The 56,183-nt window shown below is 60.4% G+C and carries 57 protein-coding genes (2 of these 57 only partly in view); 20 read left to right on the top strand and 37 right to left on the bottom strand.

Annotation, left to right across the window (positions count from 1 at the left end):
• The 4 genes from ACA049_RS07490 to ACA049_RS07475 all read left to right on the top strand — a co-directional run.
• On the top strand, nucleotides 1-843 hold the 3' portion of the coding sequence (locus tag ACA049_RS07490; RefSeq protein ID WP_497334331.1) for a Bug family tripartite tricarboxylate transporter substrate binding protein. The gene continues 174 nt to the left of window position 1, outside the view; the window shows 843 of its 1,017 coding nt (coding positions 175-1,017); its start codon lies beyond the left edge, outside the window; the stop codon is at nucleotides 841-843.
• 52 nt (nucleotides 844-895) lie between these two features.
• Nucleotides 896-1,429 (top strand): tripartite tricarboxylate transporter TctB family protein, encoded by a 534-nt coding sequence (locus ACA049_RS07485; RefSeq protein WP_497334329.1) that lies wholly within the window; start codon nucleotides 896-898, stop codon nucleotides 1,427-1,429.
• A complete protein-coding gene (locus ACA049_RS07480) occupies nucleotides 1,426-2,955 on the top strand; it encodes a tripartite tricarboxylate transporter permease (RefSeq protein WP_497334327.1) in 1,530 nt (509 codons plus the stop codon). The genes ACA049_RS07485 and ACA049_RS07480 overlap by 4 nt, the downstream gene beginning before the upstream one ends.
• 70 nt (nucleotides 2,956-3,025) lie before the next feature.
• Entirely contained in the window at nucleotides 3,026-3,967 is a 942-nt protein-coding gene (locus ACA049_RS07475; protein WP_497334325.1) for a LysR family transcriptional regulator, read from the top strand.
• A 594-nt stretch (nucleotides 3,968-4,561) separates the two neighbouring features.
• Here the strand turns inward: ACA049_RS07475 and ACA049_RS07470 are convergent.
• Complete coding sequence (locus tag ACA049_RS07470; protein ID WP_497334323.1) at nucleotides 4,562-5,425, bottom strand: DMT family transporter; 864 nt, start codon at nucleotides 5,423-5,425, stop codon at nucleotides 4,562-4,564.
• A gap of 95 nt (nucleotides 5,426-5,520) precedes the next feature.
• Nucleotides 5,521-5,685 carry a hypothetical protein gene (locus ACA049_RS07465; protein WP_497334321.1) on the bottom strand — a complete coding sequence of 55 codons (165 nt, stop codon included), beginning with the start codon at nucleotides 5,683-5,685 and terminating at the stop codon, nucleotides 5,521-5,523.
• A 187-nt stretch (nucleotides 5,686-5,872) separates the two neighbouring features.
• On the opposite strand from ACA049_RS07465, the gene ACA049_RS07460 reads away from it, so the two are divergent.
• Nucleotides 5,873-6,412 (top strand): hypothetical protein, encoded by a 540-nt coding sequence (locus ACA049_RS07460; protein WP_497334319.1) that lies wholly within the window; start codon nucleotides 5,873-5,875, stop codon nucleotides 6,410-6,412.
• Between the two features lie 4 nt (nucleotides 6,413-6,416).
• On the top strand, nucleotides 6,417-6,617 hold the full coding sequence (locus tag ACA049_RS07455) for a hypothetical protein (protein ID WP_497334317.1): 201 nt from the start codon (nucleotides 6,417-6,419) through the stop codon (nucleotides 6,615-6,617).
• Nucleotides 6,618-6,673: 56 nt separating this feature from the next.
• Here ACA049_RS07455 and ACA049_RS07450 read toward each other — a convergent pair whose 3' ends face one another.
• Complete coding sequence (locus ACA049_RS07450; protein ID WP_497334315.1) at nucleotides 6,674-7,612, bottom strand: aspartyl/asparaginyl beta-hydroxylase domain-containing protein; 939 nt, start codon at nucleotides 7,610-7,612, stop codon at nucleotides 6,674-6,676.
• 215 nt (nucleotides 7,613-7,827) lie between these two features.
• A complete protein-coding gene (gene cysK / locus ACA049_RS07445; RefSeq protein ID WP_497334313.1) occupies nucleotides 7,828-8,802 on the bottom strand; it encodes a cysteine synthase A in 975 nt (324 codons plus the stop codon).
• A 97-nt stretch (nucleotides 8,803-8,899) separates the two neighbouring features.
• Here cysK and ACA049_RS07440 point away from each other — a divergent pair, with 97 nt between their 5' ends.
• Nucleotides 8,900-10,006: a DUF748 domain-containing protein gene (locus tag ACA049_RS07440; RefSeq protein ID WP_497334311.1), complete on the top strand. Its 1,107-nt coding sequence runs from the start codon at nucleotides 8,900-8,902 to the stop codon at nucleotides 10,004-10,006.
• Here ACA049_RS07440 and ACA049_RS07435 read toward each other — a convergent pair.
• On the bottom strand, nucleotides 10,003-10,506 hold the full coding sequence (locus ACA049_RS07435) for a DUF2442 domain-containing protein (protein ID WP_497334309.1): 504 nt from the start codon (nucleotides 10,504-10,506) through the stop codon (nucleotides 10,003-10,005). The genes ACA049_RS07440 and ACA049_RS07435 overlap by 4 nt on opposite strands.
• Entirely contained in the window at nucleotides 10,494-10,724 is a 231-nt protein-coding gene (locus tag ACA049_RS07430) for a DUF4160 domain-containing protein (RefSeq protein WP_497334307.1), read from the bottom strand. The genes ACA049_RS07435 and ACA049_RS07430 overlap by 13 nt, the downstream gene beginning before the upstream one ends.
• Before the next feature lie 202 nt (nucleotides 10,725-10,926).
• Between ACA049_RS07430 and ACA049_RS07425 the strand changes: the two genes are divergently transcribed.
• Together ACA049_RS07425 and ACA049_RS07420 are read left to right on the top strand one after the other, a co-directional pair.
• Nucleotides 10,927-11,772 carry an AAA family ATPase gene (locus tag ACA049_RS07425; RefSeq protein WP_010462104.1) on the top strand — a complete coding sequence of 282 codons (846 nt, stop codon included), beginning with the start codon at nucleotides 10,927-10,929 and terminating at the stop codon, nucleotides 11,770-11,772.
• Between the two features lie 13 nt (nucleotides 11,773-11,785).
• Complete coding sequence (locus tag ACA049_RS07420) at nucleotides 11,786-12,964, top strand: vWA domain-containing protein (protein WP_077749161.1); 1,179 nt, start codon at nucleotides 11,786-11,788, stop codon at nucleotides 12,962-12,964.
• Nucleotides 12,965-13,076: 112 nt separating this feature from the next.
• Here ACA049_RS07420 and ACA049_RS07415 read toward each other — a convergent pair whose 3' ends face one another.
• From ACA049_RS07415 to ACA049_RS07400, 4 genes are all read right to left on the bottom strand, one after another.
• A complete protein-coding gene (locus tag ACA049_RS07415) occupies nucleotides 13,077-14,003 on the bottom strand; it encodes a 5-oxoprolinase subunit C family protein (RefSeq protein WP_497334305.1) in 927 nt (308 codons plus the stop codon).
• Entirely contained in the window at nucleotides 14,000-14,704 is a 705-nt protein-coding gene (gene pxpB / locus ACA049_RS07410; protein WP_497334303.1) for a 5-oxoprolinase subunit PxpB, read from the bottom strand. Before pxpB ends, ACA049_RS07415 begins: the two co-directional genes overlap by 4 nt.
• A complete protein-coding gene (locus ACA049_RS07405) occupies nucleotides 14,701-15,453 on the bottom strand; it encodes a 5-oxoprolinase subunit PxpA (RefSeq protein WP_497334301.1) in 753 nt (250 codons plus the stop codon). Before ACA049_RS07405 ends, pxpB begins: the two co-directional genes overlap by 4 nt.
• A 76-nt stretch (nucleotides 15,454-15,529) precedes the next feature.
• Entirely contained in the window at nucleotides 15,530-16,816 is a 1,287-nt protein-coding gene (locus ACA049_RS07400) for an MFS transporter (protein ID WP_497334299.1), read from the bottom strand.
• A 158-nt stretch (nucleotides 16,817-16,974) separates the two neighbouring features.
• On the opposite strand from ACA049_RS07400, the gene ACA049_RS07395 reads away from it, so the two are divergent.
• The gene (locus ACA049_RS07395) at nucleotides 16,975-17,889 is read left to right on the top strand and encodes a LysR family transcriptional regulator (protein ID WP_497334297.1); all 915 of its coding nucleotides are present in this window, start codon (nucleotides 16,975-16,977) and stop codon (nucleotides 17,887-17,889) included.
• A gap of 185 nt (nucleotides 17,890-18,074) precedes the next feature.
• Here ACA049_RS07395 and ACA049_RS07390 read toward each other — a convergent pair whose 3' ends face one another.
• The 3 genes from ACA049_RS07390 to ACA049_RS07380 are packed head-to-tail and all read right to left on the bottom strand — an operon-like array spanning nucleotide 18,075 to nucleotide 19,930.
• Nucleotides 18,075-18,617 carry a DUF2937 family protein gene (locus ACA049_RS07390; protein ID WP_497334295.1) on the bottom strand — a complete coding sequence of 181 codons (543 nt, stop codon included), beginning with the start codon at nucleotides 18,615-18,617 and terminating at the stop codon, nucleotides 18,075-18,077.
• Nucleotides 18,618-18,629: 12 nt separating this feature from the next.
• Nucleotides 18,630-19,406 (bottom strand): class II glutamine amidotransferase, encoded by a 777-nt coding sequence (locus ACA049_RS07385; protein ID WP_109628454.1) that lies wholly within the window; start codon nucleotides 19,404-19,406, stop codon nucleotides 18,630-18,632.
• 26 nt (nucleotides 19,407-19,432) lie between these two features.
• The gene (locus ACA049_RS07380) at nucleotides 19,433-19,930 is read right to left on the bottom strand and encodes an MFS transporter (protein ID WP_497334293.1); all 498 of its coding nucleotides are present in this window, start codon (nucleotides 19,928-19,930) and stop codon (nucleotides 19,433-19,435) included.
• Between the two features lie 237 nt (nucleotides 19,931-20,167).
• On the opposite strand from ACA049_RS07380, the gene ACA049_RS07375 reads away from it, so the two are divergent.
• Nucleotides 20,168-22,222, top strand: a complete 2,055-nt coding sequence (locus ACA049_RS07375; RefSeq protein WP_497334291.1) for a S9 family peptidase — start codon at nucleotides 20,168-20,170, stop codon at nucleotides 22,220-22,222.
• Between the two features lie 209 nt (nucleotides 22,223-22,431).
• A complete protein-coding gene (locus ACA049_RS07370) occupies nucleotides 22,432-22,905 on the top strand; it encodes a cyclic nucleotide-binding domain-containing protein (protein ID WP_438658026.1) in 474 nt (157 codons plus the stop codon).
• Here ACA049_RS07370 and ACA049_RS07365 read toward each other — a convergent pair.
• The gene (locus tag ACA049_RS07365) at nucleotides 22,902-23,192 is read right to left on the bottom strand and encodes a hypothetical protein (RefSeq protein ID WP_497334289.1); all 291 of its coding nucleotides are present in this window, start codon (nucleotides 23,190-23,192) and stop codon (nucleotides 22,902-22,904) included. The genes ACA049_RS07370 and ACA049_RS07365 overlap by 4 nt on opposite strands.
• A gap of 80 nt (nucleotides 23,193-23,272) precedes the next feature.
• On the opposite strand from ACA049_RS07365, the gene ACA049_RS07360 reads away from it, so the two are divergent.
• The 4 genes from ACA049_RS07360 to ACA049_RS07345 all read left to right on the top strand — a co-directional run bounded on the left by ACA049_RS07360 (nucleotide 23,273) and on the right by ACA049_RS07345 (nucleotide 25,513).
• Nucleotides 23,273-23,959: a spermidine synthase gene (locus ACA049_RS07360; protein WP_027925870.1), complete on the top strand. Its 687-nt coding sequence runs from the start codon at nucleotides 23,273-23,275 to the stop codon at nucleotides 23,957-23,959.
• Between the two features lie 48 nt (nucleotides 23,960-24,007).
• Nucleotides 24,008-24,379, top strand: a complete 372-nt coding sequence (locus tag ACA049_RS07355; RefSeq protein ID WP_010462132.1) for a YajD family HNH nuclease — start codon at nucleotides 24,008-24,010, stop codon at nucleotides 24,377-24,379.
• A gap of 193 nt (nucleotides 24,380-24,572) precedes the next feature.
• Nucleotides 24,573-25,043, top strand: coding sequence for an RNA methyltransferase (locus ACA049_RS07350; protein ID WP_008153126.1), 471 nt, complete (start codon nucleotides 24,573-24,575; stop codon nucleotides 25,041-25,043).
• Nucleotides 25,044-25,135: 92 nt separating this feature from the next.
• Nucleotides 25,136-25,513 (top strand): YgaP family membrane protein, encoded by a 378-nt coding sequence (locus ACA049_RS07345; protein WP_497334287.1) that lies wholly within the window; start codon nucleotides 25,136-25,138, stop codon nucleotides 25,511-25,513.
• 110 nt (nucleotides 25,514-25,623) lie between these two features.
• Here the strand turns inward: ACA049_RS07345 and ACA049_RS07340 are convergent, their stop codons facing one another.
• Nucleotides 25,624-26,853: a hypothetical protein gene (locus ACA049_RS07340; protein ID WP_497334285.1), complete on the bottom strand. Its 1,230-nt coding sequence runs from the start codon at nucleotides 26,851-26,853 to the stop codon at nucleotides 25,624-25,626.
• A 119-nt stretch (nucleotides 26,854-26,972) separates the two neighbouring features.
• Complete coding sequence (locus ACA049_RS07335; protein WP_497334283.1) at nucleotides 26,973-27,422, bottom strand: YcgN family cysteine cluster protein; 450 nt, start codon at nucleotides 27,420-27,422, stop codon at nucleotides 26,973-26,975.
• A 279-nt stretch (nucleotides 27,423-27,701) separates the two neighbouring features.
• On the opposite strand from ACA049_RS07335, the gene ACA049_RS07330 reads away from it, so the two are divergent.
• On the top strand, nucleotides 27,702-28,295 hold the full coding sequence (locus tag ACA049_RS07330) for a nitroreductase family protein (RefSeq protein ID WP_497334281.1): 594 nt from the start codon (nucleotides 27,702-27,704) through the stop codon (nucleotides 28,293-28,295).
• A gap of 124 nt (nucleotides 28,296-28,419) precedes the next feature.
• On the opposite strand, the gene ACA049_RS07325 is transcribed toward ACA049_RS07330, so the two are convergent.
• The 6 genes from ACA049_RS07325 to ACA049_RS07300 form a co-directional block, all read right to left on the bottom strand.
• Nucleotides 28,420-29,352, bottom strand: coding sequence for a D-2-hydroxyacid dehydrogenase (locus ACA049_RS07325; RefSeq protein ID WP_497334279.1), 933 nt, complete (start codon nucleotides 29,350-29,352; stop codon nucleotides 28,420-28,422).
• Nucleotides 29,353-29,472: 120 nt separating this feature from the next.
• The gene (locus ACA049_RS07320; protein ID WP_497334277.1) at nucleotides 29,473-29,766 is read right to left on the bottom strand and encodes a YcgL domain-containing protein; all 294 of its coding nucleotides are present in this window, start codon (nucleotides 29,764-29,766) and stop codon (nucleotides 29,473-29,475) included.
• Nucleotides 29,763-30,896: a ribonuclease D gene (gene rnd, locus ACA049_RS07315; protein WP_497334275.1), complete on the bottom strand. Its 1,134-nt coding sequence runs from the start codon at nucleotides 30,894-30,896 to the stop codon at nucleotides 29,763-29,765. Before rnd ends, ACA049_RS07320 begins: the two co-directional genes overlap by 4 nt.
• Nucleotides 30,897-31,019: 123 nt before the next feature.
• Nucleotides 31,020-31,682 (bottom strand): class I SAM-dependent methyltransferase, encoded by a 663-nt coding sequence (locus ACA049_RS07310; protein WP_497334273.1) that lies wholly within the window; start codon nucleotides 31,680-31,682, stop codon nucleotides 31,020-31,022.
• Nucleotides 31,683-31,755: 73 nt separating this feature from the next.
• Nucleotides 31,756-33,405, bottom strand: a complete 1,650-nt coding sequence (locus ACA049_RS07305; RefSeq protein WP_497334271.1) for a phosphoethanolamine transferase — start codon at nucleotides 33,403-33,405, stop codon at nucleotides 31,756-31,758.
• A 179-nt stretch (nucleotides 33,406-33,584) separates the two neighbouring features.
• On the bottom strand, nucleotides 33,585-34,967 hold the full coding sequence (locus ACA049_RS07300) for a glutamine synthetase family protein (RefSeq protein WP_497334269.1): 1,383 nt from the start codon (nucleotides 34,965-34,967) through the stop codon (nucleotides 33,585-33,587).
• 519 nt (nucleotides 34,968-35,486) lie between these two features.
• Here ACA049_RS07300 and ACA049_RS07295 point away from each other — a divergent pair.
• Together ACA049_RS07295 and ACA049_RS07290 are read left to right on the top strand one after the other, a co-directional pair.
• Nucleotides 35,487-36,680 carry a cyanate transporter gene (locus tag ACA049_RS07295; protein WP_497334267.1) on the top strand — a complete coding sequence of 398 codons (1,194 nt, stop codon included), beginning with the start codon at nucleotides 35,487-35,489 and terminating at the stop codon, nucleotides 36,678-36,680.
• Nucleotides 36,681-36,885: 205 nt separating this feature from the next.
• Complete coding sequence (locus ACA049_RS07290) at nucleotides 36,886-37,821, top strand: LysR family transcriptional regulator (protein ID WP_497334265.1); 936 nt, start codon at nucleotides 36,886-36,888, stop codon at nucleotides 37,819-37,821.
• 3 nt (nucleotides 37,822-37,824) lie between these two features.
• Here ACA049_RS07290 and ACA049_RS07285 read toward each other — a convergent pair whose 3' ends face one another.
• From ACA049_RS07285 to ACA049_RS07260, 6 genes are all read right to left on the bottom strand, one after another.
• A complete protein-coding gene (locus tag ACA049_RS07285) occupies nucleotides 37,825-38,190 on the bottom strand; it encodes a 5-carboxymethyl-2-hydroxymuconate Delta-isomerase (RefSeq protein WP_497334263.1) in 366 nt (121 codons plus the stop codon).
• Nucleotides 38,191-38,247: 57 nt separating this feature from the next.
• Nucleotides 38,248-39,174, bottom strand: a complete 927-nt coding sequence (locus ACA049_RS07280; RefSeq protein ID WP_497334261.1) for a LysR family transcriptional regulator — start codon at nucleotides 39,172-39,174, stop codon at nucleotides 38,248-38,250.
• A 72-nt stretch (nucleotides 39,175-39,246) separates the two neighbouring features.
• A complete protein-coding gene (locus tag ACA049_RS07275; protein WP_497334259.1) occupies nucleotides 39,247-41,361 on the bottom strand; it encodes a DUF6311 domain-containing protein in 2,115 nt (704 codons plus the stop codon).
• Nucleotides 41,358-41,744: a GtrA family protein gene (locus ACA049_RS07270; protein ID WP_497334257.1), complete on the bottom strand. Its 387-nt coding sequence runs from the start codon at nucleotides 41,742-41,744 to the stop codon at nucleotides 41,358-41,360. Before ACA049_RS07270 ends, ACA049_RS07275 begins: the two co-directional genes overlap by 4 nt.
• On the bottom strand, nucleotides 41,741-42,451 hold the full coding sequence (locus tag ACA049_RS07265; RefSeq protein ID WP_497334255.1) for a class I SAM-dependent methyltransferase: 711 nt from the start codon (nucleotides 42,449-42,451) through the stop codon (nucleotides 41,741-41,743). Before ACA049_RS07265 ends, ACA049_RS07270 begins: the two co-directional genes overlap by 4 nt.
• A 3-nt stretch (nucleotides 42,452-42,454) precedes the next feature.
• A complete protein-coding gene (locus ACA049_RS07260; RefSeq protein WP_497334253.1) occupies nucleotides 42,455-43,423 on the bottom strand; it encodes a glycosyltransferase family 2 protein in 969 nt (322 codons plus the stop codon).
• A gap of 277 nt (nucleotides 43,424-43,700) precedes the next feature.
• Here ACA049_RS07260 and ACA049_RS07255 point away from each other — a divergent pair, with 277 nt between their 5' ends.
• Nucleotides 43,701-43,892 carry a YegP family protein gene (locus ACA049_RS07255; protein WP_010462174.1) on the top strand — a complete coding sequence of 64 codons (192 nt, stop codon included), beginning with the start codon at nucleotides 43,701-43,703 and terminating at the stop codon, nucleotides 43,890-43,892.
• Between the two features lie 190 nt (nucleotides 43,893-44,082).
• On the opposite strand, the gene ACA049_RS07250 is transcribed toward ACA049_RS07255, so the two are convergent.
• The 9 genes from ACA049_RS07250 to ACA049_RS07210 form a co-directional block, all read right to left on the bottom strand.
• The gene (locus ACA049_RS07250) at nucleotides 44,083-44,787 is read right to left on the bottom strand and encodes an NAD(P)H-dependent oxidoreductase (protein WP_497334251.1); all 705 of its coding nucleotides are present in this window, start codon (nucleotides 44,785-44,787) and stop codon (nucleotides 44,083-44,085) included.
• Nucleotides 44,788-44,796: 9 nt separating this feature from the next.
• Nucleotides 44,797-46,452: an ABC transporter ATP-binding protein gene (locus ACA049_RS07245; protein ID WP_497334249.1), complete on the bottom strand. Its 1,656-nt coding sequence runs from the start codon at nucleotides 46,450-46,452 to the stop codon at nucleotides 44,797-44,799.
• A gap of 2 nt (nucleotides 46,453-46,454) precedes the next feature.
• Nucleotides 46,455-47,282, bottom strand: a complete 828-nt coding sequence (locus tag ACA049_RS07240) for an ABC transporter permease (protein WP_497334247.1) — start codon at nucleotides 47,280-47,282, stop codon at nucleotides 46,455-46,457.
• 3 nt (nucleotides 47,283-47,285) lie between these two features.
• Nucleotides 47,286-48,245: an ABC transporter permease gene (locus ACA049_RS07235; protein ID WP_497334245.1), complete on the bottom strand. Its 960-nt coding sequence runs from the start codon at nucleotides 48,243-48,245 to the stop codon at nucleotides 47,286-47,288.
• Nucleotides 48,246-48,411: 166 nt separating this feature from the next.
• Nucleotides 48,412-50,013, bottom strand: a complete 1,602-nt coding sequence (locus tag ACA049_RS07230) for an ABC transporter substrate-binding protein (protein ID WP_497334243.1) — start codon at nucleotides 50,011-50,013, stop codon at nucleotides 48,412-48,414.
• 105 nt (nucleotides 50,014-50,118) lie between these two features.
• A complete protein-coding gene (locus tag ACA049_RS07225) occupies nucleotides 50,119-51,534 on the bottom strand; it encodes an aldehyde dehydrogenase family protein (protein ID WP_497334241.1) in 1,416 nt (471 codons plus the stop codon).
• Nucleotides 51,527-52,717, bottom strand: a complete 1,191-nt coding sequence (locus ACA049_RS07220; RefSeq protein ID WP_497334239.1) for a pyridoxal phosphate-dependent aminotransferase — start codon at nucleotides 52,715-52,717, stop codon at nucleotides 51,527-51,529. Before ACA049_RS07220 ends, ACA049_RS07225 begins: the two co-directional genes overlap by 8 nt.
• Nucleotides 52,718-52,744: 27 nt before the next feature.
• A complete protein-coding gene (locus ACA049_RS07215) occupies nucleotides 52,745-54,352 on the bottom strand; it encodes a 5-guanidino-2-oxopentanoate decarboxylase (protein WP_497334237.1) in 1,608 nt (535 codons plus the stop codon).
• A gap of 10 nt (nucleotides 54,353-54,362) precedes the next feature.
• Nucleotides 54,363-56,183, bottom strand: partial view of an acetate--CoA ligase family protein gene (locus tag ACA049_RS07210; RefSeq protein ID WP_497334235.1) — the 3' portion only. It continues 279 nt past the right edge of the window; only the last 1,821 of its 2,100 coding nucleotides appear in the window; its start codon lies off the right edge, out of view; it ends in the stop codon at nucleotides 54,363-54,365.

Below are 56,183 nucleotides of genomic sequence, written 5' to 3'. Positions count from 1 at the left end.
TCGATCATCACCACCCACAAGTTTCTCGACGTTAATACCATCGTCCTTAACAAGGGCGGCGGCAACGGCGCCGAAGCCTTCCTCGACCTGAAAATGAACAAGGGCGATCCGGAAAAACTGGTGATCGGCACCAACAACATCTACCTGTTGCCGCTGGTTTCCAAGCTCGGCTATCAATGGCAGGAACTGACCCCGGTTGCCGCCGTCGCCGAGGACGATTTCATTCTCTGGAGCTACAAGGATGCGCCGTGGAAAGACGCCAAAGGCTTCTACGCGGCGGTCAAGGCTGACCCGTCGAACCTGCGCATGGGCGGTAGCCAGTCCAAGGATGTCGACCAGACCCTGACCCTGCTGCTGAACCAGACCAACAACAGCAAACTGGTGTACATCCCCTTCAAGAGCGGCAGCGAAGCCGCGACCCAACTGGCCGGCAAACACATCGCCGCCAACGTCAACAACCCCAGCGAAAGCATCAGCCAATGGCGCGGTGACCAGGTCGAGCCGCTTTGCGTGTTCAGTAAGGAGCGCATGAGCTATACCGATAAGGTCGCTGGCGATAAATCCTGGGCCGATGTCCCGACTTGCCACGAACAGGGCCTGGGCATCGATCAGTACCGCTTCCCGCGCACCGTGTTCATGCCCGGCGACGTCACCGCCGAACAGCGTGCGTTCTATGTCGAGCTGATGCGCAAAGTCACCGAGACCCCGGAGTTCAAGGCTTACGTCAAGCAGAACGCGCTGGTGCCGACCTTCCTCGAAGGCGAGCCGCTGACCGCCTACATTGAGAAAGACACCGCCCGCGTCACGCCGGTGTTCAAAGAAGCCGGCTGGTTGAAAAACTGAGTTGTTCACGGCCGTCCGCGAGCGCACGGCCGTCACCTCTGGAGGTGCTTTCATGTCCCATTCTTCGGATTCACCGGCGCTGGTCGGTACCCGCTGGGTCGAACTCGGCCTGACACTCTTCACCACGCTGATCGGCGCGGTGGTGATGTACGGCAGTCTCGAACAAGGTATCGGCTGGGGCGATTCCGGCCCTGAGCCGGGTTATTTTCCCTTCTACATTGGCCTGATGCTGAGCGCCGCCAGCGTGGGCAACGGCGTGTTGACCGTGGTGCGCTGGCACGCCCTGAGCATTGCATTTGTCAGCCGCAGTGCATTCAAACAAGTGCTGTCGGTGTTCATCCCAATTGCGCTGTTCGTCGGTGCGATGCCGTTCACCGGCATCTACGTGGCGTCGGCCTGTTTCATCGCCTGGTTCATGTGGCGAGACAAGGTGCGCGTCAAGCCGTACGGCAAGTTGATGATCGGCACCGTGTCCCTTGGCGCAGTGCTGGCCAGCTACCTGATTTTCGCGCTGTGGTTCAAGGTCCCGCTGGATGCCGGCCCGATGGGCGACTGGATTAGCCTGGCCGGGAGAAGTTTCAAATGAGCGAATTCGATTCCCTGCTGCAAGGCATGAACCTGATCCTGACCCCGGGCCACATCGGCCTGATGGTGATCGGCGTGCTGCTGGGCATTCTGGTCGGCGTATTGCCCGGCCTCGGCGCCCCCAATGGCGTGGCGTTGCTGCTGCCGCTGACCTTCACTATGTCGCCGGTGTCGGCGATCATTTTGCTGTCGTGCATGTATTGGGGCGCGTTGTTCGGCGGCTCGATCACCTCGATTCTATTCAACATCCCCGGTGAGCCCTCATCGGTGGCGACCACGTTCGACGGCTACCCGATGGCCCGCGAAGGCCGCGCCGCCGAAGCGTTGACCGCGGCATTCAGCTCGGCGCTGATCGGCGCCCTGGCCGGTGTGTTGCTGCTGACCTTCCTGTCGACCAAGATCGCCGCGTTCGCCATGTCGTTCAGTTCGCCGGAGTTCTTCGCGGTGTACCTGTTGGCGTTCTGCACCTTCATCGGCATGAGCAAGAACCCGCCACTGAAAACCGTGGTCGCGATGATGATCGGCTTCGCCATGGCAGCAGTCGGCATGGACACCGTGTCCGGCAACCTGCGTCTGACCTTCGACCAACCCGCCTTGATGACTGGCATCAGTTTTGAAGTGGCGGTGATCGGTTTGTTCGGCATCGGCGAAATCCTCTGCACCGTCGAGGAAGGCCTGGTGTTTCGCGGCGAGCATGCGCGCATCACGCCGATGATTATCCTGCGCACCTGGGCCAAGTTGCCTCGCTACTGGTGGACGATTGTGCGCAGCACGCTGGTCGGTTGCTGGATGGGCATCACGCCCGGCGGGCCAACGGCAGCTTCGTTCATGAGCTACAGCCTGGCGCGGCGTTTCTCGAAAAACCGCGAGAACTTCGGCAAGGGTGAACTCGAAGGCGTCATCGCTCCGGAAACCGCTGACCACGCCGCCGGCACCAGTGCCTTGCTGCCGATGCTGACCCTCGGCATTCCGGGTTCGGCCACGGCGGCAGTGATGCTCGGCGGCTTGATGATCTGGGGCCTGCATCCTGGCCCGACGTTGTTCGTCGAGCAGCACGATTTCGTCTGGGGCCTGATCGCCAGCATGTACCTCGGTAACGTGGTGAGTCTGATTGTGGTGTTGGCCACTGTGCCGCTGTTCGCCTCGATCCTGCGCATTCCGTTCTCGATCATTGCGCCGATCATCATCATGGTCTGCGCCATCGGTGCCTACTCGGTGCACAACTCGTTCGTCGACGTGGTGTTGATGCTGGGCTTCGGCGCGCTGGGTTACCTGTTCAAGAAACTCGGTTACCCGATTGCGCCGCTGGTGTTGGCGGCGGTACTGGGCGACAAGGCGGAAGATGCGTTCCGTCAGTCGATGCTGTTCTCCGACGGCCACTTGGGCATCTTCTGGTCCAACCCGTTGGTGGGCTGCCTGACCACGGCGGCGCTGCTGATGCTGTTCTGGCCGCTGATTACCAAGGTGCTGGGCACCCTGATGGGCCTGCGCAAGCCTCAGGTCGCCAAGCCTAAATCGGTGCTGTGACACGGCAATGCTGGCAACGCCTGACATTTGTTGTCAGGCTTGCCGCAGTCCTTATTGCGAGCACGGCCACATGACCCGAATTCCTGCTGCCAATGTGATCCACAGCCGACTGCGTCTGCGCCAACTGCGGCTGATGCTGGCGTTACAGGAATTCGGCTCGTTGCGCCGCGCCGCCGACCACATCGGCATGACCCAGCCGGCCGCCACCAAGATGTTGCACGAAGCCGAGGACTTGCTCGGCGTCGAGCTCTTCGAACGCCTGCCTCGGGGCATGCGCTCCACCCCGTTCGGGGAAACCGTCATCTACTACGCACGCATGGTGTTTGCCGAACTCAGCGGCATGCGCGAAGAACTGGTCGCGCTCGAATCCGGCAACCTTGGCCGGGTCGCGGTCGGTGCGATTCCGGCGCTGGCCTCCGGGCTGTTGACCCGCACCATCGCAACCCTGAAACAAAGCCATCCACGGCTGTCGATGAGCATTCAGGTCGACACCAGCGACGTGCTGGTGCAGGCGCTGTTACAGGATCAACTGGATATCGTTCTGGGCCGGATCCCGGTGGGCGCGCGGGCGGAGGAGTTGCTGTTCGACAGCCTCGGCGAAGAAGCCTTGTGCGTCATATCCGGCGCACAGAACCCATTGGCGAAGGAGAAAAACCTGAGCTGGGCAGAGTTGCAGAACATGACCTGGGTGCTGCAACAGCAACCGAGCCCGATGCGCGCGATCATCAATCAGGTGTTCCACAATGCGCGGGTCGACATCCCCAGCAGCATCGTCGAAACCACGTCGATCATGACCTTGCTCTCGTTGATCCAGCAGACCGACATGCTTGGCGTCACGCCGGTGTCGGTGGTGGAGGATTATCCGGGGCGTGATTTGCTGGCGGTGTTGCCGATCAAGTTCGAGGCACGGCTGCCACCGTATGGGCTGATCACGCGGCGGCATCGCATTCAGTCATCGGCGATGCAGGCGTTCATGAATTCGGTACGGGCCGAGCATGCGCTGACCAAATAACATTTTTTCTGTTTGGGGTACCTATCCGTTTTTTGGTAACGGCGGCTATTGGTTCCGCCCATACGGCGAGCTCAAGCACACACATTCCTAGGCACACCCATCCCCCTGTAGGAGCTGTCGAGTGAAACGAGGCTGCGATCTTTTGATCTTGATCTTTCAGAGGCCGAACGCACGTATTGCGTAGTTTGGACAAAGCAACGGCAAGATCAAAAGATCGCAGCCTCGTTTCACTCGACAGCTCCTACAGGAAGTGGGGGTACGCGCGCTGTTCACCACTCAACAGGCCGAGCGTTAGCTCGCCTGCCGCTTTTGATCTTGATGCACCGCCCCATCGAGAGGCCGAGCGGAGGTTCTGCGCAGTGGGCAACCCGGCATGGATGCCGGGTTAGCCGCCCCCGGCCATGGATGGCCGATGGCCGATGGCGGCGGGTCCACGGAGCAGGACCGGAGCGAGGGCATGCCGAGCCTAAGCGAGGCACCGAACGAAAGGGGCAAAAGCGCTTTGGTTACTTTCGCGCTTTTCGAAAGTGACTCGCCGTAAGGGCGAAACCAATAACCGCCGTTACCAAAACAACGGATATGCCCCCGACACCCTTACCCTGTCTTACGGAATACAAACACCAGACCGACAATAATCAGCACCATCCCAAGCAGGCTCAATGCCGCCAGCCGATTGCCAAAAATCAGATAGTCCATCACCGCAGTCACCGCCGGCACCAGGTAAAACAGACTGGTGACATTCACCAGATTGTCCCGTGCGATCAAGCGATACAGCAACAACGTCGCCAGCACCGACACCACCAACCCCATCCACAACACCGGCACGAAAAACCCGCTGCTGTGTTCAAAATGAAACGGCTGGAACGGCACAAAAATCCCGCAGAGCAACAGCCCCGCCAGATACTGCACCGGCAGCGTGCCGAGCGGATTGTCGGTGATCCGCTTCTGCATGATCGAGCCGAACGTCATGCTCGCCAGCGCCAGCAAACCGAAGAGCATCCCGGCCAGCGACATGCCGGCCAGACCAATGCCCTGGTAAACCACCATGATCAACCCGGCCAGGCCCAGCGCCAGACCGAACAGTCGGCTGGCCGAACGCTGCCGCTCCATAATCACCACCGTGAGAATCGGCTGCACGCCCATGATCGTCGCCATCACGCCCGGGGTGACTTTCAGGTCCAGGGCCAGCAGATAGAAAATCTGATAAGCCCCCAGCAACACCACACCCGTGGCCATCGCATACAACATCGGCTTGCCGCCCTTGGGCATTTTCAGCTTGAGCAACGGCACCAACAGCAGCAATCCGCACAAGGCGATGACAAAGCGAATCAGCAGAAAGGCAAAAGGTGATGCGTGGGCCAGGCCCCATTTGGAGAAGATCGCCCCGCTGCTCCACAGCAGAACGAACAGGCTCGTGGACGCCGCCGCGAGCGCGGATTTTTTCGAAAGGACAAACATGAATACCACCTGTAGTCAGGCAAGAAGCCAACTCAGCCGAAGCTGAAATTCAGTAGTTTTTCAGGCGGGCACGGGACACAGCAAAGAAAAGCTGATCAGCCCGAAAAGCCAACGCCCGGCGGTGATACGACTGCGTACACCGGCGTGCTACTGACAGGTGGGGGGTAATGACTGATCTGCGCAGGCTGCTGAATCCCGCACGGCACGACGCCAGCGTTGACCGCTGAATCGACTACCGCGTTGATAAGGGAAGCTGGCATGGGCTGATCTTTTTTGATGGGGTGGACGGTGGGGTAAGAGAATCACCGAGCGCCGACTATAACCAACGGCTGACATGGATTGCAATGACTTGGACAAAGGGCCAGTAACGACAGCACGTGCGGCTCAATTTACCTTGGAGGGAAATACAAACGCCCGATAGTAGGGACATGGAATGCAAGAGATCACATGCCAAGGGAACGGACTCAACTTCGGTATCAGCTGTACAGATCCAGGGCTCGAAAACTGGCCAATCTTTCTATAACTGAGCAAGACGCCGAACTGGCGCCAAATAGCACTCGAAACAATGATTTAGCGAGCGTTCGATTCGAAGCGATCAATGCGGAGGCTTTAACTGCGTTCAGCCTCTGGGATGAACCACACTTTTCATGGAACGAGGTCATTGCATGGAAGGCGAAAGAGCCCATGGCACTGGATCTGGCTATCTGGTTCGGACTCGAACTATGCGGGTTGTGCTTTGCCAACCCCAACAACAGCAGACTTCGAGTCAGGATTGTCCGGCTGGAAGGGAAACCAGGCAGGCCGCGTCGCCTCAAGAATCGTATAGCTCCATTGGCCCTGATCGCCGTCGAACATTACGCACGAATTATCGGCAGCACGCTGATAGAAATTCAGGAGCCGGCAGAAGGCGCGATCCCAATTTATCAAAATCTCGGTTTCGAGTTCGACAAGGAAGACCGTCTTGTGATGGCAATAGGGAGCGACTAGTATCGTGAAAACTGTTCAATTCAAGATCAAAAATGGAGGCAATATGCGAGCGCGCGCTAAAAAGTCTTCCGTCCAAGGTGAATCGCCCAAGGCAGAAAAAAAACCCATGCCGACAAAGCTTTCCGCCAATCAACTTCGCTTTTTGAAAGCAGCTTTGACAGGTACTCACATCGACGAACCAGACCTGTTAGCGGGACATCCCTAGTTCTGTCTAACAAAAAAACCGCTCCCAAAGAGCGGTTTTTCTTACGTCGGTCGCAATCACCCAAACAACCAATACCCCAACAACGTCAACACCACCACCGCCAACACCGGCCGCATCACGCGGTATGCCTTGGGATTACGACGCTTCCAGCGTTTGACCACGCCGCTGACTTTGTCACTGGAGTTCTTGCTCCAGGCATAAGCCTGGTTGATCCCGCCGACATGTTCATCATCAAGGTTCTGCGGCGCGGTGGCGCGACCGAGCAGGCCGCTGATACAGCGGTTGATTCGGGTCATGACGCGGTTGCTCAGCGGTCGTTCGATGTCGCAGAACAGAATGACGCGGGTTTTCTCGGTTTCGTTCTTGACCCAATGCACATAGGTCTCATCGAACATCACATCCTCGCCATCGCGCCAGGCGTATACCTGACCGTCGACGAAGATGCGGCAATCATCGGAGTTTGGCGTCGACAGCCCCAGGTGATAGCGCAGGGAACCGGCAAACGGGTCGCGATGTGGATTGAGGTGGCTGCCACCCGGCAGCAACGCGAACATTGCCCCCTTTACGTTGGGAATGCTGCTGAGCAGCGCCACGGTTTTCGGGCACAAGGTCTCGGCCGATGGCAGGGGTTTGTCGTACCACTTGAGGTAAAAACGCTTCCAGCCTTTCTTGAAGAACGAACCGAAACCGGCGTCGTTGTTCTTTTCGGCGGCGCGGATGTAGCCCTCGTCGAACAGGTGCATGGCTTCGTCGCGGATGACTTCCCAGTTGTCCTTGAGTACATCCAGCTCCGGGAACTTGCTGCGGTCCAGATAGGGTTTGGACGGAACGCCGGAGAACAGGTACATCAACGCGTTGTAAGGTGCAAACAAGGCCGAGTGGTTGACGAACTGGCGCAGAACCGGCAATCGCGCCTTGCCGCGCAAATGCACATAGAGGGTGCTGCCCAGGAATAGCAGCAACACTGACGCTTTCGCGGCAAAGGAAAAGGTCATCTACGGCTCCTTGAGATTAGGCTCTTTGCACAACGCCATTTACCCGACGTGGCAGCCGGCCATGATAAACATTACCGGTCTCGGGAAAAACCCGCGAAATTCGACATTCACTATTAAGGTTTGTGCAACAAAGCACTTATTAACATAACGTTCCTGAACGAGGGCTGACCTGAATCAGCCCTCTCAGCAAAAGATCAAAACATCGCAGGCAGTTCCTACTGCTGATTCTCCTGCTCGGTAAACAGATCACTGAACAGCATGCTCGACAGGTAGCGCTCACCGGAATCCGGCAGGATCACCACGATCGTCTTGCCCTGCATTTCCGGTGTCTCGGCCAGACGCACTGCCACCGCCATCGCGGCGCCACAGGAAATGCCGCACAAAATCCCTTCTTCCTGCATCAAACGCAGGGCCATGGCCTTGGATTCTTCGTCGCTGACCAGCTCAACCCGATCGACGATCGACAAATCCAGGTTCTTCGGCACAAAACCGGCACCGATGCCCTGGATCTTGTGTGGGCTCGGTTTGATTTCTTCACCGGCAATCGCCTGAGTAATCACAGGCGACACCACCGGCTCCACCGCCACCGAGATAATCGGTTTGCCTTGGGTATTCTTGATATACCGCGAAACACCGGTAATGGTTCCGCCTGTTCCAACGCCCGCCACCAGCACATCGACCGCGCCGTCGGTATCGTTCCAGATTTCCGGCCCGGTGGTTTTCTCGTGAATGGCCGGGTTGGCCGGGTTGTCGAACTGCGCCGGCATGAAGTATTTGGCCGGGTCGCTGGCGAGGATTTCGGCAGCCTTTTCGATCGCGCCCTTCATGCCCTTGGCCGGTTCCGTCAGGACCAGTTCGGCGCCCAGCGCCTTGAGGACTTTGCGTCGCTCGATGCTCATCGACGCCGGCATGGTCAGCATCAATTTGTAACCACGGGCCGCGGCAACAAAGGCCAGACCAATGCCGGTATTGCCCGACGTCGGTTCGATGATGGTCATGCCAGTCTTGAGTTTGCCGGAGCTTTCGGCGTCCCAGATCATGCTCGCGCCGATCCGGCACTTGACCGAATAACCAGGGTTGCGCCCTTCGATCTTGGCCAGGATGGTCACACCGCGCGGGGCAATGCGGTTGATCTGCACCAACGGCGTATTGCCGATGGAATGGGCGTTGTCAGCGTAAATACGGCTCATGGCTGGGTCCTTGTACAGCGTTGAATAAGCTCCCAAAGGTATGCCTGTTGCCGATGGTCGTCCAGTCAGGTCGAACGTCCGGTGACCGCCGCAGTCAATGGCTTTACATCGCCAGAGATTTGCCGTCATGAAACGTCGATACAGTTGGCCCCTATGGACTCTAGCCGGCCTCGTTGTGCTGGTGATCGCCCTGCACATCGCCCTGCCCTACCTGGTGCGCGACTACCTGAACGACAAGCTGGCGGACATGGGCGATTACCGGGGCCAGGTGACCGACGTGGACCTGGCCTGGTGGCGAGGCGCCTACAAGATCAACGGGCTGAAAATCGTCAAGGTCGACGGCAAGGTCCCTGTACCTTTCGTCAATGCGCCGCTGATCGACCTTTCTGTCAGCTGGCACTCACTCTGGTCCGACCGCGCTGTAGTGGCCGAGGTGCAGTTCTTCAACCCTGAGGTGAACTTCGTCGACGGCGGCGCCAACAAACAAAACTCCCAGACCGGTCAAGGCACCGACTGGCGCGCGCAGTTGAGCAAACTGGCGCCGTTCACCTTTGACGAAATACGCATCTACGACGGCAAGATCAGCTTTCGAAACTTCAACTCCAAGCCCCCCGTCAATATGAACGCCACCCAGGTCAACGCCAGCCTCTACAACCTGACCAACGTGGTCGATACCGAAGGCAAGCGCGACGCCCGCTTTGAAGGCAAGGCGCTGTTGCTGGGCCACGCGCCACTGGAAACAACGGCAACCTTCGATCCTTTGAGCAATTTCGAAGACTTCGAATTCCGCCTGCGGGCCAAGGACATCGAACTCAAACGCATGAACGACTTTGCCTCGGCCTACGGCAAATTCGACTTCAACGCCGGTCACGGCGATGTGGTGATCGAAGCGCAGGCCAAGAAGGCCAAACTGACCGGCTACATCAAACCGCTGCTGAAAGACGTCGATGTGTTCAATTGGCAGCAGGACGTGGAAAACAAGGACAAAGGGCTATTCCGCTCCATCTGGGAGGCCATCGTCGGCGGCTCCGAAACCGTGCTGAAAAACCAGGGCAAGAACCAGTTCGCGACTCGCGTCGAACTGAGCGGTAACGTGCATCGACAAGATATCAGCGCGTTCCAGGCGTTTTTGCAGATTTTACGCAATGGTTTCGTCCAGGCATTTAATGCTCGATATGAGCGGCCGAAACCGGAGGCGGGTTAAGGTTTGCGTGTAACGGTGTAGCGACCGGTTTCTTCGGCTGCCCGTGACGGGTTCGATTGCTGCTGCAGGAAGTCCCAGCCCAGACAGGCCAGCGCCAACGAACGAGGCACCGCTTCACGCCCGCTGCTGTAGCGGGTAATGCTTCGAGCGCTGACACCCAGCGCTTCGGCTGCCTGATTGAGCGCTAGCCCGGTGCGAGCGCGCCAGTCGATGAAAATCCGGGTGTTTTCATCCAAGGCATTTTGCGCAAGGGCATCCAGATACAGGGTATCGGCGCCGATCTGGATGTCCTGCTCGGGCCATTCAACGCTCCAGCCTTCATCACCCAGGGTTGCCCCTTCGAAAGCGCCAACCTCCAGCAACGGCTGCAAACCGGGATAGGCGCGCAGGTCCCGACTCAAATCGAGAGTCAGTTGCTGACCGTCGATAAAGGTCAACGCCAGGCGGTAATCCGGCAACGCCTTCACAGCCGACAGCCGTGGTCGTTTCATGGGTAACATCGTTTCCAATCCTCCAGCAATTGCACTTGATGGGCCCTGACCCACTCCAGTGCTTCCTTGATAATCAGCGGCGGCGCCTTGCCCACCCTTACATCGACGGTTTCCAGACTGAGCATCACGTCGAGCCCGCCACCCGTCAGGTGAACATGGGGCGGCGGATGATCCTTCTCGCGCAACTGAATGCGGTACGTATCGCGAAATCGGTATTTAGTAGACATGCCGGGCAAGCTATCGCCAAAATGGCGATAGCTCAATACTGGCCAGCCGCCGAGACTGAGTCAAGATGTGACGCTCCATTCAGAGACTGAATAAGTCGTCTGCGTTCACAGTCGACCGGGCAGCGCGTTATAGTCGGGTACTACAATTATTGCGCCCCGCCCTGCCCCGTTCAGGTCGGCGTTACCGTTCGAGGATTAGCAGATGAAGTTCGAAGGCACCCAGGCCTACGTCGCCACCGATGACCTGAAGCTGGCGGTCAACGCCGCCATTACCCTGGAGCGTCCACTGCTGGTCAAGGGTGAGCCGGGCACTGGCAAAACCATGCTCGCCGAGCAACTGGCCGAGTCCTTCGGCGCCAAGTTGATCACTTGGCACATCAAGTCCACGACCAAGGCGCATCAGGGCCTGTACGAGTACGACGCGGTCAGCCGCCTGCGTGACTCGCAGCTGGGCACGGAAAAGGTCCACGACGTTCGCAACTACCTGAAAAAGGGCAAGCTCTGGGAAGCGTTCGAGTCCGAAGAGCGGGTGATCCTGCTGATCGACGAAATCGACAAGGCCGACATCGAGTTCCCGAACGACCTGCTGCAAGAACTCGACAAGATGGAGTTCTACGTTTACGAGATCGACGAGACCATCAAGGCCAAGAAACGCCCGATCATCATCATTACCTCCAACAACGAGAAAGAGCTGCCGGACGCCTTCCTGCGCCGCTGCTTCTTCCACTACATCGCCTTCCCCGATCGCGTGACGCTGCAGAAGATCGTCGACGTACACTACCCGAACATCAAGAAAGACCTGGTCAGCGAAGCGCTGGACGTGTTCTTCGATGTGCGCAAGGTCCCGGGTCTGAAGAAAAAGCCTTCGACCTCCGAACTGGTGGACTGGCTGAAACTGTTGATGGCCGACAACATCGGCGAAGCGGTGCTGCGCGAGCGCGACCCGACCAAAGCGATTCCGCCCCTGGCAGGCGCCCTGGTGAAGAACGAACAGGACGTGCAATTGCTTGAGCGCCTGGCATTCATGAGCCGTCGCGGCACCCGCTAAGAGGCTGATCGCCATGCTGCTCAACCTGTTCAATGAAATGCGCGCAGCCAAGGTGCCGGTCTCGGTGCGTGAGCTGCTGGACCTGATCAACGCGCTGAAACAGCGCGTGACCTTCGCCGACATGGACGAGTTCTATTACTTGTCCCGGGCGATTCTGGTGAAGGACGAACGGCATTTCGACAAGTTCGACCGCGCGTTCGGTGCCTACTTCAACGGCCTGGAAAAACTCGACGATCACCTTCAGGCGTTGATTCCTGAAGACTGGCTGCGCAAGGAATTCGAGCGCTCCCTGACCGAAGAAGAACGGGCCGCGATCCAGTCCCTCGGCGGCCTGGACAAGCTGATCGAAGAGTTCAAGAAACGCCTCGAAGAACAGAAAGAACGCCACGCCGGCGGCAACAAGTGGATCGGCACCGGCGGCACCAGCCCGTTCGGCTCCGGCGGCTTCAACCCGGAAGGCATTCGGGTCGGCGATGCCGGCAAGCGCCAGGGCAAAGCGGTCAAAGTGTGGGATCAGCGCGAGTACAAGAACCTCGACGACTCGGTGGAGCTGGGCACGCGCAACATCAAGGTTGCCCTGCGCCGCTTGCGCAAATTTGCCCGTCAGGGTGCAGCGGAAGAGCTGGACATCGATGGCACCATCGACCACACCGCGCGTGATGCCGGCCTGCTGAATATCCAGATGCGGCCGGAGCGGCGCAACACCGTCAAGCTGTTGCTGCTGTTCGACATCGGCGGCTCGATGGACGCGCACGTGAAGATTTGCGAGGAGTTGTTCTCAGCCTGCAAGACCGAGTTCAAGCACCTGGAATACTTCTACTTCCACAACTTCATTTATGAATCGGTGTGGAAGAACAACATGCGCCGCACGTCCGAGCGCACCTCGACCCAGGACCTGCTGCACAAGTACGGCGCCGACTACAAAGTGATCTTCATTGGCGATGCTGCAATGGCGCCTTATGAGATCACCCAGGCTGGCGGCAGTGTCGAGCACTGGAACGAAGAAGCCGGTTATGTGTGGATGCAGCGGTTCATGGAGAAGTACAAGAAGGTCATCTGGATCAACCCGTATCCGAAAGATACGTGGGGGTATACGTCGTCGACCAATATCGTGCGGGACTTGATTGACGACCAGATGTATCCGCTGACGTTGCGCGGGTTGGAGGAAGGGATGCGGTTTCTTTCCAAATAGAGATTTTTGTTGTCTGTCAGGACGTCTTCGCGGGCAAGCCTCGCTCCTACAGGGTTGGTGCACGACGCACGAACACCGAAACCTGTAGGAGCGAGGCTTGCCCGCGAAGCTTTTAGCGGTTTGAAAATCGCTGCAAATACGTGATCTGTTCGCGATGCGCCACATCCTGCACCACCGGCCGCAACCGCACCTTCGCCCCCGGCAAGCACTGCGCCAGCCGGGCCAGTGCCAACGGCGTCAACGCCCCCAATCGCGGATAACCGCCAATGGTCTGCCGATCATTGAGCAACACAATCGGCTGACCATCCGGCGGCACCTGGACCGCGCCCAGCGGGATGCCTTCGGAAATCATCGGTTTGCCCTGGTACTGCAACGCCGTTCCCAGCAGGCGAATGCCCATGCGATCGGCCCGGCTGTCGAGGGTCCAGACGCTGTTGAACGCATCAAACAGACTTTGCCCGCTGAACTCGCCGATCTGCGCGCCGAGGACCACATCCAGGGGCGAATCGACTTTGAAGTCCGGCCAATGTTCTGCCGGCAACTCACGCAGCAATAACAGTGCACTGCCGCCATAGCTCAACGAAGCGTCTTTGGCCAAAGGCCGGCCCATTCCGTCCAGGCCGCCGAGTTCTTCACGGACCACCGTCGCGCTGCTGCCCAACACCTTTGGCGCGTCAAACCCGCCCGGTGCCGCCAGATAAGCCCGGGCCCCGAGCAGCGGCTGAGTGAACTGCAACCGCTGGCCTTTGTTCAGCCGGAAACTGCGCCACGGCGCCAGTGCCTCGCCATTCACTTGCGCGCCGAGGTCTGCCCCGGCCAGCGCCAACACACAGTCTTCCTTGGCGACGACGCTGAAGCCGCCGAGGGTGATTTCAATCACCGGCGCATCCAGCCCGTTACCCAGCAGCCAGTTGGCCCACGACATCGAGCGCCAATCCAGCCCGCCGCCCTGGGTCACGCCCAGATGCCGCACGCCGAAACGGCCAGCGTCCTGCAACAGGCACAGCGGCGTACTCGCTTCAATCAATAGACGGCTCATGCCTGGACCTCCAATGGCGTGTCGTCACCGCCCAGGTTGATGAACTCGGCATGGCTGACCGCTGCAAAACGCACGGTGTCACCCGGTTGCATCAGGCTGTAGCCGTCGCGTTCGCGGTCGAACAGTTTGGCCGGCGTGCGGCCGATCAAATTCCAGCCACCGGGGGAAACCACCGGGTAGGCGGCGGTTTGCCGCTCGGCGATGCCGACACTGCCGGCAGCGACCTTTTTGCGCGGTGTATTCAGGCGTGGCGCAGCGAGCACTTCCTCTACCAGCCCCATGAAGGCGAACCCCGGCGCGAAACCCAAGGCGAACACCTGATACTCGCGCTCGCTGTGACGGCGGATCACCTCCTCCACCGACAACCCGCTGCGCTGCGACAACAAGCTCAACTCCGGGCCAACGCTCAAGTCATACCAGACCGGCAGCACATGGCATTGACCGCCAGTGCTCGCGTTGGGCGACAGGTCGATCAGCGCTTCGGCGATCAGTTCACGGGCCTGAGCCGGACTCAACGCGGTCAGGTCGTAATGCACCATCAACGTCGTGTACGACGGCACCAGATCGATCAAATGCCCGGCGAACGCTGCACGCAGGTTTTCGCTGGCCGCCAGCATCCACGGCATATTGGCCTCGGCGATCTCATCAAAGAGACGCACCATCAGGCAATCCAGCGCCACCACCTCAACCCGCGGTTTCATGGTGCGCTCTGCTGATCAAGGGCTTCGCGAATCCGGCGCACGGCGGCCACTGAACTGGCGTTGTCGCCGTGGACGCACAGGGTGTTGGCCTGCAAATACAAGGCGCTGCCGTCACTGGCGGTGAGGGTGTCGCCACGGGCGATGGTCAGCGCCTGCTCGATAATTCTCTCGGGATCGTGGTGCACCGCCCCCGGCAACTGCCGCGAAACCAACATGCCGGCGCTGTCGTAGGCACGGTCGGCGAAGGCTTCGAACCACAGGGTCACGCCATATTCATCACCCAGTTGCTGGGCGGCGCTGTTGTCGCGCGTGGCCATCAGCATCAGCGGCAAGGTCCGGTCATACGCCGCCACGGCCTGCAGCACCGCGCGCAATTGCGCCGGGTTGGCCATCATGTCGTTGTACATCGCGCCATGAGGTTTGACGTAACTCAGCCGCCCACCCTGGGCCCGGCAGATACCGTCGAGGGCACCGATCTGGTAATGCAGAATGTCTTGAAGTTCCTGGGCGGTGTAGGCCATGGAGCGGCGGCCGAAACCCACCAGATCCTGATAGGCCGGGTGCGCGCCGATCTGCACGCCGTTGCTCAGGGCCAGGCTGACGGTCTTGCGCATGATGCTCGGGTCGCCGGCATGAAAGCCGCAGGCGATGTTGGCGCAATCAATGAAGGGCATGACCTCGGCGTCCAGACCCATGGTCCAGTTGCCGAAACTCTCGCCGATGTCGCAGTTCAATAGCAGGCGGCTCACGGTGAACACTCCTGTAGGCATATTCTTTTTTTACTGTCGGGCAGATGCCCGCAGATTATCAGTTGCTGCCGTTTTGTTATTCAGCTTCGAGTTGTTTGCCACGGGTTTCCGGCAGGCTCAATGCTGCCAGGATCACCACGCCGTAGGACACCGCCGCAAACGCCCCGATGCCTACGCTCAATGGCACCGTCTGACTCAGCAAACCGATCAGCAGCGGGAACAACGCCGCCAGCGCCCGACCAATGTTGTAGCAAAAGCCTTGGCCCGAACCGCGAATCCGCGTTGGAAACAGCTCGGTCAGAAACGCCCCCATGCCACTGAAAATCCCCGAGGCGAAGAAGCCCAACGGGAAGCCCAGCCACAGCATTACACCGTTACTGACGGGCAATTGGGTGTAGAGCAGCACGATGGTGAACGAGCCGACGGCGAACAGAATGAAGTTCTTCTTGCGCCCGAGGATGTCAGTCAAATACGCGCTGATGACGTAGCCGACGTAGGAACCGACGATCACCATTGCCAGATAACCGCCCGTGCCGAGTACGCTCAAACCACGCTCGTTCTTCAGAAAAGTCGGCAGCCAGGAGGTGATCGCGTAGTAACCGCCCAGAGCGCCGGTGGTCAGCACCGAAGCGCGAATCGTGGTGAAGAGGATGCCGGGAGCGAAAATCTCGTAGAACTTCGCGGCGTTGCCCGGTTCCTGCCTGGCCTTGGCTTCGCGATAGATTTCCGGGTCCTTGACCAGTCGACGGACGAAAATCACGAAAATCGCTGGCACGATGCCGAGGATGAACAGCGCGCGCCAGGCGTCTTCCGGCGGCAATACCGAGAACAGCAGCGCATAGAGAATCGCCGTCAGCCCCCAACCCAGCGCCCAGCCCGACTGCACCATGCCCACCGCTTTGCCGCGATCCTTGGCGCGGATCACTTCGCCCATCAGCACCGCGCCCGCGGTCCACTCGCCGCCAAAGCCGAAGCCCATCAAGGTGCGGCTGATCAGCAGTTGTTCGTAGTTTTGCGCGAAGCCGCAGAGGAAGGTGAAGAACGCGAACCACAGCACCGTCAGTTGCAAGGTACGCACGCGGCCGATGCGGTCCGACAGAATGCCTGCCACCCAACCGCCGATGGCCGAAGCAATGAGCGTGCTGGTATGAATCAGCCCGGCCTCGCCGGTGGTGATGCCCCACATGGCAATCAGGGTCGGCACCACGAAGCTGAGCATCTGGGTGTCCATGCCGTCCAGGCCATAGCCGATCTTGCAGCTCCAGAAAGTGCGTCGTTCCTGCTGATTGATGTTGCGGTACCAGTCGAAAGGTCCCGGGCGAGGCGTGGCTTTGGGGATGTCGAGCGTGTCGGGCGCACTCATGGCAAATCTCCGTGCAAATTTTATTGGTATTGTTCTGAGCCCCGACGACGCCTATCGTGGGAACCGGATGGCCTGATTTTTGGGCGCCCGGCCCTGTTGCGTCCAACTAATAAAAACCCGCCCTAGACATAAGAATTCTTTATCCCCGAGCAGATCCCATGAACCTGAAGTTTCTCGAGACCTTCGTCTGGGTCGCCCGACTCAAGAGTTTTCGCCTGACGGCAGACAAGCTCTTCACCACCCAGGCGTCGATTTCCAGCCGCATCGCGGTGCTCGAAGGCGAGCTCGGTGTGAAGTTGTTTTTGCGCGACTCGCGAGGCGTGAGCCTGACGCCCGAAGGCTTGAAAGTGCTCGAGTATGCCGAGCAGATGATGGACACCATGCAGGCCCTCAAGCAGTCGATCGAGACGCGCTCGAGCAAGGTCGGACGCGTGCGGATCGGCGTGATGGACACGGTGATTCACACGTGGCTGAGCCCGTTGGTGGCACAGATGATGGATCATTATCCGCTGGTGGAAATCGAGCTGGTGGCCGATACGGCGCTCAACCTCTGCGATCAGCTGCAAAAAGGCTTTCTCGACCTGATCCTGCAAACCGACCTGGTGCGCCAGGAAAGCGTACGCAGCCTGGAGCTGGCGAGCCATCCGATGGGCTGGATTGTGGCCAGTAGCTCGATCTACAACCGCGAATACTCAGGCATTGCCGATCTGGCTCGCGAGCGGATCATTACTTACTCGAAGAACTCACATCCGCATCAGGACATTTTGAGTCTGATGCAGGCGAACGGGGTCATGACGCCCCGACTGAACTGTGTGAATTCGGTGTCGGCGATTACCCGGTTGCTGCGCGACGGATTTGGGATTGGCGCATTGCCGCCAGTCCTGGTGGCCGAGGAGCTGGCGCGGGGGGAGCGGACCTTGCTGACGATCGATCAGCAGCTGCCTAATTTGCAGGTTGTCGTCTCGTGGCGAGTGGGCGTTGAGTGGGTCGAGGAGATTGTGGCGTTGTGTCAGCAGGTGCTGGAGGGGTATGCGCGCAAGGTGGGCGAGGATTACATCACTTTGAGTCGTTGAAAAGCAAAAGATCGCAGCCTCGTTTCACTCGACAGCTCCTACAGGAGCATGCGAAACCCGTGCGATCTTTTGATTTTTCTCTTACAACCCCCGCAGATCCCGGTCTTCTTCGCAGCAGCAAGGGTTTCGCATCCCCCTGTAGGAGCTGTCGAGTGAAACGAGGCTGCGATCTTTTGATCTGGCTCTTACAACCCCCGCACATCCCGGTCTTCAATCGGCCGGCTCTGGCGCAGACGTTTGCCGCCCAGCACCACCCAGTCAATCAGACGGAACAGGCATTCAATGCCGAACGACAGCAGCAACGCGCCGCTCATGCCCCAGATCATCGCTTCCGGCGTCAGCAGGATCTGGTAGCTGTAGCCGTTCCAGGTTTCCTTGCGAATATCCGGATCCGCCGCCAGCGCCACCTGCAGGACGCGGATGTACCACGGGCCCTGCATGGCATGGAACTGTTTATCGAGCGCCACCTGACGGTTCAGCAAGGTGCTCAGGCTCTCGGCATCGCTGCGAAAGATCGGGTCTTCACTGGCGCGATAATGCGCGACCAGCGCCTGCATATCGCCCTTGAAGAACTGATTGGCCGTGCCCTGGAAACCGCTCAAACCGGTCTGCGCCTCGATCAGATGCGCTTCGACCCGTTTCGCGTAATCGCTGATGAACCCCGGCACCTGGACACCGATCAACAGGCCCGCCGCAAACAACACCAGCCGTAGATAACTGAGCAACATCGGGTGAGATCCTTATTCGGTCTTGCCCTGGCTGACGCATTCGCCGCGTCGCCAGAGGCTCCATTGGCCCGGTTCGTAGCGGGTCCAGGTTTCGTTTTCGGTCAGGGGTTCGGTGGCAATTACCGTGACCACATCGTTGGGCGTGGTTTCGGCCTGGAAATCGACGATCACATCGACATCCTTCAACCGCGCCGGGCCGAAAGGCGCGCGACGGGTTATCTGGGCCAATTTGGTCGAGCAATAACAGAACAGCCAGTCGCCGTCGCTCAGCAGGCAATTGAACACGCCTTTGCTGCGGTATTCGGCACAGGCGGCGACCAGGTCCGGCAGCAACGCTTCGATCTCGACCGGCTCCGGAAACGCTGCGCGCACACGGTTGAGCAGATCGCAGAACGCCGCTTCGCTGTCGGTGTCACCGACGGGACGGTAGAAACTTTTGATCGGTTGAAAGTCCGCAAGCTGGCCGTTATGGGCGAAACACCAGTTGCGGCCCCACAGTTCACGCACAAAAGGGTGCGTGTTGGACAGGCAGACCTTGCCAACGTTGGCCTGGCGAATATGCCCGATCACCACTTCGCTTTTGATCGGATAGCGTTGCACCAGGTTCGCCACTTCGGACTCGCAGCTCGCGGCCGGGTCCTGAAACAGCCGCAGGCCGCGCCCCTCGTAGAAGGCGATGCCCCAACCGTCACGGTGCGGACCGGTACGGCCGCCGCGCTGCATCAGCCCGGTGAAGCTGAACACGATATCGGTCGGCACATTGGCGCTCATGCCCAATAACTCACACATGCTCGGACTCTCGCTTCAAAGCCGGATTACAAACGCGGTTCGACCCGCAATCGCTGAGGGTTGCTCGGCACCGGCGGACGACCATAACGATCATCGCCGGCACCGCCGAACGGATGATCGTCGTCAGGATCGTCGGCCCGGGCCGCAGCCTTGGCGGCGGCAGCCTGTTCCTTGCGAGCGTTGGAAGCGCGCTCGAGCGGGAAACGGATCAGCACGAAAACCAGGTAAATGCCGAAGGCGATCATGCCGTACATGAACAGATCGGAAATCGCCCGCCAGGCGTTGTTGCCGACCTTGAACAGCAGATCGAGCGCGGTGATGGCGATGGCCGGAGCCACTTTTTCCTTCACCGGGTCGATGATGGTCGGGCTGAACAGCAGCACGGCGACCAGCAACCGCAACGGTTCGCGCAGCCAGCGCCACATCCAGCGGGTGATGCGCATCCACACCAACAGGCAGCCTAAAGCGGCAAAGGCGTAAAGGCCCCAGGCGATCAGATAGTCGTTCTCGGTCATGGTGTCCATGGCAAGGCAGGCAAAGAGGCGCTTATAGTAACGACTTTTCGCCCGTCAGGCTTGCTCCAATGCCTGGCCGCTACGCCTGACTCCTGTGGGAGCGGGCTTGCTCGCAAATGCAGTGTGTCAGCCAACACAGATGTTGAATGTGCAGGCCCCTTCGCGAGCAAGCCCGCTCCCACAGGGATTTGCAGCGGTATCAAGACACGCGCGCGCCCTATTCCGTACATTGTCCGAGAGTCCTTCATGCCCTTATCCGCCAACGCCACCAGCGCCCCGATTGCCCACAAGGCTGACGGCCCTGACCCGTATGCCTGGCTGCAGGAGCGCGACACCGACGCGGTGCTCGACTACCTCAAGGCTGAAAACAGCTACCAAGAGGCGCAAACCGCCGATCAGGCCGGGCTGCGCGAAACCCTGTTCGAAGAGATCAAGGGCCGGATTCTCGAAACCGACCTGTCGCTGCCCTCCCCGTGGGGTCCGTACCTGTATTACACGCGTACCACCGCCGGTGACGAATACGCCCGCCACTACCGTTGCCCGCGTCCGGCGGATGACAGCCTGCAACTCGATGAAAGCAAGGAACAACTGCTGCTGGACCCGAACGAACTGGCCAATGGTGGTTTCTTCTCCCTGGGCGCGTTCAGCATCAGCCCGGACCACCAGCGCCTGGCCTACAGCATCGATTCCACGGGCGATGAGATTTACACGCTGTTCGTGAAGGAATTGTCCAACGGCCGCGTCAGCGAACTGGAGTTCCAGGACTGCGACGGCAGCATGACCTGGGCCAACGACAGCCTGACGCTGTTCTTTGGCGAACTGGACGACACCCACCGCCCGCACAAACTGTTGCGCTATCGACTGGACGGCACGGCAGCCGAAGAAGTGTTCAATGAGCCGGACGGTCGATTCTTCCTGCATTGCTACCGCTCCAGTTCCGAGCAGCAATTGCTGCTGTCGCTGGGCAGCAAGACCACCAGCGAAGTCTGGGTCCTCGACGCCTCGCAGCCCCATCAAGCGTTCACCTGCATAGCACCACGGGTTGAAGACCATGAATACGACGTCGATCACGGCACGCTGAACGGTGAATGGGCCTGGTTCATTCGCACCAACCGCGACGGCATCAACTTTGCGCTGTATACCGCCGTCGATACCGGTGTTGCGCCGACCGAGGCCGACTGGCAGAACCTGATCCCCCACAGCGACACCACGATGATCGAGGGCATGAGCCTGAACGTCAGCGCCATGACGCTGAGCCTGCGGGTCGGCGGCTTGCCGGTGATTGAAGTCCACCCGCAGGACCTGCCGAGCTACCGCGTGCTACTGCCAGATGCGGCGTACAGCCTGCATGTGCAGAACAGCCTGGAATTTGTCAGCGACAGGATCCGCCTGCGTTACGAGGCCTTGAACCGTCCGGCGCAGATCCGCCAGCTTGAGCTGGACAGCGGCGAGCAGAAAGTCCTCAAGGAAACCCCGGTGCTCGGCCCGTTCGACGCCGACGCCTACGTCAGCCAGCGCCTGTGGGCGACGGCACCCGATGGCACGCAAGTGCCGATCAGCTATGTCGTCAAACGCGAAGCACTCGGGCAGCCGACGCCATTGTATCTTTACGGCTACGGCGCTTACGGCGAAAGCCTTGACCCATGGTTCTCCCACGCCCGCCTGAGTTTGCTGGATCGCGGCGTAGCGTTTGCCATCGCCCACGTGCGTGGCGGCGGTGAACTGGGCGAAGCCTGGTATCGCGCCGGCAAGCAGGAACACAAGCACAACACCTTCAGCGACTTTATCGCCTGTGCCGAACACCTGATCGACAACGGCTTCACCACTTCCGCGCAACTGGCGATCAGCGGCGGCAGTGCCGGCGGTTTGCTGATCGGCGCGGTGCTCAATCAACGGCCGGATCTGTTCGGCGCGGCCATCGCTGAAGTGCCGTTCGTCGACGTGCTCAACACCATGCTCGACCCGGACCTGCCGCTGACTGTCACGGAATACGACGAGTGGGGCAATCCTGAAGAGCCGGAAGTCTATGATCGGATCAAGGCCTACGCCCCGTACGAAAACGTCACCGCGCAAGCCTATCCGGCGACTCTGGTGATTGCCGGCTACAACGACAGCCGCGTGCAGTACTGGGAAGCGGCGAAGTGGGTGGCGAAATTGCGCGCGACCAAGACCGACGACAATCCCCTGCTGCTCAAGACCGAACTGGGCGCCGGGCATGGCGGGATGAGCGGTCGTTATCAGGGATTGCGTGACGTAGCCCTCGAATACGCATTTGTTTTCAAGGTTTTGGGGATTGCCTGAGGAACTTGGCCCGATGCGCTGGTCTTAAGACCAGACACCGGGCCCGAGGCGACACAACTCCCCTGTGGGAGCGGGCTTGCTCGCGAAGAGGGAGTATCAGTCGACATCATTGTTGTCTGATACACCGCTTTCGCGAGCAAGCCCGCTCCCACAGGGGATTGGGGACGTCCAGAAAACCGGAAACAGACACAAAAAAAGACCGTGCCGACATGTCAGAACCGACCTTATTGAACAACGAAATCCGCGACTGGCTGATGGACTGCGGCCTGTTCGATCAACTGCTGCCGGCAGATTTCGCCGCCGCCTCCGGCTACTTCAGCATCAGCACCATCGCAGAAGGCGAAGAAATCTTCCATGAGGGGGATGCCGGTAGCTTCATGTGCATCATCCACACCGGCCAGGTGTCGGTGCAAAAGACCAACGGAGACGGGCAATTGGTGACCATGGCCACCCTGCGCAGCGGCCGGTCGTTCGGCGAAATGGCGGTGCTCGATGGCGAACGCCGTTCGGCCAGTTGCGTGGCCGCCAGCCACTGCCAGTTGCTGAACCTGGGCAAGGACTCTTTGGAAAAGATGATCAACGATGCGCCGAAAATCGCCGCCAAGATCATTCGCGCCCTTGCTGTAGCCCTCTCCAAACGCCTGCGCATGGCTGACGGGCAACTGCTCTCGCAACAGGTTTAACCGCCGGGCGACTTGGTCTTCGTGCTGTTCGGCTCAATCCCCGGCACCGGTTGATCCTTGGTCGGAGGGCTGGGCATGTCGATCGGCACCAGCGGTGGGCCACCACTGCCAGGCCCGGTCCTGGGTGCGGTGGACGGGGTGATTTGCGGATATGGCGTAGGTGTCGCGGTGCCGGGCGAGCCGGGCATCGGCGCCGGGCTGATTGGAACGGGTTGCAACTGCTGAGCCTGCACTGCAGTTATCGAGAGCGCGGCCAAGGCAATGACCGTTAGAATGGTGCGCTTCATCAATGGCTCCGTTGGCCTTGTTGTCATTGGCAGGCTACTCCCAACTGCCTCTGTTTGCCTTCCCCCAATTTGAGATTTCCATGAAACGTTTCGTTCTGCTCGACACCGCCCCTATCCCTGAAAACGGCGGCGCCTTGTGCCTGTTCGAGTATGGCGAGGATTTCGTCATCAAGATCCAGGGCGGTGACGGCGGGCAGTTGATGAACACCCGCATGCACGGTTCCGAAGATGCCCTGGCCGAGATCCCGTGCCGCAAGGTGGCCGGCCGGCCGAACTCGCGGGTGCTGATCGGCGGCCTCGGCATGGGCTTCACCCTCGCCTCGGCCCTCAAGCATCTGGGCAAGACCGCTGAAGTGGTGGTCGCCGAGCTGGTGCCCGGCGTGGTGGAGTGGAATCGCGGGCCGCTGGGCGAGAAAGCCGGCAATCCGCTGCTCGACCCACGCACCGTTATCCGCATGGAAGACGTGGCCAAAGTGCTGCAAGCCGAGCCACAAGGTTTCGACGCAATCATGCTCGACGTCGACAACGGCCCCGAAGGCCTGACCCAACGGGCCAACAGCTGGCTCTACTCCGCCGGTGGTCTGAGCGCCTGCGCCAAGGCTCTGCGACCCAAGGGCGTGCTGGCGGTCTGGTCGGCCAGCGCCGACAAGCAGTTTTCCGACAAACTGAAGAAAGCCGGCTTCAAGGCCGAGGAAGTCCAGGTCTTTGCCCACGGCAACAAAGGCACGCGCCACACCATCTGGATTGCCGAGAAGCTCAAGGGCTGAGCTAAACTCACGTCATAACCGTCATTAGTCTTTTACAAAGGTGAACCCATGAGTTCGTCAACGCCGACCAATACCTCGAAGCTGGATCGCATCCTCGCCGACAACCAGCGCGACAAGGAAATGGGTTACCGCGACAAAGCCCTGAAGATGTACCCGCACGTGTGCGGCCGCTGCGCCCGCGAGTTCTCCGGCAAGCGCTTGAGCGAACTGACCGTGCACCACCGCGATCACAACCACGACAACAACCCGCAGGATGGCTCGAACTGGGAATTGTTGTGCCTGTATTGCCACGACAACGAACACTCGCGGTATACCGACCAACAGTATTTTCACGAAGGCTCGCTGAGCACGCCGAAAATCGCCAAGGCGACGCATAACCCGTTTGCGGCGTTGGCCGGGTTGATGAAGAAAGACGACTGAAGATTTTCAGTGCCTCGACCGGCCCCTTCGCGAGCAAGCCCGCTCCCACATTGGTTTTGTGTACGACGCAGATCTAATGTGGGAGCGGGCTTGCTCGCGAAGGCGGCCGACCAGACACCATCAATCTCCAAACCGGACACCCCTCCCCCAATCCCCGTATAATCGCCGTTTTTTCCCCGAAGGCACCCCGCTCGTGGCAGACAAACGGTACAGCTGCATTGGTTTGTATAACCCCAAATCACCGGAAAACGTCGGCTCGGTCATGCGCGCCGCCGGCTGCTATGGCGTGGCGTCCGTGTTCTACACCGGCAAACGCTATGAACGCGCCGCCGACTTCGTCACCGACACCAAGCGCGTCCACTACGACATCCCGCTGATCGGCATCGACGACTTGAAAAAAATCCTGCCATTGGGCTGCGTGCCCGTCGCCGTGGAGCTGGTCGAAGGCGCCCGCTCGCTGCCGGAATACACCCACCCGGACCGCGCGCTGTACATCTTCGGCCCGGAAGACGGTTCGCTGGATAAAGAGATTCGCGACTGGTGCGAAGACGTGGTCTACATCCCGACCACCGGCTGCATGAACCTGGCCGCTACGGTCAACGTCGTGCTCTACGACCGCATGTCCAAGGGACTCAATACCCGTTCCGGGGCAAAATTCCGCTGAATCACCGCACATTCGATGGAACAAGCGGACCGCCCCGGCAGTCAGCTTAACTATCTATTGTTGAAGCAGCCTTTCCTGCCTGGAGACAGATCATGAGCGAACTCAAACGCGTAGAACGCATTGAATCCACCCCGTTCCAGACTCATTCCGAGCAAAACGTTCACGGCTGGGAGCGCGTCGGTTCCCTCGCTGGTGGCGTGCTGATGATGGGCAAGGGCCTGCGTCGCGGCGGTATTTTCGGGTTGATTCAAGTCGCAATCGGCGGTGTCGCCCTGGCTCGCGGGATTACCGGGCACAGCTCGGCGAAAAGCCTGCTGGAGAAAAGCCGTCAGGACATGAACACCGTTCGGACGAAGATCGAGCGGGCCGGGGAAGAATTGAGCAAGTTGAAGGCGAATGCCGAGGCGGCGACCAATACCGCTACGGTGACGGGCAATGATTCGTTGAAGTCGCCCAAGACCGGGGTTTGACGTTTTAAGATCAAAAGATCGCAGCCTCGTTTCACTCGACAGCTCCTACACGGATACGCGTTCCAATGTAGGAGCTGTCGAGTGAAACGAGGCTGCGATCTTTTGATTTTCTATTGCAACAGCTCGGTATCAAGAACTTTCGACGATTCGCCAATCACGCTTTCGGCGAGCTGAACAAATTCCTTGGTATCCACACTCTCCAGATGCATCGCCCCACGCAACACATCATCCAGCGAGCGCTTGTTGCGCGTCTTCAAGCGAATCTCGCGGTCCAGCTCCTGCAGTAACAGCACCGCTTTCGACACCTGCGCCGGGTTTACCTGTTCGCCACGCAACGTGGTGACTTTCTGGCTGTCCTTGATCAACTTGCCGTGCAAGCTTTCATAGCGCTCATCACTCATGCCCCCGGCGCGGCGCACCAGTTCGATCGCGTAATACTCGGCAAACCCTTCGCTGATCCAGTCACTGCGCTGTTTGTCGTTGATCCGCCCGGATACCTGCACCAGTTCACGCACCAATGCGCTGGTGCCGCTTTCGCTGACCAGCGGCAGACGCGTATTCAGATAGATCGACTCACGTGCGGCCAGGCTACCGCGCCACATCGGGTCGTTGGCGCCGACGATCAGCAGTTTGGCGGGATGACGCGGGAACACCGCCTGGACCTGCGGCCAGACAAACGTCAGCAGCGTCAGCACGTCCATGCGGCGCATGCCCTGGCCTCGGGGCGAGGCGACGGTGACTTCGGTTTCCCCAAGCCGCGTGCGACGGCTGCCGAGGTGGCCAGCGAGCATCCAGCCGGTCGGCCGGTCGAACAGCCGGGAAACGTTATCGATGCGGAACTTGTTCTTGCCGATGCGCGGCCAGGCGGTTTCGACGCTTTTCCAGCCTGTGGGCAATTCGAACTCAAGGCGCGACACCAGCTCGATGCCGTCCTGCTGATCGAGTTTGGCCGGCGGCACCAGGTCGTCACCGCGCATCAGCGCCCAGGTCGGGGTCATGCGCGTATCAAAGCTGCCGCTCTTGCGCCCATGGCTGATGCGTACGCGGTAGGTCAGGCTGGCCTTGTCGGCGGCCGGACGCCAGACACCCCGCGCCTCCTTGCCCGGCGTGAGCTGCCATTGGCCGTCGGCCTTGAAATCGCTGTAGTGACTGCCGTCGCCCAGATCGAAATCCAGACTGCGCACCGCCGAGCCTTGGGCCAGCGTCAGCCGCACTTCGGCCTGATCGCTTTGTGGCAACAGGCGCACGTGGTAATCCAGATCGACCTTCTTCGCCGCCCACACGGACGGACTCAGGGCCAAGAGCCCAATGGCCAACGCCAGCCGCAATCCCACAGCCATACACACTCCTGTTGTGGCGAGCTTGCTCGCGCCGGGCTGCGTAGCGGCCCCGATTCTAGTAGTTATTGCCTGTTTGGTGAGTGCTGAGCACTCAGGCGGGAGCAAGCTCCCTCGCCACATTAACCCGCGCGAAAGATCAGATGATCTTCCCAGTCGTCTTCGGCCACGCTGCCTTCGGCGAGCATGCGCCCGGACTGGGAAATACGTTCGTGGTGCACCGCATCGCGATCACCGCACACCAGGTGATGCCAGAGTGGCAGGTCCTTGCCTTCACTGACCAGGCGATAACCGCAGGTCGGCGGCAACCAGCGGAACTCTTCGGCCTTGCCCGGCGTGAGCTGGATGCAGTCCGGCACGAAGTCACGGCGGTTCGGGTAGTCGGTGCACTGGCAGGTTTTCAGGTCCAGCAGTTTGCAGGCGATGCGCGTGTAATAGACCGAGTTGTCTTCTTCATCCTCGAGCTTTTGCAGGCAGCACAGGCCACAGCCGTCGCACAGCGATTCCCACTCTTGCGGATCGAGTTGATCGAGGGTTTTGCGTATCCAGAAGGGTTCGACTTTGGCGGCCATGGTTCAAGCATCGACATCAGGTGGTGAAAAGGCCGCCAGTCTAGTGCCAAGGCCGTTGCGGGCCAAGCATTGGCGACTGCCGGTAGAACGGGGCTTGTCAGTTTTTGCGCCGCCACGTAGCTTTGCCAGTCGCAAGGAGCCATGCCCAAATGCCATTAACGCTCAACCGCGTTGCATTCAGGTGAACTGCCAGGCTCTCGAAAAACCTTATCGCTCAGCTCAACTGCGCCCGCAGGTTTTAGACGCCCCTCACTTTCAGACGAAGCAAGGAATCTCTTGATGAGTGCAAATCCACGCGTTGCCGATTATGCGATCCACCCTCAGTTCACCGATCGCTGGTCGCCCCGCGCCTTCACCGGCGAAACCATTCCCGAAGAAACCCTGCTGAGCTTCTTCGAAGCCGCACGCTGGGCGCCCTCGGCCTACAACTCGCAGCCTTGGCGGTTTCTGTATGCGCGTCGCGACACGCCGAACTGGGAACGCTTTCTGGGCCTGCTGAACGAATTCAACCGGGGCTGGGCGCAACACGCCTCGGCGCTGGTGATCGTGATCTCGAAAACCACCTTCGCCGTACCCGGCGCCACCGAAGAAACCCCGGCGCTGTGGCACACCTTCGACACCGGTACGGCCTGGGGCCACCTGGCGCTGCAAGCGAGCATCAGCGGCTGGCACACCCACGGCATGGCGGGTTTCGACCAGGACCTGACCCGCAAAGAGCTGAACATTCCTCAAGGTTATGCGCTGCACGCAGCGGTGGCCGTGGGCAAACTGGGCGACAAGGCAACGCTGGCCGATTACCTGCAAGCGCGCGAAGAACCAAGCCCGCGCCGCCCGCTGAGCGAGTTGGCCGCCGAAGGCGACTTCACCCTCTAAGCCAAACCGCAAAACCAATGTGGGAGCGGGCTTGCTCGCGAAGGCGTCGTCACATTCAACATCCATGTTGACTGACAAACCGCTTTCGCGAGCAAGCCCGCTCCCACATTTTATTGCGGTGTACTCAATACCCGCGGTTGAAGTCGACTTCGCCGCGCAACGCCTCGCCCGCCTGATACGCCCGCAGGTTTTCGACGAACAGGTTGACCATCATCGATGGTGAGGTCGGTGCCGAGCTGTGGCCGGTCAGCAGCAAGCCCCAGGCGGTCCAGAACGGATGGCGTTGTGGCAGCGGTTCCTGACGGCAGACGTCGATTACCGCGCCCGCCAGATGCCCTTCTTTCAAAGCTTCCACCAGGTCCGCATCGACCACCGCCACGCCACGGCCGACGTTGATGAACAACCCGGTCGGCTTGAACTGCTTGAACAGCGCCGCATCGTACAAATCGTGGGTGTTGGGGGTGTTGGGCAGCAGATTGATGACGAAATCCACTTCACCGACCAGCCGCGGCAGGTCCGCCAGCGCACCGACTTCGACAAACGGCGCCTGCTCGCGGGCTTCGCTGGCGATGCCGTACAGCTCAACGCCAAATGGCACGAGGAACTTTGCCACGGTCTGACCGATATCGCCGGTGCCGACGATCAGCACCTTGCGCCCCGCCAGGCTTTGGCCCTGGCGACTGTCCCACTTGCGCTCGACCTGGCTGACCAACCGCGCCAGCACTTCGCGCTCGTGGCCGAGCATGTAGGTGAGGACGTATTCGGCCATGACCTGACCAAAAATCCCTACCGCACGCGTCAGGCGATAATCGCGGCGCAAACCGTCGGCCAGCAGCGGCGTGATGCCGGCCCAGGTCGATTGCAGCCATTGTGGCTGGTGGCCCTGGCGCAACAGGTTCGCCAACAGGTCCGGCTGGCCCAGCCAGATCGGGCAGTCGGCCGCCTGGCGGGCCAGTTCTGCGGAGTCGCCGCTGGTCAGCACTTCCAGATCAGGCGCAGCCTGACGCAACAGTTGGGCGTACACAGGGTGGTCGTGTTCAGCAATCAGAACGCGCATGGTTCAAACCTTTCAAAAACAGTGCAGACGGCCGCCGACGGAGAATCGCTCCGTCGCCCTGGCCATCGCCAAAATCATTCCAGTGTTTCACACAGACTCTGAACAGAGCCTGTCTGCCGATCACATCGGGTCATTGCGTCGCAGCAATTCTTCCGGCAAGTGTTCGATGTATTCGTCTTCGGCCGGTGGCATCTGCAGGTGGTAGCCCTGCTTCTCAAGGTTTTCCAGGACCACAGTGATGTCCTCGCGCGACAATTTGCGCTCGGGGGTCAGCACCAGGTCGAAAGCGTGATGAGGTTTGCCGAAGGCGGTCATCAGACTTTCCGGGACACGCTCCAGTGCATCGCTTTTGAGCACATAGAGGTACATCTCGTTTTTCTTCAGGCTTCGATAAATGGAGCAAATACGTTTCAAGGCTGTTCTCCGGCGGTGGCCAGGCTGTCGAGCAGCGCCTGGCCCATCAATTCGCGGCGCCAGCCACGCAGCGAATCAGGCAATTGGTAAGGACCGTTGGGGTAGCCGCTCTTGAGCAGCGCTTCCAGGGTTTTCTTGCGCAGCATCAGTTCCGGCGCAATGTTCAGGCGCTCGGCTTCGGCCTGGCCGATCGCACGCAGCTGTTTGATCAGGTTGGCGGCGTCAACCGGCAACGGCTCCGGCACGGCGGGCGGCCATTGATCTGGCGACACACTGCCAGAGCGCTTGATCAGATCAAGCAGAAATTCGCCGTCCTGACGCACGGTACGCGGGTGCATGTCTTCGATTTTCGCCAGCGCGCCGAGGTTGTCGGGTTGCGTGCGCGCCAACGGCCACAGCGAATGCTCACGCACGATGCGGTTGCGCGGCAGGTCGCGGGCACGGGCTTCGCGCTCACGCCAGGCGCACAGTTCGCGCAACACGGCGAGTTGGGCGCGGGAGAGTTTCCAGGCCAGTTTGGCGTCGCGATAGACCTCGTACGGATCGACCTCGCGGCGCAGGTTGGCCACCAACTCGGCGCCGTCTTCCAGGACCCAGGCGTACTTGTCGTCAGACAGCTTCGGACGCAGCTGTACGAAAACTTCCGCCAGGTGCAACGCATCTTCAGCGGCGTAGCTGATCTGGGTGTCGGACAGCGGACGTTGCAGCCAGTCGGAACGGGTTTCGCCCTTGGGCAGGTCGATGCCGAGCACTTCCTGCACCAACCGCGAATAACCCATCGAGAAACCGAGGTTCAGGTAAGCGGCGGCCAGTTGCGTATCGAACAGCGGCGCCGGCAGGCTGCCGGTCAGGCGCAGCAACACTTCGAGGTCTTCGCTGCAGGCATGGACGACTTTGACCACGGCCGGGTTTTCCAGCAACGCGGCCAGAGGCTGCCAGTTATCGATGGTCAGGGGGTCAATCAGGTAAGCGCGTACGCCATCGCCGATCTGCAGCAGGCCTGCAATCGGATAAAAGGTGTCGACCCGCATGAATTCGGTGTCGAGGGCAACGAATGGCAGCTGCTGCCACTCGGCGCAAAACTGACCGAGGCTATCGTTGTCGCGAATCCAGTGAATATCGATGGCCACACGGCTCTCCCTTGAAGAATGGCGCGCAGTATATATCGCCCCCGGCGATTTCCGCGCATCCACTGAACAAGAGCTTTAGCGAAAAGACCTGCCAGACGGCAAGAAATGTCTGACAAGCGGAGGTTAACTGGCCTTACGCAGCACGTAGACCCGCATCCGCGCACAACCGGGCAGGAAGTCCTGGTGACTGAGCAAGCAGAAACCCGCTTGCCTGAATTCGGCTTCGACCTCGGCCTTGCCGGCCAGCTGCCGCGGGTGGGCGCCCGCGGTGCCTGGTCGACGCAGCTTGAAATGCGCATCGATCCGTACCGCCACAATCACCGTATCGCGACTCACGCGGTGGAACTCCGCCAGCAGGGCCAAGCGATGCTCCGGGCAGTCGATGTGCTGAAACAGTTGCATGCAAAAAATGCTGTCGACCGCGTTCGCCGACAAACCGAGGGTGAAGGCCGAACTCTGGAACGTTTTGATCCGCGCGAGCAGGCCCTGCGCATGGTGAGTCTGGGCGTGATTGAGCATGTCCTGCGACGGATCGGACGCGAGGATCACCCGGTTCGCGTGTTCGGCCAACACCGGCCAGTAACGTCCGGCGCCGCACGCTACATCAAGCATCAAGCCCGGTTCGCCAGCGACCTTGAGCGCGTTGCGCACCAGTTGCTCGTCGCGCCAGAAGGTCAAGCGCCCCGCTAGGCCACGCGGTCGCGGCTGAAGGCAGACGCGGGCGTGTTCCTGATCGTAGCGCCGGGCGAACTCAAGCTCGATGGCGGAGGGGGGTTGCGCGGACATGTGCAATGACTCTTGTAGGAATAAGTACCGAACGCAGGTTAGCGACCGGCAGGTGAAAAAAAGGTCGAAACACTCACTCTTTGGCCAAGACGCCGTCGATCACCGCACCGCGACAACCGGCAAACATGTCCAGGTCCTGGTTGTAGACCTTGCTGTTGACCTCCAGCAAACCGAGCATCGAATGGAACAGGTTGTCCTGGCTCAGGGGTTTGTCGCGGCTCAGTTGCAGGCAATGGGTGTCCACCGAGAACGACTTTTGGTAGCTGTCGGAGAACCACGCCAGCATCGCCACATGCTTCTGCTGATCCGGCGCCAGCATGTAAGGGGTGCCGTGGAGGAACAGGTTGTATTCGCCCAGGGATTCGCCGTGATCCGACAGATACAACATGGCGGTATCGACTTTGTCCTGATTGCTGCGCAACAGATCGATCAGGGTCGACAGCACATGGTCGGTGTACACCAGCGTGTTGTCGTAGCCATTGATGATACTTTCGCGGCTGCAGTTATTCAGTGCGTTACTTTCACAGACGGGCGTGAAGTGTTCGTACTCTTTCGGGTAGCGCTTGAAGTATTCCGGGCCATGACTGCCCATCTGGTGCAGGACCAACACGGTGTCTTTATCCAGGGTGTCGATGAAGTGCTGCAAACCTTGCAGGAGGATTTCGTCGCGGCATTCACTGTTGGCGCACAACACCGGGTCCTTCAAGTTGCTGACGTCATCGAGGGTGACCCGGTCGCACGTGCCTTTACAGCCCGATTGATTGTCACGCCAGATCACGTCCAGGCCAGCGTGCTTGAGCACGTCCAGCAGGCCTTCTTCGTTCTTTGCCTTGCCGGCGTTGTAATCCTTGCGGCCCATATTCGAGAACATGCAGGGCACCGAGACGGCTGTTTCCGTGCCGCAGGAATGCACGTCGGTGAAGGCGATCAGGCCGGTTTCCTTGTCCAGTTTGGGTGTGGTGTCGCGGTTGTAACCGAGGATGCCGAAGTTCTCGGCCCGGGCACTTTCGCCCACAACCAACACCGTCAGGGATTTACGGCCGTGGGTCTGCCAGGCAGGATTTCGCTGGGCATCTTCACCGACTTTGACGAAAGGCTGATGAGCGGAGACAACTTGCTCACGCAGGTAGCCGAACGTCGCGGCGATGTAGTTACTCGGCACCACCATCAGGCGCAGTTCATGGTGATTGCGAAACAAGGAGGCCAAGCCCTGATAGTTCACCAGCGCAACGCCACCGATGACCACAACCGAAGCGACACACACCAACGCCTTACTTAATAACTCACGGTGCCAGCGGCGATAATTAACCGGTATCTGCCACAACAACCAGGAAGGCAAAACACCCAACAACAGAATATAGACAAACAACTTGATCGAGAGTAAGTCACGCACTTCCGTCGCGTTAGTTTGTGCAAAGTTGCGCAACATGCCGGTGTCCATCAGCACACCGTATTGACTCATGAAGTACGCGACTCCGGCGCTGATGATGAAGATCAGCATCAACACCGGTTTCATCACGCGGCGAAACGCCAGAAGGGTCAGCACAATGTTGAAGGCCGCCAGAATCATCACGCCGAATGCGACGCGCATGACGATGCCTTTACCGTCCATGGCGGTGATATCAAACAAGTGCTGCCAGAGCACTAGATTAAAACCTGTTAAAAGAAAGGCGCTGGCAATCAGTGTCACCCATTCGGGGCGCACGGGTTTGAACTTCAACATGATGGTTGGCTGTTCCTGAAAAGAAATGCCTTCGGTAAATGTGAAAATTTCATTTACCGTGACAGCACTAACTTTAGGCAGCCAACCATCAATTTTTTGTGAAAAAGAAGCCAACGATTAGTTGGCTTCAGGTAGTAGATCGACACTTTTAACTTATTTGAGAATGGTTCAGCTTTTGTTCAGGCCTGATGCAAATACCAACGCCAGTCCTGCTCACCGACCTCGCCCATGAACTGCCGATACTCAGCACGTTTCACCGCCAGGTACACGCCGAGGAACTCACCGCCGAATGCTTCACGCGCCCAGGTCGAACCTTCCAGCGCCCGCAACGTGGTCAGCCAATCGGTTGGCAATAATTCCGTGGCCTGGGCGTAACCATTGCCTTCCACGGGTGCGCCCGGGTCGAGCTGTTCGCGAATGCCGCGATGGATGCCGGCCAGAATCGCCGCGGCCGCCAGATACGGGTTGGCGTCGGCACCGCAGATGCGGTGCTCGATGTGCCGGGAGAAGGCCGGCCCGCCGGGCACGCGCAAACTCACGGTGCGGTTGTCCACCCCCCAGGTCGCCGCCAGCGGCGCGTAGCTGTTGGTCTGGAATCGACGGTAAGAGTTGGCGTTCGGGCAGAACAGCAGCAACGAATCGAGCAAGGTGCTGAGCATGCCGCCGACTGCGTGTTTGAGCAGCGGCGTGCCGTCTGCGGATTCGCTGGCGAACAGGTTGTTGCCGTCCTTGTCCGCCAGGCTGACGTGCATGTGCATGCCGGTGCCCGCCAGGTCATCGAACGGTTTGGCCATGAAGCAGGCGGCCATCCCGTGTTTATGCGCGACGCCTTTGACCAGCCGCTTGTAGCGCACTGCTTCGTCCATCGCCTGCAAGGCGTCGGTGCGGTGTTCGAGGGTGATTTCCACTTGCCCCGGCGCGTATTCGGAGATCGCCGTGCGCGCCGGAATGCCCTGCAATTTGCAGGCGCTGTAGAGATCCGCCAGGAACGGCTCGATCTGCTCCAGCTCCCGCAAGCCGTAGACCTGTGTCGAACGCGGGCGCCCGCCATCGACGTCCCGCGCTGGTTGCGGCCGACCGTTGCTGTCGCGCTGCTGATCGAGCAAATAGAACTCCAGCTCCGCCGCCATCACCGGGTAATACCCGTCGGCCTGCAAGCCTTCGATGACTTTCGCCAATAAGTGACGAGGGTCGGCAATTGTCGCGGGCATACCCTCCTTCGGGTGCATGCTGACCTGCACCGCCGCCGTCGGAATCAACCGCCACGGCATGCGCGTCAGACTGCCGCTGATCGGGTACGCCCGGCAATCGATGTCGCCAACGTCCCAGACCAGGCCTGAGTTTTCCACGTCATCGCCGTTGATGGTCAGGCCGAGGATGGTACTCGGCAAAGGCCGACCGCTTTCGTACACCGCCAGCAGTTCATCACGATGCAGCAACTTGCCCCGTGGCATGCCGTTGTTGTCGAGGATGAACAACTCGAACATCTCGATATCCGGGTTCTGTTCGAGAAAGGTCAGGGCTTCTTGCTTCGTGGCGAAAGAGGTCGTGGCACAACTCATGGGAATTCTCTTTTTTCCGCGTCAGGCAAACGCACAGGCGCTACCGGTTTGATCCCGGCGCACAGCGCGGGACCTGTCAGAAGAATCAACGGGAAAGGCAGGAATCCGGTGGGCGCGCATGCCGGCAGTGCCAGAGCGCCCAAAAGGCTAGTTCAGAGGGAAGTGCGACGGGGCAACCGTCCATAGAAATAACCGCAGAAAACAGATGAGCAGCAGCGTCACACGGGTGGTCAGGTCGTTAAATCGGGATTTGAAGAACTTTGGGTGTGGGCAGACTAAACAATCAATCGCCCAAACACCCCATATCCCCTGTGGGAGCGGGCTTGCTCGCGAAGGCGGTGTGTCAGTCAATGCATGTGCCGACTAACACACCGCTTTCGCGAGCAAGCCCGCTCCCACCACAGGGGGACTGTGGTGTGACGGAGGTATTTAATTTTTAAATACCGCTGCGGACTATCTGATTTGCGGCCTCCCGCCCTCGCGCGCCTAATCGGCTCCTGTTTATTCAAGGTCCGATTGATGGAAAACGTTCGCGCAACCTCCCGCCCTGCCCTCTGGCTGATGGTCAGCATTGTCCTCGTGGCCCTGAACCTGCGCCCGTCGATGGCGGCAGTCGGGCCGTTGTTGTCGGCCATTCGCGGGGACATCCCGTTGAGTTTCAGCCTGGCTTCGCTGCTGACCATGTTGCCGGTCATGGCGATGGGGCTGGCGATGTTCTTCGGCCTGAGCGTCAGCCAGCGCCTGGGTGAACAGCGCACCGTGGTGATCTCGCTGCTGATCATTGGCCTGGCCACGGTGTCGCGGTTGTTCGTGGACTCGGCAATCGAACTGATCCTCAGCGCCATGCTGGCCGGCATCGGTATTGCGCTGATCCAGGCATTGATGCCGGCGCTGATCAAATCCCGCTTCGGCGACAACGTTGCCGTGTGCATGGGCCTCTATGTGACGTCGATCATGGGCGGTGCGGCGATAGCGGCATCCTTTGCGCCCCTGGTGATGACCCGCGCCGGCAGTTGGCGCGTGGGGTTGGCGATCTGGGCCGCGCTGGCACTGGTGGCGTTGCTGTTCTGGAGAGTCGGGCGTGCGGGGACATCGACGCCGACGACAGCAGCACCACGCAACACATCATTCTTCACCAATTCCCGCGCCTGGTTACTCGCGATCTTCTTCGGTTTGGGCACGGCGTCCTACACCTGTGTACTGGCCTGGTTGGCGCCGTACTACGTGGAAAAGGGCTGGAGCGAACAAAACGCCGGTTTGCTGCTGGGCTTCTTGACGGCCATGGAAGTGCTGTCCGGGCTGGTGACCCCAGCCATCGCCAACCGCAGCCGTGACCGGCGCCTGGTGCTGGTGGTGTTGCTGGCGCTGATCATGGCCGGTTTCTGCGGGCTGATCCTTAGCCCGCAACACTTCAGCCTGCTGTGGCCGTGCCTGTTGGGACTGGGCATCGGCGGCCTGTTCCCGATGAGCCTGATTGTGTCGCTGGATCACCTCGACAACCCGCAACACGCCGGTGGCCTGACAGCCTTCGTGCAGGGCATCGGCTACCTGATCGCCGGCCTCTCGCCGCTGATGGCCGGGATGGTGCGCGATCAACTGGGCAGTTTCGAATGGGCCTGGTGGTGCCTGACCGCTGTCATGGCACTGATGATCCTGATGGCCCTGCGCTTCAATCCGCGGCATTATTCGCAACAATTTCCCGCCACTGCCTGAGCACGCTGTTCATCAGCGTTCAGCAGTAAAGGCCTCTGGCCATGTTTGCCCGTATTCATTTCACACGTCGTGTTCGGAACACTTTCTGTCCCACAACCGACCATGAAACGTCCTACAGGGCATTCTCCTGGCACCATCGTTCCGTTAGGATCGTTCGCACACGTTTGCGCACAGTCAGCGCAAGGAGCACAGCGAGACAGAACGGATGCTTAACAGTAACTTGCTTAGAAAGCTCGATATGCAGGACCTCATGGTGTTTGTCGCCGTGTATGAGCAAAGCAGCGTCACCGGTGTGTCGGAGGCGCTCTGCGTCAGCCAGTCCACCGTGAGTTACTGCCTGAAAAAACTGCGCACCAGTTTTGAAGACGAGTTGTTCATCAATACCCGCACGGGGATGCGCCCCACGTTCAAAGCCAGCACCATGTACACCCATGTGCTGAAGATCCTCGAAAGCATCAACCTTTGCCACGCCGGCGCCCAGGCGTTCGACCCGACCTTGCAACCGGTGACGTTCAATATCTGCGCGCCGGAATACTTCGAGCAACTGATCCTGCCGCGCCTGTTGAAAAGCTTCGATTTCGCCGACCTGCCGGTGATGGTCAACATGCACAAGTTCGAAACCGACATCCCGAGCGAGGACCTGCGCGATGGCAGCCTCGACCTGGTGATTTGTTTCGGCCCACATTTTCATCGCAGCCACAGCGACTTCAAATCCCGGATGTTGCTGGAGGATGACCTGGTCTGCGTCTTCGACAAACGCGCCACGCCACTGGAACCACGTTTAAGCCTGAAAGCCTTTGTCGAACGCCGGCATGTGTTTCCGACGCCGTGGACATCCACCACCAACATGGTCGATGGCTGGCTGGCGCAACAGGCACACAAACGGCAGATAATCGCGCGCTCCAACAGCTACAGCGCGGCGCTGAAAATGATTACCGGAACGGATTTCATCCTGACATTGCCCCGCCGCATCCAGCAATTACTGGCCAACGAGGCAATTTTCAATCATTGCGAAGCGCCCAACGGCTTGCCGGGTTTCACCCTGGACATGCTGTGGAGTCAAGGCGTCGATCAGGACAGCGCCAACACCTGGCTGCGCGAGCAAGTGATCAAGGCCTGCGCCGAGCAGGAATTGGCCTGAAACTCAGTGGCCGATGGCCGTCTTGGTGTAGGACTCTCGATCGATGTCGAGAATCTCCACGCACAACTGGACTTCAACCCCCGTCGGCCATTCACACAGCTCCTGCACCACTGCCAGCAGGCTTTCGGACAACTGCTTTTTGATCTGCGACGAGCGACCGCTCAGCAGCGCCAGCTTCACATGCACAAACGCCCGTTCCGCCATCGCCGTGCCGACCTTGAAGGTTTCGACCTTCACCGCGCGGCTCTTGATGTCGAACTCCGCAGCAAACTGACCGGAAGCCACCAAGGCATTGTTGAGCCGGATCAACGCCACGTCGGCGTTCAGCCCGGGCAGGTTGGCGGTGTATTCCATGTGCAGGTGGGGCATGGTTTGATTCCTGATGGTGTGCAGAAAGGTCCTACATATAACACAGCGTCGTCTGACTCATAGGGACAGCGGCAATTCCGGGCGCTCACTCATGAACGCCTCCAGCCGCGAGCGCAACCAGCGCTCGGCCGGGTCGGTATCGACATGACTGAGCCAGACCATGGACAAGTCCAGCGTCGGGGTCTTGAACGGAAAGGGTTCCTTGAACAGTTGCCCTGAGGCGGCCATCGCCTCGGCCGTGTAATCCGGCAGGCTGGCGATCAGGTCGGTGCCGGCGAGCAAGGCCGGCAACGAACTGTATTGCGGCACCGACAGCACGACCTGACGCGTACGGCCGATCTCCGCCAGCCATTCATCGGCGTAGCCACTGACGTTGGCCGTGTGCGACACCAACACATGCGGGCGGGCGCAATATTCATCGAGGGTCAGGGGGGTGTCCGAAGCATCGGCGCGCAGGATGCTCGGCTGGATGTGCCGCAGCAATTTGCGTTTGGCATTGGCCGGCAGGCCGCGGGTCTGGCTGATGCCGACCGTGATATCGCCGGAGGCCAGCAAGTCGGGAATGCGCCAGTAATCGACATGCTGAACCACGAACACCACCTTCGGCGCTTCCTGGCGCAAGGACCGCAACAGCGGCGGCAGCAAGCCGAACTCGACATCGTCCGACAGCCCGATGCGAAAGGTCATGGTGCTGGTAGCCGGGTCGAAATCGTGGGTCAGGCTCAAGGCCACCGACAGCGAATCCAGCGCCGGCGACAGGTGCAGGATGATTTCCTCGGCCCGCGCCGTCGGTTCCATGCGATGACCGACGCGAATGAACAGCGGATCGTTGAACATCGTCCGCAGGCGGTTGAGCGCGGCACTGATGGTCGGCTGGCCGAGAAACAGCTTCTCCGCCACTCGCGTGACGTTGCGCTCGAGCATCAACGTCTCGAACACCACCATCAGGTTGATGTCAGCCTTGCGCAGTTCGTTGCGATTCATTCATTACCCCCGTTCCCCGACACTTCAGGCAGTGTAGAAAGGCGCGACGGGGGCGTCTACGGGCGCCTTCCCTCAATTGACCGTCAAGGTCTTCAACCCGAGCGCGAGTTGTCGAGCGTCCTCGCCGATTCCGAACTGTTTCGGGCTGACCGCGTCGGCGAACTGCAATTGCAAACTCAACACACCCTGGCGCGATACCCGCTCTTGCATCTCGGTTGTGAGGCGCACATCAATAACGTTGCCGTCGGCCTGCTCAAGTTGGGCATTCAATGCCGGCAGGCCGTTGATACTGATGACGACACCCTGTCGAGCATGTCCAGGAGGTAAAAACGCCGTGGTCTCCAGACGCAAGGAATGCACGGGCGCCGGCGCCCGGAACATGACTTCAGCGCTGGCACCTTCGGACCAGGTGCCCCAGAGTTCGGAATCGGACCACCCCTTGGCCAGCAGCGCCCTGCCCTTGCTGCCGTAGCTGAATGGCGTTTTTTGTCCGGGTTCAACGGACGGAACCAGCTCCAGCGGGTTGATCTGCGGGGCCGCCTGCAGGCACTCGCTGCACTGCTTCCAGCCCGGAGCCAACACCGTGAAGCCGTCAATCCGGGTAAACAGATCCTTTGAGGTATCGACGTTCATCACGGCCTGAAGCAGCGCACGTTCATCCAGCAAGTACAAAGTGTCGGCATCGTACTTTCCAGATGCCATTAAACCTGCCGTCTCCCGGTCGGCGCGTTTCCAATTGGCAGTGTCCATTCGCCCAAGGTAAACCGCATTCGTTGCCATGCCATGGGCGCCGGCAAAATCAGCCACCGCCATCCAGTGCGGGGAGAGATTCTGCGGAACAATCCATCGAATATTCCGGTAATGCGCCGCAGCACTTTCCCAGAAGGGATCGACCATGGGCGATGCCCATTTCGAAGCCGGTTCAACCATCAATTGTTTGCGAACCACCGCCCAGCCGGCGTGAGTGTCCAGCACCTGGATCAGTAGCGCCAGTGACAGCAGGCTCACAGCGGTGCGGGGTGTATTGGCGCGAATCACCAGGAAAATGATGGCGAAGATAATCGCGTAGTACACCGGCCAGAACATCCGGCCCGAGGCGCGGAAGATGTTGGCGATGGAAATCACCACCGGCGGCAGCGGATAGGTGAACTCCAGCAAGCCCATAGCCACATGGTTTGATATCGCGAAAACAGTCAGCCCCAGCAACGCCAACAGTAGAAACGGGCGCCGTTTCAGCTGTTGCCTGAAGCCGGTATGACCTTGAAGCAAACCGACCACGGCACAGATGCCCAGCGTGATCAGCCCAAGTCCGAGGAAGACAAACCCTTCGCCGTCACCGAACCCTTGAATACCGGGCAGATCCTTCAACAAATAGGACCAGTTCCCTGAATCGAACAGTGACAGCAGGTTCATGGCGTACAGGCCAAAACCATCGGATATCGCGCTGTCGCCGCCCACCGAAAAATACCCGGCCTGCCAACAGCAAAAGCTGACCAGCGAAAACAGCGCAATGAATTCGACTAACGCCGACCGTAGCGTCAGTTCTTTCCTGGACCAAACGGCAGCGAGATTGGCGATCCAGATCACTGCCACCATTGCCAGAAAGTAAGCATGAACCAACGCGGCGGCCGCCAGCAGCGCCCCCCAGGCCAGATGTCGACGCTGCAGTTGCGGATGCAGCCCCAGGTACAACGAGGCCAGCACCAGGAAATGCCCGCCCAGGGACAAATGAAAGGGCATGCGCATGAGCATCGGCGGAACAAAAAGGAACAACGCCGTACTCACGGCCCGTATACCGACGTGCGAAGAAATCAGCCCGACCAGTTTCCAGGCGAACCACGCCTGCAGGACGAAGCAGGTCAGGAGCCAGAGGCCAAAATACTGAAAAGGCATCGGCAACAGCGAGGCGAACGGTTTGAACAGGAAGGCCAGCAGCGGATTGGAATCAGAGAAAATGATGCCATTGCTCAACTCCAGCCCGTAGGACGGATTGAGCCCGAGGGGAAAAGTCCACGGCGACTGCCGGAAAAACACCGACCCCAGATAATGGGTTGCCGGGTCACCGTTGCCCAGCCACGCAATGTTCATCGGGTTTAGCGCCCGTGGCCCGGCAACGATGAAAAAAGCCACAACACCGATCAACAGGGGCACCAGGTTGAGCGGCAGGCGTTTAGCGAAATCCTTCATCGATACGTCCAGAAGTTATGCAATACAAAGGTGAAGGCCGGAAGGGTCAGCGCCACCGCGCCGATCCCCAGCAAATAATGCAGCCCGGCCATTTGTGCGGCCCAGGCCACCAGCATCGCCAGCAGAAAACCGGCAACGGAAACCATCATGAAGCGCAGCAGCGTTCGGCCGTGCAAGCGGGCAGAAAAGCTCCAGGTGGTATTGATCAGGTAAGACACCACCGTCGCCACGGCAAACGCCGCGCCATTGGCCAAGGGTGGCAGAGGCAATACGTAATGGATGAACAACACGGCCACCAGCGCATGCAGGGCCGTGACAAACAACCCGGTCACGGCAAAGCGCAGGCCACGCTGGATCAAGGCGGATTTTTCGGCTGACGTCACGGCTTCTGCGCCAGGACAAATACCGTCAGCCCTGCCAGACGATTCGCGCCCATGAACGGCAGCTCGACGCTGCACAGCGTCTTCAAGATCGTATTCACCAGCGGGTGGTGCTGCTTGAGTTGCGAACGCGGTGGCGACGGTTGCGCCCCTTTGGGCAGTAACCGCAGGGTGGCGGCAATCGGAAACACCAGGCCGAAGTAGTAAGCGCCCTGCTTCACGGTCAAACCGGCCGCCCGAGCCACCGTCTCCAGCTGCGGCAAGGTGTAGCGGCGCTTGTGTTCGAGGAAGTCATCGTGCCCGCTCCAGAGAAACTGGAACGCTGGCACTGTCATCAGGAAACGGCTGCCGGAGGGGACTTTATCGACGTAGGCCTTGAGCAACCCGACGTCGTCATCGACATGTTCCAGCACGTCCATCAGCAACACCAGATCGGCGTCCACCGCGTCGATATCGCGACGGTAGTGCACCGGTTTACCGGCGGTGGTGGCGTCCGAATCCGCGTCGTAACTGATGTCGACGCACCACGCTTCACGGGCCGAGGAATGCGTCAGCAAATGGTGGGAAAAGAACCCGGAGCCTGCGCCCACGTCGAGAATCTTTTCAAGCGGCGTGTTGCCCAGCATTCGCGTCGTAGCTGCTGCTTTGGAGGCGTAATACCAATGCTGGTCGATGCTCGAACCGAGGATGTCGGTTTCCTTGAGATCCATGGTTCAGTCCTTGGGGTCGTAGACACGGCGCACCAGATACACCGGGCGGCGTTTTGACTCGATGTACGTCCGGCCGAGGTACTCACCCAGCACGCCGATGCCGATCAATTGCAGGCCGCCCAAAAACGTGACGGCGACCATCAGCGAGGCGTAACCCGGCAAATCGACGCCGGAGACCAGGGTGCGCACTACGATAAAAATGGCGAACGAAAAGGAGATCAGCGAGACGAACAGCCCCAGATAGGTCCAGATGCGCAGCGGTTCCGTACTGAAACTGGTGATGCCTTCCAGCGCGAAGTTCCACAAGCGCCAACCGTTGAATTTGGACGCCCCTGCCACCCGCTCGAGGCGCTCGTAGTTCACGTGAGTGGTGCGAAAGCCGACCCAGGCAAACAGGCCTTTCATGAAGCGTCGGGACTCGGGCAAGGTTTGCAAGGCATCCACCACGCAACGATCCATCAGGCGAAAATCGCCGACGTTTTCCGGAAGGTGTTGCTCGGCGATTTTGTTGTGCAAGCGATAGAACCAGTTGGCCGACGTCTGCTTGGCCCAGGAATCGCTCTTGCGACTCACACGATGGCCCAGCACCACTTCATAGCCTTCACGCCACAGGGCGATCATGTCGAGGATGACTTCGGGCGGGTCTTGCAAATCGACATCGATCGGCACCACCACTTGGCCGGTGGCGGTCTGCAAGCCAGCGGTCAGGGCCGCTTCCTTGCCGAAATTGCGGCTCAGGTCGACGATGCGAAGGCGCGCATCGGTCTGTTGACGTTCCAGCAGCAGGTCGAGCGTGGTGTCGGTGCTGCCGTCGTTGACGAAGACCATTTCCAGACTGACCAGCGTCTCATCCTTGAAGACGTCAGTGATCCGCGCGATGAACAAATCGATGGTCGCCGCTTCATTGAATACCGGTATCACGAGCGAAAGCTGCAAATGCCCGGCCAGTTGCGTTCCGTGCTGATGAGTCAATTGATTGCTCTTTTTTATAGTGATTTTTCTACAATCCGAAGCCGACGACAGCTGACTGTCGCCATGAGTCGTGTCGTATTAAGCAGGACCGAGGGAGGTGATGCAAGGGCGAAACTGCGGGGGTTTTGGCCATTCGCGCCGACCCGGTTGCGTAGGCTGAAATATTTTCAAATGCCTGGAAACAAATGCCTGATGGCCAAAAAAGCCAGCTCCGCTAGGCTTGCCCCCGATGCGTCACACAGGTTGTCGCAATTACCCATCGCATGGAGCGAGCAGAATGTATTTCGAGATTTACAGGCAATCCAAAGGCACGCCGAGCACCGGGAAAGGACAATGGCGCTGGCGCTTGAGGGCGGGGAATCACGAGACGATCGCCAGTGGCGAATCGTATGTGAACAAGGCGGATTGCCTGCATGCCATCGGGTTGATCAAAGGGGTTGAGGGTGAAACGCCGGTGAAGGAGATCTAAACCAAAAACCAATGCCGAAACTGTTCAGGTTATGAGCAGCTTCGGTATTTTGGGTTGATCTGACTGGCCCCTTCGCGAGCAAGCCCGCTCCCACAGGGGATTTGTGAACGCCACAGATCCAATGTGGGAGCGGGCTTGCTCGCGAAGAGGCCCGAAAGTTCACCCTCAAGCCCTGGCCAAAAGCCCACTTTTAGCCAGGCAACGGATACAACGCATCATCAAACTGCGACAGCCGCGGAAACTGCATCGGCTGATCATCACTCAGGTGCTCCAGGCGCTGCTGATAACTCTGCAGGAAATCCTTGCGCGCTTCGTCACTGATGTACGGCACATGCCACGCCACAAACGGTTCCAGCACATCAAACCCGACATACGCCAGCGTGCCGCGCAGGATCGGCCGTAGCATGTCCTGCAGCGGACCGTGAATCGCGCCATCACCAAACATATGCTCGCGGCCACCCAAGGTGACCGTCACCAGCGCCTTCTTGCCGCTCAATCCGCCCTGGTCGTAAAAGCGTTTGCCGCCGTAGCAGATACCCGACACCAGCACCCGGTCAATCCAGCCCTTGAGTATGGCCGGGGTCGAGAACCAGAAAATCGGGAAGTTCAGGATCAGCAAGTCAGCCCACAGCAGCTTGTCGAGTTCTTGCTGGATGTCCGGCGCCAGCGACTGGCTTTTCACCCCCAGTCGCTGCTCCAGCGCATACACCAGGTACTCGGGGTTCTCCCGCGAAGAAAAGTCATCGGCACTGGCCACCGGATTCCAGTTCATTGCGTACAGGTCGCTGACCTGGACCTCATGACCCTGGGCCTCGAGTGTCGCCACCGCCTGGTCACGCAGTGCAGCGGTAAAGGATTTTGGCTCCGGGTGAGCGTGGACAATCAGTACTTTCATGGCAATCCCCTAAACGTTTACAGGTGTTGAATCGGAGGACGATAACGCGCGCGTGGCCAGCAACCGGTCGAGCCAGTCGGGGTCCATTTGCGGTTCGGATGAAAACAGCAGGCCGGTGTAATCCTGATGCGGCGGGGTAAAAATGGCGCTGCGCGAGCCGTGGTCAACCACCCTGCCCCGCTGCATCACCAGCACCTCATCGGCAATCGCCCGGACGGTGGCGACATCGTGGGTGATGAAGAGATAAGCGACGCCCAGTTGCTGCTGGATACGGTTGAGCAGTTTCAGCACGCCTTCGGCCACCAGTTGATCCAGCGCCGAGGTCACTTCGTCGCAAATGATCAATTGCGGATCGGCCGCCAACGCCCGGGCGATGCACACGCGTTGCTTCTGCCCACCGGACAGCTCTCGGGGTTGGCGCTCCATGAAGGTCGCCGGATCGAGTTCGATCATCTCCAGCAGTTCGGCCACCCGTGCGCGCATCGCCTTGCCCTTGAGCCCCAGGTAAAACGTCAGCGGCCGACCGATGATGTCGACGATGCGCTGACGCGGGTTCAGTGCCGTATCCGGGATCTGGTAGATCATCTGGATGCGCCGCAGTTGCTCCTTGCTGCGCTGACGAAAGTCCGCCGGCAACGCCTCGCCGTCATACAACACCTGGCCTGATGTTGGCGACAGCAAACCGGTGATCAGCCGCGCGGTCGAGCTCTTGCCGCTGCCGGACTCGCCGATCACCGCCAGGGTCTGGCCGCGATACAGGCTCAGCGATACATCGTGCAGCACCGGTTGATGACCATAACTGGCGCAGCTCTTGCGCAATTCCAGCAGCGGTTTTTCCTGCTGCGGGCACGGCTTGGGTTCGGTACGAAAGCTACGCACCGCCCACAGCGACTTGGTGTAATCCTCTTGTGGATCGCCGAGCATCTTGCGGGTTTCGGCTTCCTCCACCAGTTTGCCGTGACGCAGCACCATGATCCGGTCGGCCATTTGCGCGACCACCGCCAGGTCGTGGCTGATGTAGATCGCCGCGCTGCCGTAGGTCGCCACCGCATCGCGAATGGCCGCCAGCACTTCAATCTGGGTGGTGACGTCGAGGGCGGTGGTCGGTTCGTCGAAGATGATCAGGTCGGGATGGCACGCCATGGCCATGGCGGTCATGACCCGTTGCAACTGCCCGCCGGACACCTGATGCGGGTAACGCTGGCCGATCTGTTCCGGATTGGGCAAGCGCAGCACCCGATACAATTCCACCGCTTCCGCCATCGCCTGGGCGCGGCTCATGCCACCGTTTTTAACGGCGGTTTCCACGTGTTGATCAATCAAGCGATGAGCCGGGTTGAACGACGCCGCAGCGCTTTGTGCCACATAGGCGATCCGCAGGCCACGCAGTTTACGCAGTGCTTCGGGTTTGGCGTGCAGCAGGTCGATGCCATCGAACTGCACCGAGCCGCCGGTGATCCGGCAGCCATCGCGGGTGTAGCCCATGGCGGCGAGGCCGAGGGTCGACTTGCCGGCCCCCGACTCGCCGATCAGCCCCAGCACTTCGCCGCGTTGCAGGGTCAGATCAATGCCTTTGATCAACGGGTGCCAGGCGTCTTCGTAATGGCCTTCGATGTGCAGGTCGCGGATGTCCAGCAGCGGCTTTTCGTTTTTTATCGCAGTCATGTTCAGCACTCCTTGAGGCCGCTGGATTTATGCAGCATCCAGTCGACGACGAAGTTGACGCTGACCGTGATCAACGCCACGGCCAGGGCGGGCAGCAAGGGGCTGACATCGCCGAAAGTAATCAGCACCGCGTTGTCGCGGACCATGCTGCCCCAGTCGGCGGTGGGCGGTTGAATGCCCAGGCCGAGAAACGACAGCGCACTGATGAACAAAAACACGAAACAGAAGCGCAGGCCGAATTCGGCAATCAGCGGCGCGGCAGCGTTGGGCAATACCTCGCGGGTCACCAGCCACCACAGGCCTTCACCGCGCAAGCGTGCGGCTTCGACGAAGTCTTGCACCACCACGTTCATCGCCACGGCCCGCGACAGGCGAAACACCCGGGTGGCGTCCAGCAGCGCAATCACCAACACCAACGATGTCGCGGTGGTGCCGACCACGCTGAGGATCAGCAAAGCGAAGATCAGCTGCGGAATCGCCATCAGGATATCGACGACCCGCGACAATCCCTGATCGACCCAACCGCCCTTGATCGCGGCGATCAACCCGCTCAGGCCGCCAAGCAGGAACGCCAGCACCGTGGTCAGGAAGGCGATGCCCAAGGTGTTGCGCGCGCCGTAGACCAGGCGGCTGAACATGTCGCGGCCGAGGTTATCGGTGCCCAGCAGGAACTGGCCACTCCAAGGGGCGAAGCCTTCGCCCACCACTTGCGTTTCGCCATATGGCGCCAGCACCGGGGCGAACAGCGCCACGAGGATGTACAGGATGATCACCAGCATTCCGAACTGGGCACTCAGCGGCGCCCGGACCAATTGTTTGAGCAGGCTCATGTTCTACCCCTTCGGATGCATCAGGCGTGGGTTGCTGGCGATGGACAGCACATCCGCCGTGGTGTTGAGCAGGATGTAGGTCGCCGCGAAAATCAGGCTGCAGGCCTGGACTACCGGGATGTCGCGCTTGGCCACCGAGTCCACCAGCAATTGGCCGAGGCCCGGGTAGACGAACACCACCTCGACCACCACCACGCCGACCACCAGATAAGCGAGGTTCAGCGCCACCACATTGACGATCGGTGCCAGCGCGTTGGGCAAGGCGTGACGGAAGATGATGCGCGACTGGCTGATGCCCTTGAGGCGAGCCATTTCGATGTACGGGCTGGCCAGCAGGTTGATCAGCGAGGCGCGGGTCATGCGCATCATCTGCGCGATCACCACCAGGCTCAGGGTCGCGACCGGCAGCACCGAGCGTTCCAGCACGGTGCCAAACGAAGCGTCCGGCGCCAGGTTGGAAATGCTCGGGAACCAGTTGAGCTTCACCGCGAACACCAGGATCAGGAGGTAGGCGACGAAAAACTCCGGAAACGATACGGCGCTGAGGGCGCTGGTGTTGAGCAAACGGTCGAACCAGCTGTTGCGATACAGCGCCGCAAGCATCCCCAGCAACAACGCGAGCGGCACCGACACCAATGCTGCCAGCGCCGCCAGGCTGAAGGTGTTGCCCAGCCGCGAAGCGACCAGGTCGGCGATCGGCCGCTGGTTGGCCAGCGAGACGCCGAGATCACCTTGCAGCAGGTGCCCGATCCAATGGCCGAAGCGGGTCAGCGGCGGCAGGTCCAGGCCCAACTGCGTGCGGAACGCCGCGACGGTTTCCGGGGTGGCGGATTGGCCGAGCATGGCCTGGGCGATATCGCCCGGGAGCATGCCGACGGCGAGGAAGATGATCACTGATACCGCGAAGAGCGATAGCAATCCCAGCGCCAGGCGCTGCAAGAGCAACTTGAAAATACTATTCATCATGCGATTCCTTGAATCGGGCACGCTCGCGAAAACGGCGAATTTCCAAGGTGGGAGCGGGCTTGCTCGCGAAGGCGGCGTGTCTGTCAACGAATGTGTTGAATGTGAAACCGCTTTCGCGAGCAAGCCCGCTCCCACAGTAGATCTTCACTGGTTTGGAGATTCCTTACGCCTGCCACCAACGCTCGATGACGCGCAACCCATCCAGCTCGCCATAAGGCGCAGTCTGCCCGCCGTGCGCGACGCGGTTCGAGCGTGCCGCCACCGAGCTGGCGAACAACGGCACAATCGCCCCGCCATCGTCCCGGCACAGCGCCTGCATTTCGTTGTACATCTCGCGGCGCAACGGGTCGTTCATCTCGCCGCGGGCGGCGTTCAGCAGTTGATTGAAGCGCGGGTTATCCCAATGGGTTTCGTTCCACGCCGCACCCTTGGCGTAACCGATGCTGAACATCCGGTCGGCCGTCAGGCTGCTGTACCAAAAGGACGTGGTGAACGGTTGTTTCATCCAGACGTTGGAGAAGAAACCATCCGCCGGCTCGCGAACCACGTCGATATCGATCCCGGCCTGACGCGCCTGCTCCTTGAACAGCACCGACGCATCCACCGCGCCGCTGTACGCCGCATCAGACGCTTGCAGCTTGACCTTGAGCGAATCGACGCCGGCCTGGCGCAGGTAGAAACGCGCCTTGTCCGGGTCGTAAGTGCGCTGCTCCAGCGCCGTGTTGATAAAGCGGCTGCCGGGCTGGATCGGATGGTCGTTGCCCACCAGTCCATAGCCATACAGCACCGAAGCCAGCAGGGTTTCGCGATTGATCGCGTGCTTCATCGCCATACGAATGTTGCTGTCCTGGAACTGCTGGCTGTCGCACAACATCGGGAAGGTGTAGTGCTGCGCGCCCTTGGTTTCTTCAATCACCAGGTTCGGATTACGCTTGAGCAAGGCCACGGTTTTCAGGTCGACCTTGTTGATCACATCGACTTGCCCGGTGACCAGCGCATTGATCCGCGCCGCGCCATCGGCAATCGCAATCAGCTCGGCACTGGCGAAATGCGCCCGGCCGGGTTTCCAGTAATCGGGGCTGCGTTCCAGCCCCATGCGCACGCCCGGTTCAAAGTCCTTGAGGCGATAACCGCCGGTGCCGACTCCGGCCTGCCAGTCCGCCACACCGTCCTTGGCCGGCATGATGACCAGATGGTAATCGGCGACCACATAGGAAAAATCGGCGTTGCCCGACTTCAGCTCGAACACCACGCTGTCCGTGCCCTGGGCGCTGACCTTGGCGACGTCGCCCAACACAGTCTTGGCTGCCGAAGTGGATTTCTCGCTGAGGTGATGCTGGATCGAGGCGACCACGTCGTCGGCGGTCAGGGTTTTGCCGTTATGGAAGGTCACGCCCTGGCGCAGTTTGAAGGTCCAGATGCGCGCGTCCGGTGTCGACGTCCAGCTCTCGGCCAGTTCCGGGATCGCGCTGCCGTCGACGGCGATTTCAGTGAGGGTGTTATAGACCGCGGAGAAGCCGACGAAGGTGAAGGTGTCGACCCAGGAACCGGGGTCTTTTGAGTCGGTGGTGCTGGCGCCCGCCAGCCCGAGGCGCAACACGCCGCCCGGTTTTGGCGTGGCTTCCTGGGCGAAGGCGCCCATCGGCAACCCCATGGAAAACGCCCCCGCGATGGCTGCGGCTGTCGCGCTGTATTTGAGGAAGTCCCGACGCGGAAAACTGAAGTCATGGTTCGCTTGAGTAATGTTGTTTTTGTTATCGCTCATTGCATTGCCCCTGATCACAAGCAAGTTAGTAATGAATTACCGGTTTGAAGCCACGCAAGGCACCGGGCCAAGGCCCGGTGCACAGATCGTTTGAATCGCCCAAGGTCACACCTGGATCGCCTTCACTTCGACAAACTCGTTGAGTCCTTCTTCTCCCCACTCCCGGCCATTGCCCGACTGTTTGTAGCCACCGAACGGCGCCTGATAATTGAACGCCGCGCCGTTGAGAAAGCATTGCCCGGCGCGCAACTGACGCCCGAGGTGCAAGGCACGCTCGGTGCTACTGGCCCAGACGCCGCTGGACAGGCCGAACGGCGAATCGTTGGCGATCTGAATCGCTTGCGCTTCATCGGCGTAAGGAATCAGGCACAGCACCGGACCGAAGATTTCTTCCTGGGCGATGCGCATGCGGTTGTCGACATCGGCGAACAGCGTCGGGCTGACGTAATAGCCGCGCTCGAATTCGAGCACGGTGTCACCGCCACACAGAAGTCGCGCGCCTTCCTGTTGACCGACCTGAATGTAGTCACGCACGGTGCGACGCTGCGCCGCCGAACACATCGGCCCGAGGAAACTCTGCGGGTCCAGCGGATCGCCCATGCGCAGGCTTTGGGTTTCGGCAATCGCCAGCTCCACGGCCTCGGCGTAACGGCTGGCTGGCAGCAACATGCGGGTCAACGCCGTACAGGTCTGCCCGGAGTTGATCATCACGTCTTGCACGCCGTAGCGCACGGCGGCGGCGAGATCGGCATCCTCGGCAATCAACAGCGCCGACTTGCCGCCCAGTTCCAGGCACACGCGCTTCACCGAAGGCGCCGCCGCTTGCGCCACGCGAACCCCGGCGCCGGTGGAGCCGGTGAACGAGACCATATCGACGTCCGGGTGTTTGGCCAGCGCTTCGCCAACCTTCGAGCCCGGGCCGCTGACCAGGTTGAACACCCCCGCCGGCAAGCCAATGGCTTCGATCATCTGCGCCAGCATAAACGCGTGCAGCGGGGTTTCCTGGCTCGGCTTGACGACCACGGTGCAACCGGCGGCCAGCGCGGGAGCGAGCTTGCCGATCAGTTGATGCAGCGGGTAGTTCCACGGGTTGATGAAGGCGCACACACCGACCGCCTCACGGATGACCAGCGAATTGCCGACCTCACGCACTTCGTCCATCAAACCGGCAAGTTCGACGTATTGCTCCAGGCCGATGATGGGCCCGTCGACCTGCACCGAGCGACACCATTGCACCGGCATTCCCAGCTCGGCAGTGATGACCGCGGCCATTTCATCGGCCCGCGCACTTAACTGCTCGGCGAGCGCCCTGATGTATCCGGCGCGAACACTTGAGGGCGTCCGCGACCATGGACCGAACGCCCGACGCGCCGCGGCCACCGCGTTGTCGACATCGCGCTCGTCGCCCAACGGCACCGAACCTGCGACCTCTTCAGTGGCCGGGTTGATCACCTCGGCAATGCCTTGCCCCGACGGGGTTTGCCAGCGGCCATCGATAAACAGCGTCTTGTGATTATGCATAGACTGGGTCTTCCATCAGTTCAGTGGCACAACGAGTGATGCGCTGGCAGGCGTCACGCAACGGCGCCGCCCCCAACACCAACCCCAGGCGAATGTGCCCGGCAGCGCTCGGGCCGAAGGCTTCGCCGGCCAGCACCGAGACGCCGTGACGATCAAGCAAACGGTCGGCAAACGCCTGGGCACTGAGCCCGGTGTCGCGGATATCGACCATCACGAACATTCCGCCATCGGGTTTCAAGGCACGCACACCGGGACAGTCGGCCAGGCATTCGCAGACCAGATCCCGACGTTGGCGATAGGCTTCGCGCATCGCTTCCAGTTCCGGCAGGTTGCTTTCGAGTGCGACGACGGCAGCGTCCTGCACGAAATCCGGCAATCCGTAGAGCATGCACAGCGCGAGATTTTCCAGGTGCGTGGCCAGTGCCGGCGGCGCAATCGACCAGCCGATGCGCCAGCCGGTCATGGCGTGGGATTTCGACAGGCTGTTGAGCGTCGCGGTGCGTTCGGCCATGCCCGGCAAACTCGCCGGGCTGATGTGTTCGCCGTCGAACAACAGTTCGCTGTAGACCTCATCGGAAATCAGCCACAAGTCGTGGGTGATGCACAGTTGTGCCAGCGCCTGCCACGTGTCGCGCGACAAACTGGCGCCGGACGGGTTATGCGGACTGTTGAGCGCGAGCGCCCGAGTGCGCGGGGTGATGCGTGCGGCGACGTCTTCGGGCAGCACCCGAAAACCGTTTTCAGAACGCACCGGCACTGGAATCACCACCGCGCCACAGGCACCGAATACGGCTTCATAGGTCACGTACATCGGCTCGGCGACGATCACTTCATCGCCCGGATTCAACACGCACTGCGCAACGCAGAACAACGCGCATTGCGCCCCGGCGAGCACGGTGACTTGCTCGGCCGAGACGTGCTGGCCGCTGCGTTTAGCGTAATGCCGGGCGATGCTTTCACGCAGTGCACGTTTACCGCGCACGTCGGCGTAGTGGGTGTTGCCGGACAACAGGCTGTCGATAGCGGCCTGCACAATCGGCACCGGCGTGTCGAAATCCGGGTCGCCGACTGACAACAGCAGGATGTCCTCACCCTGCTCTTGCAGCGCCAGTGCGCGGTAATGAATGTCCCAGGCGGCAGCGCCGTCACCAGCGATGCGTTGCGTCAGATCGGAGAAGCGCATGGCGGTATCCCTATTGTAAAAATGGAGTCAGAGCGCACACGCATGCTTGAGCTCGATCAGGGTCACGCCGTTGCGCTTGAAGCCGTGGCGCAGATCGGTTTGCAGTTCGGCCAGGCTTTGCGGCTCGGTCACCGTGCAACCGAACGCGCGGCCAAGGGCGGCAAAGTCCGGGTTGCGCGGCAGCACGCCTATCGGCTCGATATCCAGCCCGATCATGTCGTCGCGAATCTGCCCCAGCGCGTCGTTGTTCCAGAGCAACACCACCAGCGGGCTGTCCAGTTCTTCGACGGCGGTGGCCAGTTCTTGCGCGGTGTAGAGAAAACCGCCGTCGCCGACCAGCACCAGACCGGGCCGCTGCGGCGCACCGAACTTGGCGCCGATGCCCGCCGGCAAGCCATACCCCAACGTGCCGTAACCGGTCGGATGCAACCAGCTGCGTGGCGCCAGGCTGTTGAAGGCGTAGTTGCCGGTGTAGGCCAGTTGGGTCATGTCGGTGCTGATGAAGGCATCGTCCGGCAGCTCGGCGGCGATACGTTCGAGAATCGCCTGGTGGATCGACTGCAACGGACCGTGGCTGTTTTGCACTGCTTCACGCAGTGCTGCAACGGACTCGATCGCCGCAGTGGCATCGCGTTTGGCGGGCGACAGACGTTCCAGCAACGCGGCGAGGGTGTGTTGCGCGTCGCCTTGCAGCGCCACCGCGCACGGGTAGAAATCGTTGAACTTGCGCGGGTCGATGTCGACGCGCAGCAGTTCGGCGTTCAGCGGCAGACGCTCGCGCCAGAAATCGGTGTCGGCCATTTCGGTGCCGACCGCCAGCACCACGTCGGCCTCGGCGATGAGTTGCCAGCCCGGTTCTACGCACAGGGTCGAGCCGGCGTTGAGCGGTGCATCCGGCGGCAACAGGCCTTTACCGGCGACGCTGGTGAACAGCGGCGCGGCGAGTCGGGTGCTGAGTTCCTGCACTTGCTGCTGCGCATTCAATGCGCCACCGCCGGCGATGATCATCGGCCGTTTGGCGCCTTGCAGCTTGGCCACCGCCTGATCCAGTGCAGTTGCCGCCGGCACGCCACGGCTTGGGCGACGCACCACTTCATTGCTCCAGTCGCGGCTGACTTTTGCCGACAACACGTCGAGCGGCACCGAGATGTGCACCGGACGTGGACGTTCACTGTCAAACACCGCGTAGGCACGAGCGATCAACTCGGGCAGGTCCTCGGCGCTGAGCGCCACTGCTGAGAACGCGGTGATCGGCGCGGTGATTGCGCGCTGGTCCTGGGTTTCGTGCAGGCAGCCCCAGCCTTTGCCGAGGCTGGCGGTGTGGTTGACGCTGGAAATCACCAGCATCGGAATCGAGTCGGCATACGCCTGACCGATGCCGGTCGCGGCATTGGTCACGCCCGGCCCGGTGATGATGAAGCACACACCCGGTTTGCCGCTGACCCGTGCATAGCCGTCGGCCATGAAACTGGCGCCTTGCTCGTGGCGCGTCAGCACATGGCGAATGCCGCTGCCGGGCAGGCCGCGATACAACTCCAGCGTGTGTACGCCGGGGATACCGAACACGGTGTCGACGCCGTAGTTGGCCAGCAGGCGCACCAGGGCCTGGCCGCCGGTCAATGTTGTGCTTTGCATATTTACGTCCTCACTCGTGGCCGAGGCGAATCAACGCATCGACCGCAGTCGTGCCATCGGCACCGACCAACAATGGGTTCACATCGAGTTCCAGCAACTGCCCGGCGTTCTCGCAGGCGTAATCGGCCACCGCACGAATCGCCGCCACCAGAGCGTCCAGATCCGCCGCTTCGCGCCCGCGAAAACCTTGCAGCAACGGGGCACTGCGCAGGCTCAACAACGCTTGGCGAATGGCGCCGTCGGTGGTCGGCAGCAACAGGCTGCGACTGTCCTTGAGCAACTCCACCAGAATCCCGCCAGCGCCAATGACCAGTGCCAGACCGAAGTCGTTTTCGCGTTTGATCCCGACGATCAATTCGGCCAGCGGCGGCTTGGCCATGGGTTCCAGCAGCACCTGATCGAACGGCACGTGCGGCGCGTAAGCGGCGATGCTCGCGCGCATTTTTTCCAGTGCAGCGCTCAGGGCGGCGGCGTCCTTGAGGTTCAACGCCACGGCGCCGGCTTCGGTTTTATGCGGCAGTTGGGCACTGACCGCTTTCAATACCAGCGGGTATCCCAGCGCGTTGGCGTCGCTCAACGCCTCGTCCGGGGTGCTCAATACGCCGTTGGGCGTTTGCAGGCCAAAGGCGCGCAACGCTTTTTTCGAATCCCACTCATTGAGCAAGCGACCTTCGCCTTCCAGCGCCTGCGGACAGTGCGGCACCAGCGCCGATTCACCGAGCGCCAGCAACGCCTGACGGTTGCGCTGATAGCCCGCAATTCGGCCCCACGCCGCCAACCCGTCTTCCACGCCTTGCAACGCTGCCACGCCTTGGGCATGCAGACGTTCGCGAGCGTGGACCGGCAGCAATTCCGGGAACGCCGAGGTGACAAAACCGGTCTTGCCGTGGCGGACCAATGCTGCGCAATACAGCTCCAGCAGCAGGTCGCATTCCTTGCGCTCGCCGGTGAATTCCGACGGGTAATCGAGCACCAGCATCGCCGCATCGGCGTCGGTGCGCAGGGCGCTGTCGAGCATGCGGTTCAAGGCTTCGCCGTCGCCCCAGATCGCCGTGGTGAAATCCAGCGGATTGACCAGGTTGGCGTAGCTCGGCAGCACTTGCGCCAGTTCTCCGATCTGGCCTTCATCGAGTTTCGGCAAGCTCAGCTCGTTGCGCTCGGCGTAGTCGGCAATCAGCCCGGCGTCGCCCCCCGAACAGGCCAGCGCGATCAGGCTGTTGCCCGCCGGCAGCTTGCCGCACGCCGCCGCTTTCAGGGTTTCGACAAAACTCACCGGGCCGCTGACGCGGATCACGCCGAGGCGCGCGAACAGACTGTCGTAGAGCGCATCGGAGCCGGACAGCGAGCTAGTGTGACTGAGTGCCAGTTCGGCACCGATCTGCGACACACCGGTTTTCAGGGCAATGATCGGAATGCCCTTCTCCAGTGCCTTGTGTGCGGCGCGGGCGAAACCCGGGACGTTTTTCAGGCCTTCGAGGTGCAAGCCGATGGCAGTGACGCGCGGTTCGTCGAGCAACACGTCCATCAATTCGGCGACGCCCATTTGCGCCTGATTGCCGACCGAGGCCATGTAGGCCACCGGCAGCGAGCGGTCGCTCATGGACACGTTGTAGGCAAAGTTGCCGCTCTGGGTCAGCACGGCCACGCCCTTCTCCACCGGTTTACCGCCATGGGCCACCGGCCACAGCGCGGAGCTGTGCAGGTAGTTGAGCAAGCCGTAGCAGTTGGGGCCGAGCAAGGCCATGTTGCCGGCGGCTTTGAGCAATTGTTGCTGCAAGGCCTGGCCCTCGGCGCCGGTTTCGGCAAACCCGGAGGCGTAGCAGATCACACC

The organism is Pseudomonas sp. LBUM1662, assembly GCF_059695915.1.
The sequence above is the reverse complement of the archived record's forward strand: the minus strand, read 5'-3'. Positions and strand labels throughout refer to the sequence as shown.

Bases quoted from the DNA above. Each gene is read 5' to 3' on its own strand.
- ACA049_RS07325 (WP_497334279.1), bottom strand. From the start codon at position 29,352: ATGCGCGTTCTGATTGCTGAACACGACCACCCTGTGTACGCCCAACTG.
- ACA049_RS07240 (WP_497334247.1), bottom strand. From the start codon at position 47,282: ATGAGCCTGCTCAAACAATTGGTCCGGGCGCCGCTGAGTGCCCAGTTC.
- ACA049_RS07425 (WP_010462104.1), top strand. From the start codon at position 10,927: ATGAAGTTCGAAGGCACCCAGGCCTACGTCGCCACCGATGACCTGAAG.
- pxpB (WP_497334303.1), bottom strand. From the start codon at position 14,704: ATGAAACCGCGGGTTGAGGTGGTGGCGCTGGATTGCCTGATGGTGCGT.
- ACA049_RS07465 (WP_497334321.1), bottom strand. From the start codon at position 5,685: ATGCCAGCTTCCCTTATCAACGCGGTAGTCGATTCAGCGGTCAACGCT.
- ACA049_RS07400 (WP_497334299.1), bottom strand. From the start codon at position 16,816: ATGAGTGCGCCCGACACGCTCGACATCCCCAAAGCCACGCCTCGCCCG.
- ACA049_RS07245 (WP_497334249.1), bottom strand. From the start codon at position 46,452: ATGACTGCGATAAAAAACGAAAAGCCGCTGCTGGACATCCGCGACCTG.
- ACA049_RS07365 (WP_497334289.1), bottom strand. From the start codon at position 23,192: ATGAAGCGCACCATTCTAACGGTCATTGCCTTGGCCGCGCTCTCGATA.
- ACA049_RS07290 (WP_497334265.1), top strand. From the start codon at position 36,886: ATGCTTAACAGTAACTTGCTTAGAAAGCTCGATATGCAGGACCTCATG.
- ACA049_RS07230 (WP_497334243.1), bottom strand. From the start codon at position 50,013: ATGAGCGATAACAAAAACAACATTACTCAAGCGAACCATGACTTCAGT.
- ACA049_RS07235 (WP_497334245.1), bottom strand. From the start codon at position 48,245: ATGAATAGTATTTTCAAGTTGCTCTTGCAGCGCCTGGCGCTGGGATTG.
- ACA049_RS07475 (WP_497334325.1), top strand. From the start codon at position 3,026: ATGACCCGAATTCCTGCTGCCAATGTGATCCACAGCCGACTGCGTCTG.
- ACA049_RS07310 (WP_497334273.1), bottom strand. From the start codon at position 31,682: ATGTCCGCGCAACCCCCCTCCGCCATCGAGCTTGAGTTCGCCCGGCGC.
- ACA049_RS07345 (WP_497334287.1), top strand. From the start codon at position 25,136: ATGAGCGAACTCAAACGCGTAGAACGCATTGAATCCACCCCGTTCCAG.
- ACA049_RS07450 (WP_497334315.1), bottom strand. From the start codon at position 7,612: ATGACCTTTTCCTTTGCCGCGAAAGCGTCAGTGTTGCTGCTATTCCTG.
- ACA049_RS07255 (WP_010462174.1), top strand. From the start codon at position 43,701: ATGTATTTCGAGATTTACAGGCAATCCAAAGGCACGCCGAGCACCGGG.
- cysK (WP_497334313.1), bottom strand. From the start codon at position 8,802: ATGAGCCGTATTTACGCTGACAACGCCCATTCCATCGGCAATACGCCG.
- ACA049_RS07285 (WP_497334263.1), bottom strand. From the start codon at position 38,190: ATGCCCCACCTGCACATGGAATACACCGCCAACCTGCCCGGGCTGAAC.
- ACA049_RS07300 (WP_497334269.1), bottom strand. From the start codon at position 34,967: ATGAGTTGTGCCACGACCTCTTTCGCCACGAAGCAAGAAGCCCTGACC.
- ACA049_RS07305 (WP_497334271.1), bottom strand. From the start codon at position 33,405: ATGTTGAAGTTCAAACCCGTGCGCCCCGAATGGGTGACACTGATTGCC.
- ACA049_RS07280 (WP_497334261.1), bottom strand. From the start codon at position 39,174: ATGAATCGCAACGAACTGCGCAAGGCTGACATCAACCTGATGGTGGTG.
- ACA049_RS07380 (WP_497334293.1), bottom strand. From the start codon at position 19,930: ATGGACACCATGACCGAGAACGACTATCTGATCGCCTGGGGCCTTTAC.
- ACA049_RS07375 (WP_497334291.1), top strand. From the start codon at position 20,168: ATGCCCTTATCCGCCAACGCCACCAGCGCCCCGATTGCCCACAAGGCT.
- ACA049_RS07340 (WP_497334285.1), bottom strand. From the start codon at position 26,853: ATGGCTGTGGGATTGCGGCTGGCGTTGGCCATTGGGCTCTTGGCCCTG.
- ACA049_RS07420 (WP_077749161.1), top strand. From the start codon at position 11,786: ATGCTGCTCAACCTGTTCAATGAAATGCGCGCAGCCAAGGTGCCGGTC.
- ACA049_RS07390 (WP_497334295.1), bottom strand. From the start codon at position 18,617: ATGTTGCTCAGTTATCTACGGCTGGTGTTGTTTGCGGCGGGCCTGTTG.
- ACA049_RS07385 (WP_109628454.1), bottom strand. From the start codon at position 19,406: ATGTGTGAGTTATTGGGCATGAGCGCCAATGTGCCGACCGATATCGTG.
- ACA049_RS07295 (WP_497334267.1), top strand. From the start codon at position 35,487: ATGGAAAACGTTCGCGCAACCTCCCGCCCTGCCCTCTGGCTGATGGTC.
- ACA049_RS07215 (WP_497334237.1), bottom strand. From the start codon at position 54,352: ATGCAAAGCACAACATTGACCGGCGGCCAGGCCCTGGTGCGCCTGCTG.
- ACA049_RS07220 (WP_497334239.1), bottom strand. From the start codon at position 52,717: ATGCGCTTCTCCGATCTGACGCAACGCATCGCTGGTGACGGCGCTGCC.
- ACA049_RS07355 (WP_010462132.1), top strand. From the start codon at position 24,008: ATGAGTTCGTCAACGCCGACCAATACCTCGAAGCTGGATCGCATCCTC.
- ACA049_RS07435 (WP_497334309.1), bottom strand. From the start codon at position 10,506: ATGTTACCCATGAAACGACCACGGCTGTCGGCTGTGAAGGCGTTGCCG.
- ACA049_RS07415 (WP_497334305.1), bottom strand. From the start codon at position 14,003: ATGAGCCGTCTATTGATTGAAGCGAGTACGCCGCTGTGCCTGTTGCAG.
- ACA049_RS07335 (WP_497334283.1), bottom strand. From the start codon at position 27,422: ATGGCCGCCAAAGTCGAACCCTTCTGGATACGCAAAACCCTCGATCAA.
- ACA049_RS07225 (WP_497334241.1), bottom strand. From the start codon at position 51,534: ATGCATAATCACAAGACGCTGTTTATCGATGGCCGCTGGCAAACCCCG.
- ACA049_RS07265 (WP_497334255.1), bottom strand. From the start codon at position 42,451: ATGGATCTCAAGGAAACCGACATCCTCGGTTCGAGCATCGACCAGCAT.
- ACA049_RS07440 (WP_497334311.1), top strand. From the start codon at position 8,900: ATGGCTTTACATCGCCAGAGATTTGCCGTCATGAAACGTCGATACAGT.
- ACA049_RS07395 (WP_497334297.1), top strand. From the start codon at position 16,975: ATGAACCTGAAGTTTCTCGAGACCTTCGTCTGGGTCGCCCGACTCAAG.
- ACA049_RS07360 (WP_027925870.1), top strand. From the start codon at position 23,273: ATGAAACGTTTCGTTCTGCTCGACACCGCCCCTATCCCTGAAAACGGC.
- ACA049_RS07485 (WP_497334329.1), top strand. From the start codon at position 896: ATGTCCCATTCTTCGGATTCACCGGCGCTGGTCGGTACCCGCTGGGTC.
- ACA049_RS07430 (WP_497334307.1), bottom strand. From the start codon at position 10,724: ATGTCTACTAAATACCGATTTCGCGATACGTACCGCATTCAGTTGCGC.
- ACA049_RS07330 (WP_497334281.1), top strand. From the start codon at position 27,702: ATGAGTGCAAATCCACGCGTTGCCGATTATGCGATCCACCCTCAGTTC.
- ACA049_RS07275 (WP_497334259.1), bottom strand. From the start codon at position 41,361: ATGAAGGATTTCGCTAAACGCCTGCCGCTCAACCTGGTGCCCCTGTTG.
- ACA049_RS07470 (WP_497334323.1), bottom strand. From the start codon at position 5,425: ATGTTTGTCCTTTCGAAAAAATCCGCGCTCGCGGCGGCGTCCACGAGC.
- ACA049_RS07460 (WP_497334319.1), top strand. From the start codon at position 5,873: ATGCCAAGGGAACGGACTCAACTTCGGTATCAGCTGTACAGATCCAGG.
- ACA049_RS07480 (WP_497334327.1), top strand. From the start codon at position 1,426: ATGAGCGAATTCGATTCCCTGCTGCAAGGCATGAACCTGATCCTGACC.
- ACA049_RS07250 (WP_497334251.1), bottom strand. From the start codon at position 44,787: ATGAAAGTACTGATTGTCCACGCTCACCCGGAGCCAAAATCCTTTACC.
- ACA049_RS07370 (WP_438658026.1), top strand. From the start codon at position 22,432: ATGTCAGAACCGACCTTATTGAACAACGAAATCCGCGACTGGCTGATG.